Origin of the sequence: Microbacterium sp. Mcb102, from assembly GCF_024519805.1 — a bacterium.
Taxonomy (GTDB): Bacteria; Actinomycetota; Actinomycetes; order Actinomycetales; family Microbacteriaceae; genus Microbacterium.
In genome coordinates, this window is record NZ_JALJRG010000004.1 from 212520 (window position 1) to 269558 (window position 57039).

General features: G+C 64.6%; 54 protein-coding genes and 2 pseudogenes (1 of these 56 cut by a window edge). 20 read left to right on the forward strand and 36 right to left on the reverse strand.

The genetic code is table 11. The annotated features are described in order from the left end of the window. The 3 genes from hrpB to OC372_RS12385 all read right to left on the reverse strand — a co-directional run. Positions 1-1472, reverse strand: partial view of an ATP-dependent helicase HrpB gene (gene hrpB / locus OC372_RS12375; RefSeq protein ID WP_262002243.1) — the 5' portion only. Its footprint begins 1084 nt before the window's first position; only the first 1472 of its 2556 coding nucleotides appear in the window; the start codon lies at positions 1470-1472; its stop codon lies off the left edge, out of view. Between the two features lie 84 nt (positions 1473-1556). After that, positions 1557-3158, reverse strand: coding sequence for an SPFH domain-containing protein (locus tag OC372_RS12380; protein WP_262002244.1), 1602 nt, complete (start codon positions 3156-3158; stop codon positions 1557-1559). A gap of 112 nt (positions 3159-3270) precedes the next feature. Continuing rightward, the gene (locus tag OC372_RS12385) at positions 3271-3699 is read right to left on the reverse strand and encodes a MarR family winged helix-turn-helix transcriptional regulator (protein ID WP_029263791.1); all 429 of its coding nucleotides are present in this window, start codon (positions 3697-3699) and stop codon (positions 3271-3273) included. Positions 3700-4145: 446 nt separating this feature from the next. Here OC372_RS12385 and OC372_RS12390 point away from each other — a divergent pair, with 446 nt between their 5' ends. The 4 genes from OC372_RS12390 (at position 4146) to OC372_RS19345 (ending at position 9955) form a co-directional block, all read left to right on the forward strand. Further along, entirely contained in the window at positions 4146-4883 is a 738-nt protein-coding gene (locus OC372_RS12390; protein WP_262002245.1) for a TnsA-like heteromeric transposase endonuclease subunit, read from the forward strand. After that, positions 4883-6886, forward strand: a complete 2004-nt coding sequence (locus tag OC372_RS12395; protein ID WP_262002246.1) for a Mu transposase C-terminal domain-containing protein — start codon at positions 4883-4885, stop codon at positions 6884-6886. Before OC372_RS12390 ends, OC372_RS12395 begins: the two co-directional genes overlap by 1 nt. Next, positions 6883-7911, forward strand: coding sequence for an ATP-binding protein (locus tag OC372_RS12400; protein WP_262002247.1), 1029 nt, complete (start codon positions 6883-6885; stop codon positions 7909-7911). The genes OC372_RS12395 and OC372_RS12400 overlap by 4 nt, the downstream gene beginning before the upstream one ends. Before the next feature lie 1381 nt (positions 7912-9292). After that, entirely contained in the window at positions 9293-9955 is a 663-nt protein-coding gene (locus OC372_RS19345) for a hypothetical protein (RefSeq protein ID WP_045264201.1), read from the forward strand. On the opposite strand, the gene OC372_RS19350 is transcribed toward OC372_RS19345, so the two are convergent. Continuing rightward, positions 9836-10120 (reverse strand): helix-turn-helix transcriptional regulator, encoded by a 285-nt coding sequence (locus tag OC372_RS19350; protein WP_315985397.1) that lies wholly within the window; start codon positions 10118-10120, stop codon positions 9836-9838. The two genes, OC372_RS19345 and OC372_RS19350, sit on opposite strands and share 120 nt — an antisense overlap. A gap of 262 nt (positions 10121-10382) precedes the next feature. Between OC372_RS19350 and OC372_RS12410 the strand changes: the two genes are divergently transcribed. Further along, positions 10383-10805 carry a hypothetical protein gene (locus OC372_RS12410; RefSeq protein ID WP_262002248.1) on the forward strand — a complete coding sequence of 141 codons (423 nt, stop codon included), beginning with the start codon at positions 10383-10385 and terminating at the stop codon, positions 10803-10805. Between the two features lie 86 nt (positions 10806-10891). Continuing rightward, positions 10892-11269, forward strand: coding sequence for a hypothetical protein (locus OC372_RS12415; protein ID WP_262002249.1), 378 nt, complete (start codon positions 10892-10894; stop codon positions 11267-11269). 23 nt (positions 11270-11292) lie between these two features. Here the strand turns inward: OC372_RS12415 and OC372_RS12420 are convergent, their stop codons facing one another. Next, positions 11293-11805 (reverse strand): HAD domain-containing protein, encoded by a 513-nt coding sequence (locus OC372_RS12420; RefSeq protein ID WP_262002250.1) that lies wholly within the window; start codon positions 11803-11805, stop codon positions 11293-11295. 443 nt (positions 11806-12248) lie between these two features. Here OC372_RS12420 and OC372_RS12425 point away from each other — a divergent pair, with 443 nt between their 5' ends. Continuing rightward, on the forward strand, positions 12249-14969 hold the full coding sequence (locus OC372_RS12425) for an ATP-dependent RecD-like DNA helicase (RefSeq protein ID WP_262002251.1): 2721 nt from the start codon (positions 12249-12251) through the stop codon (positions 14967-14969). A gap of 184 nt (positions 14970-15153) precedes the next feature. On the opposite strand, the gene OC372_RS12430 is transcribed toward OC372_RS12425, so the two are convergent. Next, a complete protein-coding gene (locus tag OC372_RS12430; RefSeq protein ID WP_262002252.1) occupies positions 15154-17949 on the reverse strand; it encodes an NACHT domain-containing protein in 2796 nt (931 codons plus the stop codon). Between the two features lie 239 nt (positions 17950-18188). Between OC372_RS12430 and OC372_RS12435 the strand changes: the two genes are divergently transcribed. Beyond that, positions 18189-19058 carry a hypothetical protein gene (locus OC372_RS12435; RefSeq protein WP_262002253.1) on the forward strand — a complete coding sequence of 290 codons (870 nt, stop codon included), beginning with the start codon at positions 18189-18191 and terminating at the stop codon, positions 19056-19058. 403 nt (positions 19059-19461) lie between these two features. Here the strand turns inward: OC372_RS12435 and OC372_RS12440 are convergent, their stop codons facing one another. Both OC372_RS12440 and OC372_RS12445 read right to left on the reverse strand, forming a co-directional pair. After that, entirely contained in the window at positions 19462-21087 is a 1626-nt protein-coding gene (locus OC372_RS12440; protein WP_262002254.1) for a hypothetical protein, read from the reverse strand. Continuing rightward, complete coding sequence (locus tag OC372_RS12445; protein WP_262002255.1) at positions 21087-21959, reverse strand: HNH endonuclease; 873 nt, start codon at positions 21957-21959, stop codon at positions 21087-21089. Before OC372_RS12445 ends, OC372_RS12440 begins: the two co-directional genes overlap by 1 nt. A 365-nt stretch (positions 21960-22324) precedes the next feature. On the opposite strand from OC372_RS12445, the gene OC372_RS12450 reads away from it, so the two are divergent. From OC372_RS12450 to OC372_RS12465, 4 genes are all read left to right on the forward strand, one after another. Further along, positions 22325-22879: an SLATT domain-containing protein gene (locus tag OC372_RS12450; protein ID WP_262002256.1), complete on the forward strand. Its 555-nt coding sequence runs from the start codon at positions 22325-22327 to the stop codon at positions 22877-22879. After that, positions 22879-24177 carry a nucleotide-binding domain-containing protein gene (locus tag OC372_RS12455; RefSeq protein WP_262002257.1) on the forward strand — a complete coding sequence of 433 codons (1299 nt, stop codon included), beginning with the start codon at positions 22879-22881 and terminating at the stop codon, positions 24175-24177. The genes OC372_RS12450 and OC372_RS12455 overlap by 1 nt, the downstream gene beginning before the upstream one ends. 545 nt (positions 24178-24722) lie before the next feature. After that, the gene (locus OC372_RS12460) at positions 24723-25292 is read left to right on the forward strand and encodes a TlpA family protein disulfide reductase (protein WP_136054588.1); all 570 of its coding nucleotides are present in this window, start codon (positions 24723-24725) and stop codon (positions 25290-25292) included. Beyond that, positions 25289-26050: a cytochrome c biogenesis CcdA family protein gene (locus tag OC372_RS12465; protein WP_262002258.1), complete on the forward strand. Its 762-nt coding sequence runs from the start codon at positions 25289-25291 to the stop codon at positions 26048-26050. Before OC372_RS12460 ends, OC372_RS12465 begins: the two co-directional genes overlap by 4 nt. A gap of 97 nt (positions 26051-26147) precedes the next feature. Here the strand turns inward: OC372_RS12465 and OC372_RS12470 are convergent, their stop codons facing one another. From OC372_RS12470 to OC372_RS12530, 13 genes are all read right to left on the reverse strand, one after another. Further along, positions 26148-27506 (reverse strand): M23 family metallopeptidase, encoded by a 1359-nt coding sequence (locus OC372_RS12470; protein WP_261811492.1) that lies wholly within the window; start codon positions 27504-27506, stop codon positions 26148-26150. A gap of 193 nt (positions 27507-27699) precedes the next feature. Continuing rightward, positions 27700-28383 carry a copper resistance protein CopC gene (locus tag OC372_RS12475; protein ID WP_261811491.1) on the reverse strand — a complete coding sequence of 228 codons (684 nt, stop codon included), beginning with the start codon at positions 28381-28383 and terminating at the stop codon, positions 27700-27702. Next, positions 28380-30149 carry a cytochrome c oxidase assembly protein gene (locus tag OC372_RS12480; RefSeq protein ID WP_261811490.1) on the reverse strand — a complete coding sequence of 590 codons (1770 nt, stop codon included), beginning with the start codon at positions 30147-30149 and terminating at the stop codon, positions 28380-28382. Before OC372_RS12480 ends, OC372_RS12475 begins: the two co-directional genes overlap by 4 nt. A gap of 125 nt (positions 30150-30274) precedes the next feature. Beyond that, on the reverse strand, positions 30275-30790 hold the full coding sequence (locus tag OC372_RS12485) for a DUF3515 domain-containing protein (RefSeq protein WP_262002259.1): 516 nt from the start codon (positions 30788-30790) through the stop codon (positions 30275-30277). Continuing rightward, the gene (gene lnt, locus OC372_RS12490; RefSeq protein ID WP_232762584.1) at positions 30775-32238 is read right to left on the reverse strand and encodes an apolipoprotein N-acyltransferase; all 1464 of its coding nucleotides are present in this window, start codon (positions 32236-32238) and stop codon (positions 30775-30777) included. The genes OC372_RS12485 and lnt overlap by 16 nt, the downstream gene beginning before the upstream one ends. 124 nt (positions 32239-32362) lie before the next feature. Next, the gene (locus tag OC372_RS12495) at positions 32363-33313 is read right to left on the reverse strand and encodes a cytochrome c oxidase assembly protein (RefSeq protein ID WP_058631457.1); all 951 of its coding nucleotides are present in this window, start codon (positions 33311-33313) and stop codon (positions 32363-32365) included. 25 nt (positions 33314-33338) lie between these two features. Then, a complete protein-coding gene (locus tag OC372_RS12500; RefSeq protein ID WP_045278974.1) occupies positions 33339-33674 on the reverse strand; it encodes a DUF6804 family protein in 336 nt (111 codons plus the stop codon). Next, positions 33671-34204 carry a signal peptidase II gene (gene lspA / locus OC372_RS12505; RefSeq protein WP_058631456.1) on the reverse strand — a complete coding sequence of 178 codons (534 nt, stop codon included), beginning with the start codon at positions 34202-34204 and terminating at the stop codon, positions 33671-33673. Before lspA ends, OC372_RS12500 begins: the two co-directional genes overlap by 4 nt. Beyond that, positions 34197-34814 carry a copper resistance protein CopC gene (locus OC372_RS12510; RefSeq protein WP_262002260.1) on the reverse strand — a complete coding sequence of 206 codons (618 nt, stop codon included), beginning with the start codon at positions 34812-34814 and terminating at the stop codon, positions 34197-34199. Before OC372_RS12510 ends, lspA begins: the two co-directional genes overlap by 8 nt. 43 nt (positions 34815-34857) lie before the next feature. Next, positions 34858-35772: a cation diffusion facilitator family transporter gene (locus OC372_RS12515; RefSeq protein ID WP_029259133.1), complete on the reverse strand. Its 915-nt coding sequence runs from the start codon at positions 35770-35772 to the stop codon at positions 34858-34860. A 9-nt stretch (positions 35773-35781) separates the two neighbouring features. Beyond that, on the reverse strand, positions 35782-36771 hold the full coding sequence (locus OC372_RS12520) for an NAD(P)-binding domain-containing protein (RefSeq protein WP_315985398.1): 990 nt from the start codon (positions 36769-36771) through the stop codon (positions 35782-35784). Further along, entirely contained in the window at positions 36768-37433 is a 666-nt protein-coding gene (locus OC372_RS12525; RefSeq protein ID WP_134352971.1) for a DsbA family protein, read from the reverse strand. Before OC372_RS12525 ends, OC372_RS12520 begins: the two co-directional genes overlap by 4 nt. 71 nt (positions 37434-37504) lie before the next feature. Further along, the gene (locus tag OC372_RS12530) at positions 37505-37978 is read right to left on the reverse strand and encodes a hypothetical protein (protein ID WP_029259136.1); all 474 of its coding nucleotides are present in this window, start codon (positions 37976-37978) and stop codon (positions 37505-37507) included. A gap of 312 nt (positions 37979-38290) precedes the next feature. On the opposite strand from OC372_RS12530, the pseudogene OC372_RS12535 reads away from it, so the two are divergent. Further along, a pseudogene (locus OC372_RS12535) lies at positions 38291-38509 on the forward strand (CoA-disulfide reductase); the annotation flags it as partial. A gap of 81 nt (positions 38510-38590) precedes the next feature. On the opposite strand, the gene OC372_RS12540 reads toward OC372_RS12535, so the two are convergent. From OC372_RS12540 to OC372_RS12565, 6 genes are all read right to left on the reverse strand, one after another. Then, positions 38591-39457 carry a F510_1955 family glycosylhydrolase gene (locus tag OC372_RS12540; RefSeq protein ID WP_262002261.1) on the reverse strand — a complete coding sequence of 289 codons (867 nt, stop codon included), beginning with the start codon at positions 39455-39457 and terminating at the stop codon, positions 38591-38593. A 60-nt stretch (positions 39458-39517) separates the two neighbouring features. After that, the gene (locus OC372_RS12545; RefSeq protein ID WP_029259139.1) at positions 39518-40117 is read right to left on the reverse strand and encodes a DUF305 domain-containing protein; all 600 of its coding nucleotides are present in this window, start codon (positions 40115-40117) and stop codon (positions 39518-39520) included. An 85-nt stretch (positions 40118-40202) separates the two neighbouring features. Continuing rightward, the gene (locus OC372_RS12550; RefSeq protein WP_051671013.1) at positions 40203-40664 is read right to left on the reverse strand and encodes a DUF6153 family protein; all 462 of its coding nucleotides are present in this window, start codon (positions 40662-40664) and stop codon (positions 40203-40205) included. Positions 40665-40715: 51 nt separating this feature from the next. Continuing rightward, positions 40716-42827, reverse strand: a complete 2112-nt coding sequence (locus OC372_RS12555; RefSeq protein ID WP_262002262.1) for a heavy metal translocating P-type ATPase — start codon at positions 42825-42827, stop codon at positions 40716-40718. Between the two features lie 56 nt (positions 42828-42883). After that, a complete protein-coding gene (locus tag OC372_RS12560; protein WP_029259143.1) occupies positions 42884-43207 on the reverse strand; it encodes a heavy-metal-associated domain-containing protein in 324 nt (107 codons plus the stop codon). A 31-nt stretch (positions 43208-43238) separates the two neighbouring features. After that, entirely contained in the window at positions 43239-43520 is a 282-nt protein-coding gene (locus OC372_RS12565) for a metal-sensitive transcriptional regulator (protein WP_029259144.1), read from the reverse strand. Between the two features lie 234 nt (positions 43521-43754). Here OC372_RS12565 and OC372_RS12570 point away from each other — a divergent pair, with 234 nt between their 5' ends. The 5 genes and pseudogenes from OC372_RS12570 to OC372_RS12590 form a co-directional block, all read left to right on the forward strand. Next, positions 43755-44114, forward strand: a complete 360-nt coding sequence (locus tag OC372_RS12570; RefSeq protein ID WP_134352973.1) for an ArsR/SmtB family transcription factor — start codon at positions 43755-43757, stop codon at positions 44112-44114. Then, the gene (locus OC372_RS12575; protein ID WP_134352974.1) at positions 44111-46027 is read left to right on the forward strand and encodes a heavy metal translocating P-type ATPase; all 1917 of its coding nucleotides are present in this window, start codon (positions 44111-44113) and stop codon (positions 46025-46027) included. Before OC372_RS12570 ends, OC372_RS12575 begins: the two co-directional genes overlap by 4 nt. Beyond that, entirely contained in the window at positions 46027-46632 is a 606-nt protein-coding gene (locus tag OC372_RS12580; protein ID WP_262002263.1) for a cadmium resistance transporter, read from the forward strand. Before OC372_RS12575 ends, OC372_RS12580 begins: the two co-directional genes overlap by 1 nt. Then, a complete protein-coding gene (locus OC372_RS12585) occupies positions 46629-47162 on the forward strand; it encodes a signal peptidase II (protein WP_262002264.1) in 534 nt (177 codons plus the stop codon). Before OC372_RS12580 ends, OC372_RS12585 begins: the two co-directional genes overlap by 4 nt. Positions 47163-47213: 51 nt before the next feature. Next, a pseudogene (locus tag OC372_RS12590) lies at positions 47214-47426 on the forward strand (CoA-disulfide reductase); the annotation flags it as partial. 175 nt (positions 47427-47601) lie between these two features. On the opposite strand, the gene OC372_RS12595 reads toward OC372_RS12590, so the two are convergent. Then, entirely contained in the window at positions 47602-47913 is a 312-nt protein-coding gene (locus OC372_RS12595) for a thioredoxin family protein (RefSeq protein WP_262002265.1), read from the reverse strand. A 420-nt stretch (positions 47914-48333) separates the two neighbouring features. Between OC372_RS12595 and OC372_RS12600 the strand changes: the two genes are divergently transcribed. Beyond that, a complete protein-coding gene (locus tag OC372_RS12600; protein WP_262002266.1) occupies positions 48334-48909 on the forward strand; it encodes a VanZ family protein in 576 nt (191 codons plus the stop codon). A gap of 89 nt (positions 48910-48998) precedes the next feature. Here OC372_RS12600 and OC372_RS12605 read toward each other — a convergent pair whose 3' ends face one another. Both OC372_RS12605 and OC372_RS12610 read right to left on the reverse strand, forming a co-directional pair. Then, positions 48999-49358: a hypothetical protein gene (locus OC372_RS12605; protein WP_262002267.1), complete on the reverse strand. Its 360-nt coding sequence runs from the start codon at positions 49356-49358 to the stop codon at positions 48999-49001. Positions 49359-49502: 144 nt separating this feature from the next. Then, positions 49503-49856, reverse strand: coding sequence for a nuclear transport factor 2 family protein (locus OC372_RS12610; RefSeq protein WP_262002268.1), 354 nt, complete (start codon positions 49854-49856; stop codon positions 49503-49505). Positions 49857-49986: 130 nt separating this feature from the next. Between OC372_RS12610 and OC372_RS12615 the strand changes: the two genes are divergently transcribed. Further along, positions 49987-50772, forward strand: coding sequence for a helix-turn-helix domain-containing protein (locus OC372_RS12615; protein ID WP_029263794.1), 786 nt, complete (start codon positions 49987-49989; stop codon positions 50770-50772). A 163-nt stretch (positions 50773-50935) separates the two neighbouring features. Here the strand turns inward: OC372_RS12615 and OC372_RS12620 are convergent, their stop codons facing one another. From OC372_RS12620 to OC372_RS12645, 6 genes are read right to left on the reverse strand one after another with little or no spacing between them, the layout of a single operon-like run. Next, positions 50936-51532, reverse strand: coding sequence for a DUF1349 domain-containing protein (locus OC372_RS12620; protein WP_262002269.1), 597 nt, complete (start codon positions 51530-51532; stop codon positions 50936-50938). Between the two features lie 11 nt (positions 51533-51543). Continuing rightward, positions 51544-52284, reverse strand: coding sequence for an ABC transporter ATP-binding protein (locus OC372_RS12625; protein WP_262002270.1), 741 nt, complete (start codon positions 52282-52284; stop codon positions 51544-51546). 5 nt (positions 52285-52289) lie between these two features. Further along, the gene (locus OC372_RS12630; RefSeq protein ID WP_262002271.1) at positions 52290-54587 is read right to left on the reverse strand and encodes an FtsX-like permease family protein; all 2298 of its coding nucleotides are present in this window, start codon (positions 54585-54587) and stop codon (positions 52290-52292) included. A 23-nt stretch (positions 54588-54610) separates the two neighbouring features. Further along, positions 54611-55282, reverse strand: a complete 672-nt coding sequence (locus OC372_RS12635; RefSeq protein ID WP_262002272.1) for a TetR/AcrR family transcriptional regulator — start codon at positions 55280-55282, stop codon at positions 54611-54613. Next, on the reverse strand, positions 55282-56046 hold the full coding sequence (locus OC372_RS12640) for an ABC transporter permease (protein ID WP_262002273.1): 765 nt from the start codon (positions 56044-56046) through the stop codon (positions 55282-55284). The genes OC372_RS12635 and OC372_RS12640 overlap by 1 nt, the downstream gene beginning before the upstream one ends. Further along, positions 56036-56983, reverse strand: a complete 948-nt coding sequence (locus OC372_RS12645) for an ABC transporter ATP-binding protein (protein ID WP_262002274.1) — start codon at positions 56981-56983, stop codon at positions 56036-56038. The genes OC372_RS12640 and OC372_RS12645 overlap by 11 nt, the downstream gene beginning before the upstream one ends. Positions 56984-57039 lie beyond the last annotated feature (56 nt).

Here is a 57039-nt window from a genome sequence, read left to right on the forward strand (position 1 = left end):
CGACCGCCGCGCAGCGCGATGAGGGCCTGCGCGATGTCGGCATCCGAGACGCGCAGCTCGCCGCTCACCAGCGCGACGACCTCGGCCGCGAGTCGGCTTCCGACGACCGGGCTGCCGTCGCGAAGCGCTCGGGCGAGACGAGGATCGGTCGGGATGCGCGCCAGGACGCGGCCCTCCGCGGTGGCGCGACCGTCGTCATCGATCGCGCCGAGAGCCCGAAGCACCGTGATCGCATCGGCCAGGTTCTCGGCCGGCAGCGGGTCGATCATCCGCAGTCCGATGCCGCCCGGGGCACCCCAGCAGGCGAGAAGCAGCGCGGCATCCGCGAGGTCGATCACCGCGATCTCGGGCACGGGACGGGCGGGCGCCGCCGCGTAGGTGCGTTCGTCGACGCAGCGGATGACCGTGCCGGGGCCCTGACGGGTGCCGCGCCCCGCACGCTGCACGCACGACGAGCGCGATGCGGCGGTGGTGACGAGGCCCGTCATGCCGCGGCCGGCATCGCGCTGCGGATGCCGCGACAGGCAGCTGTCGACGACGAGGCGCACCCCCGGCACGGTGAGCGAGGACTCCGCGAGCGATGTCGTGACGATGATGCGCGGACGGTCGGCCGGCGCGCGGCCGCGGATCACGGCATCCTGCTCGGCCGGCGGGATCTGGCCGTGCAGTTCGCGTACGTCGAAGGCATCGCTCGCAGCGCGGACGCGGCGGGCGATCTCCGACACCTCACGAGCCCCTGGCGCGAAGACCAGCACGTCGGCTTTCGGGTCTTCGCGCACCAGGTCCACGGCCGCGGATGCCGTGACGACCGCGACGTGATCGAGGAAGCCCCAGGTGACGCCGCGCTCGTCGAGGCGGGGGACGGGGCTCGGAGCCCACTGCACGGTGAGGGGGAAGGCGGGGACATCGTGGTCGACGATCGGCGCGGGGGAGTCGTCCGTGCCGATGACGGCGGCGATGCGCGCCGCGTCGAGGGTCGCGGACATGGCGATCACCACCAGGTCATCCCGAAGCTCGCGCACCTCCGAGAGCAGCCCGATCAGGAGGTCGGTCTCGAGCGCGCGTTCGTGCACCTCGTCGAGGATCACGGCATCCACACCGTCGAGTCCCGGGTCGTCGAGCATCCGTCGAAGCAGGACTCCGGCCGTGACGAACTCGACCTGCGTCTCGGGTCCTGCCGAGCGCTCGCCGCGGACGGTGAATCCCACGCGTGACCCGAGGGGCGACCCGTCGAGGTGGGCGAGGCGTCGGGCGGCCGCGCGGGCGGCGACGCGGCGGGGCTGGGTGACGATCACGCGACCGGTGCTCCGCGAGGCGAGGAGCGGGGGCACGAGGGTGGTCTTGCCCGTGCCGGGTGGGGCGGTGACGACCACCGATCCGCTCGCATCGAGTGCTGCGGACAGTTCGTCGAGCGCGGCCGCGAACGAGAGCCCCGCGCCGATGGCGGCGAGGTCGAAGGCGGCGGACGTCATCCGTCCAGTCTGCCCGTCGCAGAGACCAAGCAGCGGATGCCGCGACCGAACCGGCCGCGGCATCCGCTTGTCGTGAAGGTGTGTTTACTCCGCTGCCGGAGCCGGCGGTGCGGGCGGCGGCGGGGTGGTCGGCGTCGAGACGCGCGGTGCGGGTGCCGCAGGCGTGGCTTCCGCGACACCAGTTCCGAAGCCGCGGCCGACGGCCTGACCCTGGATGATGCCGGCGAGGTCGAGCCCGGTGGCCGAGTGGACGCTCTCGAACACCGAGGCCAGGGCCTTGGCGTTGTCGGCACCGACGACGTCTGATGCGCCGTCCTGGCCCGAGCCGCCGATGATCGACACGTTGCCGATCGCTGCGTACCCCTTCGAGAACTCGGCCATGATCGACGGCAGCACCTCGAGCACGCGCTGCGAGAGGAAGGCGTCCTGGTTCGAGGCGATGGCCTTGGCCTCGGCCTCGAGCGCCGCGGCGCGCGCGTCACCCTCGGCGCGGATCGCCTCGGCTTCGGCGGCAGCCTGCAGGCGTCGGGCGTGAGCCTCGGCCTCGGCCTTCGAGCGCAGCGCGTCGGCCTCACCGGTGGCGCTCGCGACGGCAGCCGCGGCCTCACCGGCGGCGCGGGCCTTGTCGGCCTCGGCCTGCTGCTCGGCGATGCGGGTGCGGGCCTCGGCCTGCTTGACCTGCTCGATCGCGGCGGCCTCGGCCGCCCGCTCGCGCGTGTAGAGCTCGGCCTGAGCACGGGTCTCGGCCTCGTACCGCTGCGCGTCGGCGACGCGCTTGACGTCGGCGTCGAGCTGGGCCTGCTTGTTCTCGGCCTGCTGCTGCAGCACGGCCTGCTGCGCCTGCTCGCGGGCGAGGTTCTCGGCCTGCTCCGCCTCGGCGCGCGCGCGACCGATGCCGGCGTTCGAGTTGGCGGTGTTCGTGTCGAGCGCGGTCTGCTCGATCAGGTTGGCTTCCTGGTTCGCGATGTTCTTCTGGTTGATCGCGCGGTCGGCGTTGGTCTGCGAGATCTCGGCGGACTGACGCTTCGCCTGGATCTCGGGAGCGCCGAGCGACTGGATGTAGCCGACCTTGTCGGTGATGCCCTTGATCTGGAACGAGTCCAGGATGAGGCCCTGCTCGGCGAGTTCCTGCGAGACGTCGGCGGCGATCTGGTCGGAGAACTTCTTCCGCTCGCGCATCAGCTCGACGACCGACAGCGTCGCGACGATTCCACGGAGGGCACCTTCGAGCTGTTCGGTGGTGAACTGCTCGATGGCCTTGTCCTGCGAGGCGAAGCGCTCGGCGGCACGGCGCACCAGGATGGGGTCGGAGCCGATCTTCACGATCGCGACACCGTCGACGTTCAGGGTCACGCTGTCGAGCGACTGCGCCTCGGCGTTGAGCGAGACCTGGCGCGAGCGCAGCGAGATGATCTCATGGCGCTGCGTGATCGGGTTGACGAGCGACTTGCCGTTGACGATGACGGTGACGGGCGACTCCGACATCTCGGAGCGGCTCGACCCGTCGGTCGCGATGACCGCGGTCTGCACCTTCTGCTTGCGGCCCGAGATGACGAGGGCCTCGTCGGCTCGGGCGACCTTGATCCAGCTGCGTGCGAACAGCAGCAGGATGAGCAGCAGGACGACGGCGACGACGACTGCGATACCGACGATGACGAGGATGCCGACGATTCCGGCGAACTCCATGGATGACCTCCCTGGTTCCCCCCGAGGGGGCGGTCTGACGTGCCCGCGACACAGCGGGCGTACGCACCCCACCCTGCCAGAAACGGAAGCGGGCCGTTCTCGCGGCCGCGGGTCAGCGGGTGCGGAGCTTCTCCGCGAGGTCGCGCAGCGTGCGCAGCTCGTCATCGCCGAGGCGCGACATGCGGTCGGCGATCGAGCGCCCGTGCACGGTGGCGAGGGAGCGGAACGCCCGGGCCCCTTCATCCGTCGCGCGGATCAGCGCACCGCGTCCGTCGTCGGGGTCGGCGCACTTGGCCACGAGCCCGCGTGTCACCATGCGGTCGACCAGGCGCGAGACGCTCGGCTGGCTGATCAGCATGTTCGCGGTGATGTCGCGCAGCCGCGCGGTCATGCCGGGGGAGCGGGTGACGGTGAGCAGCACGTCGTACTCGGCCTGACCCAGGTCGCTGTGCTCGAAGTCCGACATCATCTCGGTGAACAACTCGTGCTGCGCGCGGAACAGGCTCTCCCAGGCCTCCAGGGCGAGCTTGCGATCGGTCATGTTCACAGAATAGTGGGAACAGTAAAGGGCCGGTCGGAGAGGCTCCCGACCGGCCCTTGTCCCTTGCACCAAGAGTGTCCTGCAATCACATGCGGTGTATGCCACAGCAAACATTCACCGTGTGATCACTGTATAACGGCGAGATAACGAATGCAACGGTTTGGTCACGGAAAGTTCCGTGGCGGGATCAGTTGTCCGATCTCACGAAAAGTGTCGGAGTCTCACGAAGGCTGTCGGAGAGTCTCACGAAAGTGTCGGAGTCTCACTAGACGTGTCGGAAGAGCGGCGTGTCGACCAGCCTCGTTGGGTGCCGGACATAGTCTGCCCGTGAGCAGATCCCCAGTCGGGGCATCTTTGTCAGGGCTCAGGACATAGGCCAGTACCGCTCCCCAGGAGAGAGGCTGACTGCCGAATAGGAAGTATCCGTCGATGTCGATTGGATCCCTATGGACCTGACTCAGAAGTGGCCTGTTCCTCCCACCACTGAAGCGAACCGGACGCGAGCTCGCGTTGAGTACCGTCTCGATGGCGTGCAACTAGAGCTTGACGCCGTCGACTGCGACAGCGTGCCCTTCGAACGAGGCAATCCCGTTCGGAACTTTCCCAGTTGGCGGCTCAAGCGGCACTACGACGGCTACCACTGGATGGGAGCGCTTGGCGCGTCGGTCGGATTCGAGTCGCTGACGGAGCGGGGCTGCCTCATCGAATTGGACCGCACCCCGGGCGTGGTTGCGGTCGCCAGCCAGCCCATGTGGATCCGATGGACCACGCCCGACGGCCCGCGCGAGCACTGCCCGGACTACTTCGTGCGTCTGGACGACGGGCACGCCGTGCTGATGGACGTCAAGCCGGCGACTCAGATCAAGGACGACGTCAGAAGACAGTTCGACATGACAGCGGTGTTCGCCGCTGAGCGCGGCTGGCGGTATGTCGTCTATGACGCGGAATCGGTAGTCCGCGAGGCCAACCTCCGATTCCTGGGCCCGTTCCGAGACTGGGCGAGCAGCGAAGAACTGCCAAGGCTCCCAGAAGATGGGCTGCCCCTGGCTGAGGTAGCTGCGCTGCTCGGCGTCGGGTCCGAGGGCTTCGCACACTGCTACGCGCACCTCTGGTCAGGGGCGCTCGAGGCAGATCTCGATCAAGCCCTCAACATCAGAACGATCGTGTGGCAAAGGAGCGTGTGATGCGCGTTGTAGTTGGCGGGTCGCTCACGTGGCGTCAACGCAAGTTCTCGGTCTTGTTCATTGAGAAGGATTCGGCGATGCTCCGAGATGAGGACGGAAGTGAGGTCGAAGTCGCTCTCGACGAGCTTCGACATGATGCAACACCGGTGCCTAGCGACACTTCAGGTCTGCTGAACCTTTCTCTGCAGGTGCAGGACATCACGCCGGACATGGATCCGTGGCTGCAATCGTGCATACGCATCGAGGGGACCCGAGAAGAGATCGGGGTCGGGAAGGCTGTTGAAGCAGAGCGCGAGTGGCTGGAGGTGCGCCTAAGCAGAACTGTCTCCACGCGCGCCGTGGAGCGTCGGCTTAAAGCGTTCCGAGAGCAGGGGACGACCACTGCAGGCAAAGGCTCCCCACGCAAGAGCACATGGGATCCACGCCTCGTCGAGGCCATCAACCACGTACTCGGAGGAAAGAGCCGCGCCTCGACTGTGAGTCGAACTACAGCGATCGAACAAATCATGAGGCGCGTCGAACGTCTCCACGGCGATGCGGTGAAGATGCCGAGCCGAGCGACGTTCTTCCGACTTCTCGAAGCAGACGAGCACGGGCAATTCACCTTCGGTTCGGCCAAGACTCGCGAGTCGATTGCGCTTCAACCCGACGGCACATTCGGCACTCGCACCGCACTGCGTCCCGGCGAACTGGTCGAGATGGACTCCACGCGGATCGATGTCATGTTGCGGATCGATGACGAAACCGTCGGCCGGCCCGAACTGACGATTCTCCTTGACGTCGCAAGTCGCTCGATTCTTGCCGCGATGCTGCGCCCCGAAGGGACGAAGAGCGTCGACCTGGTGGCTGTCCTTGCACGGGCCCTGGTGCCCTATGGCCGGCGTATGGAAGGGGTTCGCGAGACCCGACAGCTGATTTCGACGGCATGGGCTGACGATCAACTGATCGATCAGGAGCGATTTGAGCGATTGCGTCTTGCGCAGCCGTATGTGTTTCCCGACACGATCACCACCGACCGCGGACGAAACTATTTGTCGCGGCATTTCCGCGCTGCGTGTGAAACCTTGAATATCTCGCTGATCACCTCGGCGCCGCACACACCAACGGACAAACCGCACGTAGAGCGAGCGTTCGGGGCCATCAACTCAATGCTGCTGCAGCACGTGAAGGGATATGTCGGCCGCAGCGTCGAACATCGCGGTCGCGACACAGACACGGAATCCGACGAACTACTGACGATCGCACAGGCCCAGGAGCTCCTGGAGGACTGGATCGCGGTCGAGTGGCAGAATCGTCCGCATGACGGACTGCGGGACCCGTTGCATCCGCGTATCAAGTTGTCGCCGAACGAGATGTGTCGCGCGTTCCGTGCTTATGTGCCCGAACTCCACGTACCGCTGACGCGAGACGACTACATCGCGCTGCTACCTGTGGACTACCGAGTTCTGAACCGCTACGGCGTGCGCATCGATAACCGCGTCTACAACTCCGAGCGGCTCAAAGGCCTGTGGAGGCGCAAGTCTCCTGACAAAGTGCGGAACGGCCGATGGCCGATCCGCGTAGACCCCTACAATCTGCACGTCGTCTGGCTCGAGCGGGACGGCGAGTTCATCCCTCTGAGATGGTCCAATCAGGTCCATGAACTCCCGATGCTGGGTGATGTCTGGCGGTACGCCCGCACGTCGCGCTCCGGTGGTGTCGCTGAGCTCGATGCTGAACGTCGCGAGCTTGCGATGGCGATCAAGGCGTTCGCCGGTCAAGGGAATCCGTCGCCTCGAAGCAACGGTCAGAAGCGAAGCGGGCGAGAGCGCGCTCGATTGGCAGCGATCGCTGAAGATCCGATGAACTTCACAAGTGTGAAGAGCATCGAGGACGAGGAACGACCTGCTGACGATGACAACTCTTCCATCGAGACCACCTCTATTGAGGAATGGCCTAACACCGGTGGCTTCCCTCTCATCGGAGACAGGCTCGACGAGGTGCGGCGGAGGATCGACGAATGATCGAGATCGCGACCAAGGAAGGCTGGCGCGAGCACGTTGACACCGCGTATGAGCGCCCGGCGCCGGTCACATCCGAGGAGCTTCGGGCCATGAGCTTCGGGGACCGCGCGTTATATAACCAGGGACGAGCTCAATACTCGCAGGCAGGCGCCTTCGTGCGGACACCGCAGTTCGAAGCCTTCCAGCGAGCCGTTCGCGATCGCGTCATGCTCAACGCCTACCGACGAGTCGGGAAGCTAGGCCTGATCCTCTCGGGGGAGCCAGGGCAGGGCAAGACCACTTCGCTAGTTGAGATCGGTAGAGCACACGAACGCAGGCGGCGAGACACCGGCCACCCGGCTGCGGGGCCGGGCATGCTCCCAGTCGTGTATGTCGCGGTACCTGCCCAGTGCTCAGCCAAAGCTCTGATGCATGAGTTCGCCCGATTCCTTGGTCTCCCGGTTCTCGGCAGGATGACCTACGGGGACCTGCTGGAAGCGGTCTCGAACGCCCTGCGCAGATGCTCCACCGAACTCGTCTTGGTCGATGACGTGCATCACCTCGATCTGAAGTACCGGCAGAACGTCGAAGCATCAGACATGCTCAAGCAGCTTTCCGAGCGATGTGGAGGCACGTTCGTCTACGCCGGAATCGCAGTTGAGGGGACCGGACTTCTCGACGGCTCACGTGGTGGGCAGATCGGGAAGCGATTCGAAGTGCACGTGGCCTTACCATTTCCTTTGATCTCGACCGCGGAGAAGGCTCGCTGGGGTGATCTGCTTCTCGCCATGGAGAGCTCACTGTGTCTAGCAGAGCAACGGCCAGGATCGATTCTGTCCGCGGCGCCGACACTGCACGCGCTGACGGGCGGGGAGATCGGACTGCTCAAGGACCTCTTGCAGTTCGCTGCCCTGAGCGCGATGGACAACGGAACCGAGAAGCTCGATTCGGCCGCATTCGAACGCGACCTTGCCCGCCGTCAGACGGCCGCAACGCTCCACACAAGCAAGCCGCGACGATCGCGAACGCCTGTGAGTGCGGCATGACCTCGCGTCCCGGGCTTCCGACTTCCGTTCGCCTGTATCCGGGAGAAACGGCGGCGAGCTACTGGGCGCGGCTTTGCGCCGCAAACGCAATCGGCGAAAAGGACCTCTGGTTGGCGTTGCGACGCGAGGATCGAACCCTCCCAATTCGGGTGACACCGAGAAGCGCCCTCCGGAAGATCGAGGCGTTGGGTGGGCTTCCGGATGGTGCATTGCTCCGCGAAGCCGGCGGTCGCGCCTGTGAACATGGTGGCGCCACGCGTCAAGTCGAATGCCCGAGTTGTCGCATGATTCCGGCAGCTGTGGCTCTCTGCAGACGGTGCGCCCGAGGCGAACTGGTCACAGTCGCGCGTATGCACGGTCCGGTCTGCGTGCGACACCGGAGGTGGCACGGAAGCGGCCGAGATATTCCCCTGCCGGGGAGGCACAAGCACCTGCTCGCGCAACGCCTGCTGAATGGAACTCTCACTCTTCGAGGTGTGCCGTATCGGTCACCCGAAGTTGATGCGGCCGCGGAGTTGCTGCGACTGCGAAATCTCGAAGGTGGGTGCGCAGCTGAACTTCTGGATGACGAGATTCCTCAATTTCCGCGGCGAATCGCGCTCACTGCGCGGCTCACTGACGCTCGTCTCGCGAACGTTCTGATGTCGCAGGGTCTCGGTGGGTACGCACTGGCAATGCTGTTCGATCGCGTAGTCGCCGCGCACTCTCTAGGGCATCGCGCCGTGGACGGCATCTTCGACAGCCTGAGAATTCAGGGACGGGAACTCTGGATCGGCAGGTCCGCGGTCGCGACGCAAGGCGGCTGCGTGCTTACGCCCGCTGCCAGGCGCATGCTTCCGAGGGTCAAGGCGATCAGGGCGCATGTGCTGAACCATCGTGTGGAACTGAGGTCGAGGTAGGCATGCGAACTCTTCCCTGTCGTGTGATTCCGCTGCCCGGGGAGACGCCTGCCGGTTTCCTAGCTAGGTTGGCCGTCGCCAACTCGCTCGATCTCAGCGCGCTCACCCACTATTTGGAGCGGACGGTTGGTGCCAACAGGTCGAGCTCGACCAACGCTCGATTCACATCTGCGACTGAGGCAATCGGTGCGCTGCCTCCCGGGTACTTCGCCAAGGAGCGCGCACGCTTCCGTCTGTATCGGCGCTGCCACCACGTTCGGTGGATGCTTCGACGCTGCGCCACGTGCGAAGTTGTTGATCGCGCTCGCTCCGCGTGCTTGGTATGCAGCGACGGAAACCCGACTGAGGTGTTCAGTAGGGGAGGTGGGTTTTGCATTCGCCACCGTCGATGGCACTTCCTCGGTGAAGATGAACTCCTGTCCACCCCGTCGGCGTGCCATCGCGCCGAACAGTCGATTTCAGGAATCCTTTGGAGACGTGGAGTGACGATGCACACGGGCGAATACGACCTTGCCCTGCGCTTGATCATCGACAGCTGGCAAGAGCGACCTGACGCGCGCTGGCTCCGAGCCTCGTGCTCGTATGCGCCGGCAGTTGACCTGCTCGTGACGCTAACGCACCCTGACGTCACGCTCAGCTTGTTTGCACTCGCCGAGAGCGACTCCCAGCAGGTCGAAGGGCTCATCGGGCTCGTCGTAGGCATTGGAGGTGGAAGCCGGACGGCGGAACTGGAATCGACCGCAGCCACGGTCGTAGCAGTTCACCGCGCCGCGATGTACACCGCGATCCGAATGCCGAAATCGAGCGGGGCGACGGTATCGAAAACGCCATTTGAGAAGGGGGTCGCGGAAGCGTCCTACCGTGAGAAAGCGGTTCTCCTGCGCCACATCACGCGCTCCGGCAGAAGAGCGGACATCCTGGAGCGTTCTGTGCGTGCGGCACCTGCATCTCGGGTCGTATCCCGGCGCATCGTTCCCGGCTGGGCCGACGATGCACCGTGGGTCACGCAGGGGCCTGAACAGCGCTCAGCGACTTCGAAGATCGGGAGCGTTCCCCGGGACCAGATCGGTCAAGGTGATGCCGAGCACCTGGGTGAGAGCCAGGAGAGTTCGCAACGTCGGGTTAGCCGGGTGGCCGGGGCGTGATTCGCCCTTCTCGTACTTCTGATACGTGTACCGGGTCAGCCCGGCGCGGTAGGCCACGTCTTCCTGGCTCAGATTGGCTTTGTGGCGAGCAGTGCGAAGGGAAGTGGCGAAGCGCTGCGCGAACGCAGCCCAATCTGCTTCCAAGTCGTCGTTCCGCTGGCGCACCTTCCAAGCGTCTAGATCCGGGCGCTCATGTTTGGCCTAATCGGTATGGCATAATTTGGGAGGCCATACGAAACAATCATCATCTTCGTCGGATTGCTCCGCTACTCCCTGCACGTGTGCTGCCCATCCCGGTGACTGGCGGTCGCGGCGCGGGATCGGCCCGTGCATGCGACCGCGAAATGTGATGGTGTGCGTCATGTGTGAGGCGTTCCCGATCTGGTGGCAGGACATCACGAGTCCGCCGCCTACAGAATGGGTGTACATGTTCGAAGAGTTCACCGGCGATGACACCGCGGAGGAATGGGCACTGGCTGCCGCTATCTTCATCGCGCAGACACGACGCCGCACGGGCCTCGGTCCGACGTTCGCCGAACTCTTCACCCACCTGCTGCCCGACACCGGTGGATTGCCGGGTCCTTTCCCAGAACTCGAGTTCATGGAGCGCCGACGGGCGGTCACGGGATTTCGAGGTCACGCCGCTATCGAGTGGCGTCGTCGAGGAATGATTAGCTTCGATAGGGCCGTGATGCGCAGTCTGCGCGTAGGGCGCGCGTTCCGTGAGCATTCTCGACTGCGGCAACAGTCCCGAGCGTCCCTAGTTGCCCGTAACGGTTCGAAGCATTCCACACTGGTCCTGCTTGCGGAACCGCTGGAGGTGGCTGACGACACGAACGAAGGTACGTAGGCTCCCATCGAGCCGAGGTACCCGTGAGCCACCACTAGCCCGTTCGAGTCGTCTAGAGCGGAGAACGTCGATCAGGAGGGGACGATATGACTGAGAACGCTCCGCCGGTGCTTCGGCGGATCATTGCGCGCATCGAACCTGGCTGGCCGGAGCTCATCGATGTGAGTTCCGGCTGGTACCCGCTTCTCGACCGGCTTGACAGAAAGCTCGCGGCGATCGCTCCGGGCTACGTCGTTCAGCAGATCAAATCAAAGTTCGGCTCTCTCAGCTTCTACGCTCGCGCATCCGACGACGTCTACGACTACAACAAAGAGTTCAGCGACGCCATCCTCGCCGCTGAGTGGGAGAGCACGACGACCTGCGAAGAATGCGGGGCACCGGCGAGGACCTACACGATCCGAATGTGGGTGTGGGCACTCTGTGCATCCCACGCTCGTGCCAAGGCCGAGGACGCAGCCGAATGAGGGCCGCCGTGCGCGGCGGGCGCTCAGAGTACGAGCTGCTCGTCTAGGAACTGATCAATTCGCCCAACATCGGCAAGGGTGACGCCCACGAACTTGTCGGGGCGGACGACCAGCGATGGGACCTCCGTCATCGCGGTTAGCCGTTGCTCAGCGTCCTCCGGAGCTCGATCGTCTGCCCACACGACCGCGTTTGGGCTGGTCTGACGGATGTGCGAGATCAGACTCGCCGTCCGCCATCCACGCTTGGGCCAGTTCTGCCAGGGCACGTACGGGCCGGTGAGCTTGCCCCGCAACGGCTCGCGGATTAACCAGCCGACCTGATCGCGCGGCCATGTCGTTAACCAGGCGACCTGGACGCCGGGTCGCCGGGCGAGATCGTCAAGTGCGTCCACCAGTTCATCGTCGACCGTCATCCAGGAGCGCCAGCCTTCATCGTTCTGATGCAGCGCGCGCTCTTCCTCGCGGTGGATCCTGGAGATCGTGCCATCGACGTCGAGCACAAGCAGCGCGGAGCGCTGATGCGAGCGTGTATCCATGATCAGGCATCTCCCCGTAAGTGCTCGGGGGTTTGGACGTGCAGCCGCCTTGACGTGCCCGACGAAGGCTCCGAGATCGTCATAGCGCGAGCTTACGACCACCTTGAGTTTGAGGTGGAAGTGGCTAAGCGTGAGTGGCCAGCGACGCCGGGTGCCGAGTGATGCGCCGGAGAGTCTCTTGCGGGTGGGAGAAGCCGCGTGCGTTGAGAGCCTCGTGCGCTTGGTCGGTGGAGTACATGCCGGATGTAAGGGTGGCTCGTCAATTTATGAAGTGCTCGAGCGTAGCTCGGCTGCCGAGGTACGTACTGAAGATTGGACGGAACTCGGCTAGTTCGTGACGTACTGCAACCACGCGCGGTATTTTGAGCGTACAGCGATCCATCCCAGCGCTCTGGCACGAGCCACAGGTTGGACACGACGACGGGGTTTGCAAGGGGGCGGCGATGAGAACAGTCGATGATCAGATCCGTAGCGCCGATCGTGCGATCTGTGACAGCATCGCTGCGCTGAAAGGCGATCGTGCACTTATGTCGCTCGCGGTTTTGTCACACCTTCGAAATCTCGTAGAGGGAGCAGCGGTTCGCCTTCACGCGGGCCGTGCTGATGCTGACTACGACTACGACGCGATTCAGGCGGCGCTGGTCGCCATCGGGTCAGCGCCGAAGCGCGTTCAGTTCCTGCACCGTTTTCACAAGCTGCTACAGGAGAGCGTGTCGCACTACACGATGGATGGTGACACCTCAGAGCGGCTGATGCTCAAGTACTACGAGTACCTCATCAGGCTTCGCCTGCTGCTGCGGGCAGCTTGCAAGATGGAGACGCTCAATAATCTGGAGGATTTTCCGGTCAACCTCGATCCTTCACTTCGCGAGTACCACCGCAAGATCGCCGCCCGGATCGATGCCGTCCGCGCCGATCCGACACCAGGAGGTGTTCGGAACCGTTACTACGTCCATCGAATCCGGCCGATCTTCACGAAGGGGCGGATTCTCTACGAGGTAGTCTTCCGCGCGACGACTGATCACTTGCAGAAGGTCGACCGAATCATTGCCTTCACAGACATCGAGATGACAGACAAGTACGCGGCGAACCTTACCGTGGTTTCCGAAGCCATCGACGTGCTCGGCCAGACGATGCCGATCACCATCATCACGGACTGGGAGGTCTCGATTCGTCCGTGCGAGTTCGACAACTTCGCTCGGTTGTTCGGAGTGGCGTCGAAGGTATCGTCAGGGTCCAGTGAGTACCGCGTGCTTATGGAGTACTTAACTCGCACGGAGACTGGACTCCTCGATGTCGTCGCGCTTCCTGACACTAGGTTTGCGGGGCTACGAGAGGAAGCCACGCGGCGCGTCCAGAAGGCGGCGATCTTTCCCGTGCTTGAGAGGGCCCGCGATCTGATTTCCCGCCATCGCCCCGGGCACAATATGATCCGCTACCTCATGCTCAGGATGAATAACCTGATCCTCAAGCAGCAGTACAGCTCTCAAACCTCTAGCCTGCTCTCGAATCTCAACCTGGATCGCGGATGCAAGCCATTCGATTCAATGCCCTTCTGCACATCGCCGAAAAAGCACAACGTCACCTTCTCCGACCTGGTCGAAAGTCTGGACACTCGCGACCGCGTTCACGAGCTGCTTGCTCGTCGCGTCAAGAACAACGTCGAACAGCACGGCATGCTCTACACACCCGATGAGGAGCTTGAGCGCTTCGGTGACATTGACGCTTTGATCGCGACCTTCAACAGCAAGCTCTGGCACGGGCACCGCCCGGCGCGCGACCTCGTCCACGACAAGAAGCACGTCTTCGTCCAGGAGTACGAAGACGACTCGGTCGAGATCATCGAAGAACTTCAGGCCCATGCCAAATCTGGGATCGGCGGCTATACCGAGGCGGTCGAGCGATGGCTTGAGGAGACGCCGACGGTGAACGTGGATGATCCGGTGAAAGAGGCAGCGCTCAAAGCGCTGTTCGCGAGTTCCCAGGTCGCCTTGATCTACGGTGCAGCCGGCACGGGAAAGTCGACGATGATCGACCACATCGCTCACTTTTTCAACGACAAGAGGAAGCTGTTCCTGGCGCACACCAATCCGGCGAAGAACAACCTTGAGCGGCGCGTCAGTGCCCAGAACTCCACGTTTCGCACGATCGCGAGCCACCTCTGGAACGACACTGGCACCGAATTTGACGTGCTGTTCATTGACGAGTGCAGCATCGTCAGCAACGACGATCTCCTCCAGGTGCTACGGCGAACGTCGTTCGAACTACTCGTTCTTGTCGGGGACAGTTACCAGATCGAATCAATAAAGTTCGGAAACTGGTTCACGTTGGCTCCGGCGTTCCTGCCGGACTCCTCGGTGTTCGAGCTCACCAGCCCCTACCGCACGAAGAGCGACCAGCTACTGAAGTTCTGGGATGCCGTGCGCGGCATCGAGCCGAACATCGAGGAGTTGCTGGCTCACTACGGCTACTCAGCCGTGCTCGACGAGACCCTCTTCGCACCGCGCAATGACCAAGAGATCATCCTGTGCCTCAACTACGACGGCCTATACGGCATCAACAACATCAACCGGTTCCTCCAGAGCGGCAATCCTGGCGAAGCGACCGTTTGGGGCGTCTCAACGTACAAGATCGGCGACCCCGTCTTATTCGGGGACACCTCGCGATTCAGAGGAGTCATCTACAACAACCTCAAAGGAACGATTGTTGGAATCGAAACCTTCCCCGGTCAGATCCAGTTTGACATCGAGTTAGATCGGATACTCACGGCATTTGATGTCGCGCGAGTCTCCGGATTGCAGTGGCTCGGCGGCTCGACGGTCCGTTTCTCCGTTTCGGAGCAGGGCAGTACCGACGAGGAGGACGAGTCCAATAGCAAGACGGTTCCGTTCCAAGTCGCCTACGCGGTTTCCATCCACAAGGCGCAAGGTCTCGAGTACGATTCCGTGAAGGTTGTGATCACCGACGCCAACGAGGACCGCTTCTCACACAGCATCTTCTACACGGCGGTTACCCGAGCTCGAGAGCGCCTCACGATCTTTTGGACGCCAGAGACCCAGCACGCTGTGTTGAGCCGGCTCGAACGACCGCACCAAGGACGGGACCTCGGTCTACTCCGTGGACGCCGCGGGCTCAAGTCGGTTGGGTCGAAGAAGCGTCCCTAGTCTCCGGTCGGTGTCGCCACCGGGCGCTGAGCGGGGTCTGGTCAGGCCCAGCGGCAAGATCGGCACCACGACCCGCGTTGCCGAAGTGGGGCACAGTCCGAAAGGGCCGACTTCATCTCCACTCGTCTCCATGCATGTGTGCGACGCGCGCGGCGGTTGGGGTTCGCGTGCAGTTTCGTGACGGTCAGTCGAGTTGGTCGGAGACGGGGCGGCGGCCGGCGCCGCGTTCGTAGATGACAGACACCCCGTGCGGGACGCGCCAGCTCTCGAGGGGGAGAGAGGCGATGAGGACTTCGAGGAGTGCGGCGGTGTGTGGGTCGTCGATCAGTTGCGCGGTCGAATTGTCGGTGACGGTGTCGTTGTGCACGAGGGTCACGCCGACCTCGCCGCTGCCGAACGGTGGTGCGTGGTAGAAGTTCAAAGCATCGAGGAGGGGTCTGAGGGCCACGACCGCGTCGCCGGGTTCTGGCAGCGACGAGATGTGGTCTTCGAGGACGGTGCCGAGGCAGTCGAAGGTCTCGGAGGTTCTCGACAAGATCGGTTCTGTGGCGTCCCGGAGCGCTGCCTGACTGATCCCTGCGTCGAGCTTGGTCATCGCGAGGAGGAACCGGGCGGTGTGACTTGCTCGTGGAGTCCCGGATAGGGCCTGGATGAGTGTGTTACGAATGAGGCTTCGTGTGGTGGAATCGGCGCTGGCTGCTGCGGTGAGGCCGTCCGCGAACGCCTGCATGTTGCGTGGTGCCGGGCCGGTCAATGCTCGGAGGGCGACTTGGACGAGTCGGCGCAGCCATTTAGGTGTCTGGGTGGCGAGGCCATCGTCGAGGAGGGCAGCGGCGAGTTCGGGGCCGATCGGGCTCAACCAGCCGGGCCACGTCTCGCCCGTGTCGACGTTCTCCACGATGTGGACGATCATTTCTCGTTGTTCGTCGGTGCCGTTGGAGAAAACGTATCCGGCCATGAACACCCAGGTTGCGCGCCAGTGCGGGCTGGGGGCGAGGGCGATGAGCCGCGTGCGAAGGTTGGCGTCGTTGGTTTTCACGAGTGACCGAGCAGCCATGAGTTCTTGAAGGCTGCGGACTTCGAAGGCGAGCCCGTCGTCTTCGGCGGGCACGAGGAGGACGAGCCGCTCGGTTGCGGCTTGCATGATCCGGTCCCCGATCTGGGTTCGGAGGCGGTCTGTGTCGTGTTCGAGTTCGGTGAGTCGGGCGTCGAGAAGCTCGCGCATCTGCCCGCGGGGCATCACCGATTTTTCGCCTCCGGAAGTTTCCGCCTTGATGTGGAGGACCCGGCCGACCGTTTCGTGTAGATAGATGATGGCGTGATTCTGTGACGCGAGGAGGGGGGCCAGGGTGGTGGGTTTTCCTGCTTCGCGCGTGTACATCGTGTCGAAGTACTGGGAGTAGAGCTGGTAGCGGTCCGAGGGCAGTGTTCCGACTCGCTCCAGGATGATCGTCATGATCAGTACCTGGAGCGGAGTCTTCATGAGGCGTTGCATCGTGCTCAGTGAGAACTGACGTTCCAGGGACGCGAGGAGTGGGTCTCGGCGGTCCGGATCGTCGGCGAGGCGCCGTTGAGTGACCATGCGCCCGTAGCGTTCTGCTGTCTCCCGATCGAGGGAGGTGAGGTTAAGTTGACGGAATCGTTCGGGCATGAATCGTTCCGCGTCGCTGGAGGGGCGGGTGGTGACGATGCAGAGGAGGTCGGCGTTGCTGTTCTCGAGGTCTTCCACGAAGTAGGTGATCGCGTCGAGCACTCGTGGGCGGACCTCGAGCGCGGTCACTTCATCGAGCCCGTCGAGGATGATGATCGACGGCCAGGAGGTGAGCCACCGTTTGAGGACGTTCGGTTTGACGTCGATGTCGGCCCGGCGCGAGATCGTGTCGGCGAGGAATCGGAGCAGCATGAGGTCGCCGCTCGGCCCGATGGCCGCAGCGAAATCCGTGAGCCTGATGAGCACGGGCCATCGCCGCCCGGTAGGACCATCCGTCCCAAGGCCGCGGAATGCTTCCTCGGTTGCTTCGCGGACGTGCCGAGCGGTAGGTGGCAGAGACTCTTCTGCCGCAAATTGTGAGCGAAATGCCTGCGTGACGAATTTCGTGATGGTGCTCTTGCCGCTTCCTGCTCGTCCGGTTATGACGACGTGGGGGCGCTCCACTCGATCGGCCATCATGGGTTTCAGCACAGCGCTTGACCGGGTGAAGATCTCGGAGAGGACCGTAGACTCCGTTGCGTCTTCGTCGGTAGTTTTCAGGTCGATGACGATCTGCTCGACGGACTCGCGGTCGCTGCCGCCAGCTTCTTGAAAATGGACCCAGCGTTCGGCGGACAGCGCCGCTCCCGCGTGGGTGTGCAAGAAGGGATGCAGCTCGTCGGGCCTCAAGGTGTCGGAAATCTGAGTGAGGCGTGCGAGCAGGTCACCCACGGTGAGGAGAGACTTGAACCCGTTGCGCACGGATCCGTGAGCGGTGAGAAGAGAGTTGACTTTGTCTCGGTGCCACACCCGGATCTGTCGAAGGCCGCGCTTTCGCAGGGTGACTCTCGGGTCGCCGGACGCGGGGTTGTCCAACCATTTGGCAAGGTGCGCGGTGAGGCGGTCGATGCCGGCGCCCGGCGCACTCGAGATGCGGGCGTTCGTGACGAAAAGGAGGTGGTCCGGGACTGGAGCCCGGGTGCTGGACATGTCCAGCCATTTCTCGAGTTCCGCGTCGATCTGCTTGAGAAGCCAAGAGAGGTTGTTAGCGGGATCGACGGAGTGATGCTCGCGCTGTTTCGCTTGGATCACCGTGTACCCATCCCACACGTTCGGATCGTCAGGCTCGGTGCCCCACCGAATGAGCCCACGGAAGGTGGCCTCGCGCCCCCCGTCCGGCCCCGCCCCGAAGGCTTCAAGCCCTGGACCGAACACCTCCTCACACACGGCGATCGTCATTTGTTCGAAAGCGCGCGGACTGAGTTCCTCGAGCGGGTAGTCCTGGGCCATGGGGGCTCCATTCGTGGTCTTTCGAGGCGAGACGATTCAATACGTGACAGATCCAGTCGGTCGCATCAATGTACCGAACAGGGCCACTGTTTCACGGCAGAGTGCTCGCCGAGGCTGCTCGAGCAGGAGAGTTGAAGATTGTGCGAAGCGCCCTCCCTTACGAGTGACCCGTGCCGGACATGTCCGGAGAAGCGCAGAGCGTCGGCCTCGGTAAGATCACGTGACCGCCAGGAGGCCACGTGATCTGTCTAGCCCCCCTCGCCTGCGTCGCGCCGGCCCCTAATCCTCTTGCCGACCTGGTGCAGGTGGGGATCCTGGTCGTCGCGGCTGTGGCACTCTTCTGGGCTGTCCGGGAGTGGGTATGGGGCGGCAGCATCCTGAAGGTGCAGCTCGAGCTCGGCCGCACCGATGGCCTCCGGATGGTTCGTGCCTCTCCGGCAGATATGGAGAACCCCGATGCCATCGACTGGCGGATGCCATACAGACTGGACGGTCCCGCACTCGATGTCGCTGTCATCACAGTGATCAACAAGGGCCGAACCCCGGTGACGGTACTCAGCCCGGCGCTACTCTTCAGCTCGAAGGGTGCGGAGGACTTGCGAGTGTCGGGTCAGCTTGTAGGCGGCAGCTGGGGAGAGGACGAAAGCCGGATCCGGCTCGAGGTCCATGACTCCTGCGTCTTTACCCTGATGCTGCAGCCGATGGCCGTCATCGCGCGCAGCGACATGACCTTCCAGAAGCCTCAAGGAGCGGGGGGAGATATCTGGGCTCGCGCAGCCGTGACGTCGGGGAAGGGTGGCGTCAAACTATCGCCGAGCTCCGTCCGGTCGAGAGCGAAGTGGTACTCGCTGAACCGCCTGGATGCTCGATGGAAGGTGAGCACTCCGTTGCGCGGGAAACCCCTCACTCCCACCGAAGAGCTGATGGCGCAGTTCCTAGCCCCCGGCGGAGATGTCTACGATCAATCGGTGCTGCTCGGCAGCGTGCTCGGTGCCGCGGAAGCAGGAGAATCCGTGAACGAGCTCGCCGCGCGGGTCGAAGACCGATACGGGATCATGAATGCCGGCAAGATCGCGATGCGCGCGATGGTCCTCGCTGGGAAGCTCTAGGGGCTTCGCGGCCTTCGAGAGTTGCAGGATGACCGCTACGCCAATGGCTGCGCACGGGCACCTCGCCCCGGGCGCTTCTGACTGGGGAGGGTAGTGCGGGGTGCAGCTGTGTGCGTGAGAGTGAGGATCTCGCCAGCTGCAGGGGTCTTCACGGCGAGTGGTCGATAGGTGCGTTCCCACTCGGCGGGCACCGCGAACTCCGCAGACGGCTCCAGGTGAGACAGGCGCGTTTCGCGTCGGTCGCCATCTGCAGCCCGCCACTGTGGCGTAGTTGGTGAAGCCCGCGTGTAGGAAAGTTCTGGTGAGGATCGCGCCTGCCTTGCTGGCCGATACGGAACTGATGGGCTGCTGGTGCTCTGTCCGTGCTCGGCGCGTCGACTGCGTTGTGCCGAACTCGTCGGTGCTACCGGAACGACTTTTCATCGATTCCGGCGAGATCCCACGGCGACGCGAGCACTGGCTCGGTTTCAGAGCGGACTAACCGTGCGGGGGCCCACGCTATAAGGTGCTCGCCTCGCGGCGGACTCATGATGTAGTCGCGCGGGTGCCCGGGGCTGTCGGTCGCCGTGGTGGGATGCACCTCGAGCTGCTGATGCCAGAGGTGCGTCTCGGGCGTTGGGATCTGTTGCCCGGCGAACGCGATCGACCCTTCCTTGATGGCGATAACCTGCGGTGGATTTCCCGATGGTGAGGTGACGGTCGCGCTCTTTAGGCGGGCATGGACGACTTTGCCTTCCCAGATCAGACGTGTCTGCCGCAGTCTGACGCGTTCCAGGTTAGTGAAGCGTCCGTCGCAGACTCCGATCTCATTCCCCGTGATCCTCTCGATCTCGATCACATCACTGAGCGCCTCCTCGATAACGCGCATCTGATGTTCTTCCTCGGCGCTGAGGTCCTCCATCGAGATGGTGATGTTTCCGCCGGGGACGTCGAACACCGCGCGATCTGCTGAGTGCAGGCGCCGTGCGAGCTGTGCGGAGCGAAGCTTCTGCGCGTTTGTGAGTTCGAGGTACTTCTCCTCAGCGAGGGTGCATGCGACTGCCCGATCGTTCTCGAATGTGAACGCGAAGGTGAGGATGAGGCACCCATCGACGAAAATGTCCCATTCGACGCCGCCTTCTTCAGGACGCCGATGCATGATGGCGGCTTCGAGGTTCGTATGCTCGTCGCCAGTCTGAAGGGTGAGGGACACCTGATTGGCGGGGTCCTGCAGGAGCAGGTCAGAGACGGTGAAGCGCGACCATTCGGTCGGCAGGTCGCTGCCTTCCGCTAGATCAGGGACCGCGGTGCCGGTGTCGGCGTAAAACACGTGCACATCGATCGGTGACTCCGACTCGCGAACGCTTACCGCGGAGGTCCATGCATCATCAGACAACATGATCAGCGATCGTTCTTGCAGGTCGTGAACAAGGTCCAATGTGTCGAGTGTGAGCATCGCGATGCGCGAGAACACGCGAACCGCCGCGGTGTAGCGCTCCTTGAGATCATGCTCGAGCGCCGCCACCTTCGCTCCGCGGGGGTCGGCGTGGACGAGATCTGCGTAGAGCCAGCCTGCCGCAAGTTGCGTATCCGAGACGATGCTGGTCGGTACATGATCGGGTCCGGCGGCCTGAACGGTGTATCCCTGGACCTGTGTCCCCTGGATCTCCGTCGACTCCCAGGCGGCTCGTAGGGCCGTGATTCGCTGCCTATCGGAAGCTGTTGCCGCGCCGGTAGTCAATGTGGTGATTGCGTCGAGGACTCGGTTGTAGAAGATCGGCTCCGACTCGACCGTGAGTGGGCGCAGGCGAGCGACGAGAGACTCGAAGGTCTCCTCATCGGGCAGGTCCTCTACCACAGTAAAGCGGCCCGCTAGATCGATGTTACCGCGGATCATCGTGTTTGCGAACGCCTGGAGGCTGTCCCTCGACTGTGAGAGTGAGTGCGCGGCAACCCGTCGCGCACGCAGAACGAAGCGTTCCACGATCTCCGCAGGCTCGATCGCCGGCCCTACTTTCTTCTGGCCGCGACGATCGTTTTGAGCCGCCATCAGTCAGCTCGCCTTGCGAATCCCGTGATCGGGTCGAACGGCCAATCGACGGCGAAGACGCGATTGAAGCTGATCACCATTGCAGATTCCGTTAGTTCATCCGAGGCTGCCATCAAGATGATCTCGCCAGGGCTCGGTTCGTGTGCGGAACGCGCGACCTTGATGGACCTCGCTACGTCGCCGAGCTCAGCCTTCTGGTCACGGGGCACGTCTCGGGCAACGAGGAGCTCAGCTCTCAACGCATCAGCGCGGGGCGTCCGGGGGATCGCGTGCAGCGCAACGCATCCGGCCAGATATGCAGTCTTGACCGCTGCGATGTGCGAACGGGTTGCGTCGACAATCTCGTAGCTCATCTCGAACTCCTGTTCTCCCAAGATCTGAGAGACCGCCGGGTCGTGTTTACCGTGTTGGAAGAGAACAAACCCACCGGATGCGTTCTCGCGTAGCAGGTACTCGCCAACGCTGCGGCGGCCGGGAACGGTCTTGCCCGAGAGCCGTACCTTCCCGATCGCGTTCTCATACCAATTGCGCAGGTGCGGCTCGTACTTGCTGCCGAACTCGTTGTTGCAGTTTTCACACGTCATCGTGATCACGCTCCCGCCAACTGAGTGGGGCGGCACATGCTCCCGGCTTCGCGGCTCCGGCGCGAGGCAGATCGGGCAAACACCAAAGTCGACAAAATCGAACGCGACAGGGAGTGCCTGAAAATTCCGCTCTGTTCCCAATGGCCGCGGCATACGCACCTCGAGCGTCGACCCATCCTCCAGACGAAGAACGGCCTGGCTGAGCTCCGGGACGCCGCGACCATTCGCACGCCCATTGACGCTTTCAATCACACCGCGTACACGAGGCTGGCCAGACGAATCGCTCACGGGTCAGACTGTACTCGTCGTCCTCGACGTTGCGGGCATGTCCGCTAGCTCTCTAAGTCGAGGAAGTAGCGCGACTGCGTCGCCTCTATCGGTGAATTCGCTCAGGCTTCATGACGGGTCGCCCTTGTGAGCCGGATGTAAATTCCGGGGCATGCAGAGTCGTTTCTCTCTGGGGTCTCCGGAATGAGTCGTAGCCTGCGCGGGACCTCGTCCCCAACGTTTCGGCCGAGCTACGCCCATTGGTTCTCCTTCGAAACGGGCCGTGTCGGTGTCCGCCGCTAGCATGCACTTGCGGCGGACTGTCGCCGTGGGCTGGGGGAAAGATGCATCGACGAGAGACAGAACCGTCAGAGGCGGGTCGTGAGTTGCTTCTCAACCAGGTGAGAGAGCTATATGGGCGCATCGCCTACACGCAGAAGACCCATGAGAAGCAAGCTGACATCTGCGCGATGTCCTCGCGGAGGCAAAGAGTCTGGAAGTTCGTTCTCACGGCGGTCGGATCGGGGACGTTCCTAGCGTCACTCTTCGGGCTGCTGCTGGACCCGCAGTGGGCATCGCTAGCTACCTCCTTCATCGCCGTGCTAGTCACGGCGGCAAGCCTGGGTGACCGGACATTCCGATACGGCGAGGAGATGCAGCAGCACCGCGACACCGCGGCTTTGCTGTGGAACTTGCGGGAGTCGTATCTGTCGCTGATTGTGGACCTGAAGTCCGAGTCTCTGCCGCTCGACCAGGCGCGGCAGAGACGAGACGAGCTGCAGAAGGCGGCTCAGGCCGTGCTGAAGGACGCCCCGCGAACGACACCGCAGGCGTACGCCATGGCTCAATCCGGCCTGAAGGACAAGGAAGACCTCACTTTCAGCACGCAGGAGATCGATTTGATGCTGCCGGAGGCGCTTCGAGAGGATTGGGAGCACTGATGTCGCAAACCGGTGACATCTTCGATGGTCTCCTCACCAATCTCAGGGTCAACACTGCTGAGAGCATCGCCGACCGGCGGGACGAAGTAACGAAAGCTCTGAACAGCGAGTTCCGCAGCTTGACCGGCTCCACGGCGAACAAGCTGATGGTCGGTTCCTACGGTCGTTGGACAGCGATCAAAGGTATATCGGACCTTGACCTCTTGTACATGTTGCCGTCCAGTCTGCGCGCCTCATACGAGGAGGAAGGCGGGCCGCTCAAAGCGCTGCGGCGCGCCCGCGCTGCGATCCAGAAGCGGTATCCGACGACGACTGTCGGGGTCGACAGGCTGGTCGTCGTAGTGGAGTTCTCGAACTTCACTTTCGAGGTGCAGCCCGTGTTCGAAAACGATGACGGGTCCTTCGACTACCCGGACACTTACAGCGACTCGTGGAAGATGACGAAGCCACGCGATGAGATCTCCGCAATCAGCGAGGAAGACTCAGCTACTAGTGGCAATCTGCGACGCTTGTGCAAGCTCGCTCGAGCATGGCGCAACAAGCAAGGAGTCGTGATGGGCGGGCTGCTCGTAGACACCCTTGCCTACAATTTCCTGACGTCTACGACGGAACATCGCTCTGGCACGTCCGAGTCCTACGGCGAGATGATGCGCGACTTCCTTCTGTACCTCGCGGACCAGGTGGACCACGATTTCTATCTGGCGCTTGGAAGCCGCCAGCGCGTTCGAGTCAAGAAGCGCTTCCAGAAGAAGGCTGCGTCCGGCGCTGAGCTTTGCACCGACGCGGTCAACGCTGCTGGTCAGAAGAACGAGTACAAGAAGTGGAGAGCAGTATTCGGGAAGTCCGTCCCAGCAGTAGTGGCTGGAGCGGAGAATGCGCTTGCAGCCAGGTCGTTCAACGACACGGAAGAGTTCATCGAGGACACCCATCCCGTGGACATCCGTTTTTCGGTTGAGATTAGCTGTACCGTGACCCAGGACGGATTCCGTCCTACCTCGCTGAACTCATTTCTCAACCTGTTCTCGCGACTGCCCGCAAAGAAACAACTTACGTTCGCAATCGACAACATCGACGTGCCGGGATCATATGAGGTGCGTTGGAAGGTACTGAACCGAGGAGCCGAGGCTGAGCGGCGGGATCACATACGCGGTGAGATCATCCGTCCGACCCACGGCACCGAGCGGCGCGAAGTGACCTCCTTCCGAGGGAATCATTACGTGGAGTGCTACGTCATCCAGCGCAACGTCGTCGTGGCTCGCGGGCATATCGACATCCCGATCGCAGCAGAGTCTTCCTAGACCGCGCCCCTAGTGCAGTGGGTGCCCATGCCCGCGGCCCTGCGGCGATCCACCCTGCCACATGTGACTGGCTCCAACGCCTCTCGAGCAAGTCAGCTTGGTCGATCATTCTCGTCGTCAAAATTCTGATAAGCGTCATGAGGCAAGTCGCTCCATGTGCCGGCTACAGCTGTCCCGGAAACCCGCGGGATCGCGATCCGATCCCACGACAACTCTCGTGAGATCGGACACAGATTTCGACATGTCGTTTCTCATGAAACCTGTCGCATTCTCACGAAACCTGTCGCATTCTCACGAAACCTGTCGCTGTTCTCATGAAAGGTGGCGGATTCTCGCGGATGTTGTCACACGGTCGTCCGGGATTGACGCCGTGTGTCAGCAACGCCGAGGTCGCCTACGCATCAACTTGCTCTGACGAACATCGAAAGTGGCAAGCGATCTCGTGGGGCGGTGGCACGGTTCGGCGGACGCATAGGGGATCTGCGTAAGGTGCGAATGTGCCTCGAGACCCACGTTTTAGTACCGTTCGCGGTGCGGCGGGAGTCATGCTCGCCGCAGTGTTCGCCATCGGTCTGAGCGGGTGTGCGCCGGATCCGGTCAGCGATTCCTACCTCAAGGGTGAGAACACCGGGTATGTGGCCGGCAACGGCGCTATTGTCGAGGTCCCGGTGGCCGAGCGGAGCGAGCCCGTGGTCTTCAGTGGCGTTACTGAAACTGGTGATGATTTCGACAGTGCGGACAACGCCGGCAAGGTCACGGTGGTGAACTTCTGGTACGCCGGGTGCGCGCCGTGCCGCATCGAGGCGAAGGATCTTGAAAGCGTCTGGCAGGAATACGGCGGCGAGGATGTGGCTTTCATCGGCATCAATACCCGCGACCAGGCTGACACTGCCCAGGCTTTCTCTGACGAGTTCGGCATCACCTACCCGAGCCTGATCGACGTGAACACGGCCGAGGCGAAACTCGCTTTCTCCGAGGCTGTGCCGATCCAGGCGACACCGACCACTCTCGTGCTCGACAGACAGGGCCGTGTCGCCGCCCGCATCATCGGGCCCATCGACGGCACCTCGATCCTCTCGACCCTCGTCAAAGACGCCCTAGCGGAGACGCCGTGAACGCAGACACCATCATCGGGTCCGGTGCGCTCTGGCTCGCAGTCCCCGTCGCGATGCTCGCCGGCCTCGTGTCGTTCCTGTCGCCCTGCGTGCTCCCGCTGGTCCCCGGCTTCCTCGGCTTCCTCGGCGGAGCGGTCGCGCCGCGCTCGAAGGGTGACGCGACGAACGCAGTCGCGCCTGAGCGCCGTCAGCTCGTTGTCGGCGTGCTTCTGTTCATCCTCGGCTTCAGTGTCGTCTTTGTTCTCATCACTGCGCTGAGCGGGACGGCCGGCGTGTTCTTCCTACGCTGGGGTGACCTGGTCACGCGCATCCTCGGAGTCGTCGTCATCCTGATGGGGCTCGTCTTCCTCGGGTTGTTCAGTTTCGCCCAGCGGGAGGTCCGCTTCCACGTCGGCTCCCGGGCCGGGATCGTCGGGGCGCCGCTACTCGGAGTGGCACTCGGTATCGGCTGGGCGCCGTGCATGGGGCCGACGCTTGCCGCGATCATCGCGCTCTCGTTCAACGCCGGCGACCCTGTCCGGGCTGGCTTCCTTGGTCTCGCGTATTCGCTTGGCCTCGGCATCCCGTTCCTGCTGGTCGCACTGGGGTTCGGTTGGGCGGCAAAGACGGTCGAGTTTCTCCGACGTCACATCCGGGTGCTGAACGTTTGCGGCGGCATACTGCTGATCGTCCTCGGCATCCTGATGGTGACCGGGCTGTGGACCGACATCATGTCGCGGCTGACGGCGGTGATGGGCAGCGTCATCCTTCCTCTCTGAGATCCCTAGCAGGGACGTCGCGAGTGCCGACTGGAGCAGTCCTCTCTACCCAACTGCTCATGTCGACGGCGCCACTTCGTGATCCGGCGTCGGAACCTTAGATATAGACGCCGCGATCTTCCATGAACCGGACGGGGTTGGTGTAGCCACCGTTGATGTAGACCTCGAAATGCAGATGGCACCCGAAGGAGCGTCCGGTGTCACCCGCGTATGCGATGACCTGGCCGGAATTGACCCACTGCCCCCGGCCAACGGCGATGCCACCGGGTTTGATGTGGGCGTACCCGGTGCTGACGCCCCCGCCGTGTTGGATGCGGACGTAATTGCCGTAGTTGCCGTTGGCGGCGGCGTAGTCCACGGTTCCGGAGTTGGCGGCGTAGATCGCCGCTCCGCAGCCGTTGGCCAGGTCGGCGCCGTAGTGGTAGCTCGAGGAGCAGCCCTGCGAACCACAGATGGGGGTCCGCGGGCCGTAGCTTGAACTTCGGCCGCCCCCGTGGGGCCGAACCCAACCGCCGCTCCCGGCGGAGCCTCCGCCGCCACCGTTGCCGCCTCCGTTGGCTGCCGCTTCGGCGGCTTCGCGTTCGCGACGGGCGCGCTCTTCGGCCTCGCGCGCGGCTACACCCGCCTGGTAGCCGGCGACCGTCTGCGTGGTGGTGTCTTTCAGCGCGGCGAGCTGCGCCTGCATCGTCTCGAGGTTCGCGGCTTGCTCGTCGAGCGCGGCTTGCGCGGCGTCGGCCGCTTCTTGTGCGGCAATCATCTTCTGCTCCGCGACCTGCTGTAGTCGGTCTCGTTCGTCGCGGGCGACCTTCGCCTGATCGGTCAGCGATTGGGCGGTGTTGCGCGCCGAGATTGCGTCATCGTAGACCGACCGGTTGTACTCGAGCAGCTTGTCCATGGTGCCCAGCCGGGACAGGAGCTCATCGGCGTTGTCCGCGGAACCGGAGAAGAACAGTTGCAGTGCTGAGTCGTCTCCACCGTTGCGGTACAGCTGTGCCGCAACTTGACCGGCCCTGCGCGCAGAGGTTTCGGCCATCGCTGATTGTTCGTCGGCCTGCGCCTGCAGGCTCTCGGCTTCCGTGATCGCAGCGAAGTATTCCTGTTGTGCTGCGTAGAACTCGTCGGAGGCTGTATCGGCGGCAGCCTGGGTCTCGGCGACTTTCTGCGTCAAGGACTGGATCAGCCCTTCGATTCGGGTGATCTCGGCGGCCTTGGCAGCTTCGTTGTTCTTGGCGCGTTGGACATCGTCCCAGCTCGGGTAGGACGCAGCGTACGCCGCTGAGACGCCGGAGCCGATACCGAATGCAGCGAATGCAGCGACGCCGAGGGCGCCGAGTCCGAAAGCGCCACGTCGAGTCACACTCAGCTTCCAGAATGAGTCGCGTTCGGCGGGCGTGGGTGCACACCCGCATTCTTCAGCCGCCTCCGTAGCAGCCGCGGAGACGCGTCGTTCGTTCACTGTGCCCTCTCCTCGAGTTCGGCTTCGTGGATTCTGCTGCCATGGGCGCGCCGATTGGCCATGCTCGCGTTGCCCGCTGTCTGGTCTATCGTCCGTTCGTGGGGGCCGAAGTCGCGCCGACTCGCCCGTGATCTCTGATCTGTGGCCCATATTTGACGCATCGAACTTGAGTTCGACTGTCCTGGCACGAGGCTCACTCTTTCGGGTCCGTGTGGACGTCGGCGCTCGACCGGTTGTGTTTTTTCTTCTTCACTTGCCGTACGACAACGGTGGCGGTGATCACCGCGGCACCGATGACAGCAACGGCGATGATGAGCGGGATCGCGATTGAAGCCACCTCGTTCTCGCCTGCAGATACCACCGGGGCAGGGGTGTCCGCTGCTGGCGGTTCGGTGGTTGGCGCGGTGGAGGGCGACGCCTTTGCCGGTTGGATCCGTGATTGTTCGTTCCCGCATGCTGGTTTGTCCCATCCCAGCCCTGGCTCGCTGCTGGTGGGAGCGTACGTGAACGTGAAGCTCTCGGAGATGGGGTGACCGTCGCTGGAGACGGCGTTCCACAGCACGGTGTAGACGCCCGGTTCTCCGAGTGCGACCGGGGTGGTGAGGATGTTGCGGTCGATGGTGGAGCAGCTGGATTCGTAGAAGAGGCCGTCGGGTCCTTGCACTTGGGCGAAGCTGGCCTGGCTGAAGTCAATGAGTTCCCCGCTGAACGTGAGAGCGACGTCGTCAAGTTGGGTGACGGTTTCGTCTGCCCCGGGCACGGTGTCCAGGAGGTTGTCGTGCGCGAGAGCTGCGGGGGCCGGTGTAGCCAAGATTCCCAGTGTGATGAGAGCTAGAAGTGTGCTGGCGAGCCAGCGGGTGCGGTGGGTGGAGGTCACAGGTGCGGGTCCTTTCGTACGGCGGGCACGGGGGTGCTGTCGGTAGGTCGGTTGTTGCGTTTCGTGTGGAGGACGGAGAAGCCGGTGAGGATTGCGAGCATTCCCGCGATCACCAAGGTGGCGGCTCCGGCGAGGGCCTGGTCCTGGAGGGGGGTGGGTCCCCATGTCCGCCCCATGGCGCCAAACCATTCCGCGACGATGAGGTCGGAGCGAGTGATCGTGGCGATGCCGAAGAACGCTGCCACGCCTGTGAGCGCAGTGAGTGAGGCCACACGCCACCGCCCCTCGGGGGTCGTGGACGCATCTAGGGCGATCGATCGTGCGAAGAGGCACCCGGTGACGAGGAGCTGGCTGATCATCCATTCCGCTCCGAGCTGGTCGTAGAGCGACCAGCGGAACAGGTCGGAGTAGTGGAACAACCACAGCGACGTGGCGAAAAGAGCCGCCGCGACGACGGGGCGCAGAGTAAACCGTGCCAGCGGGCTGTGGGCGGCCCAGAGAAGCCATTCCCGCGGTCCTCGGCTTCCATCCTCCCGTGGATGGATGACCAAGGCTGCGAGGGTGACGGGCGCCGCGAAGACAAGGAGCAAGGGGATCGCGAGACTGAGGAGAGCGAAGGAGAGGAATCGCATACTGATGAGCGCGTCGTCGTAGGCGGCGAGCGGGCCACTGGTCGTCCACAGAAGCACCCCCATCCCCGCAATCCAGCTGACCGTCCGCCTGGCTGGCCACGGATACCCGCGGCGCCGTGCGCGTTGGACGCCGACGAGGTAGAAGACGATTCCGAAACCCGCGACGAGCACCCAGAGGAGGTCGGGGCTCCACGCCGTGAACCATCTCTGCAGGGTGAGTGCGATCGGGACAGGTGCGTCGGTGAGGATCTCCGCGGCGGTGTTCTGCGGCAGTGTGACCGTATCGGCGGGGGCGGCGGTGCGGGCGAGAGCTGCGGCGGCCCCGCTCGCGATACCCATGAAACCGAGTTCGACACACACGATCATCCAGAAGGCGCCACGGCCCTCGCTGGCTTTCGCGATGAGTCGACGGCGGTAGGCGGCACCCAGGACGCCCATGACCAGAAGAGCGCCGATCTTTGTGCAGAGGATGAGGCCGTACGGTGAGGCCAAATCCTCCCACCGGCCGAGGGCAGTGAGCGCCCGCGCGTATCCCGAGACGGCGACACCGATGAACGCGATGAGCGCCACCGTCGAGTACCGGCGAAGCACGTTGTCGAGTTCGTGCGGAGAGCTAATCGGTCGCACGACGACGAGCAGGATGAGACCCCCGAGCCATATCGCTGCTGAAATGACATGCAGGACGAGGGACATGACCGCGGGATCGTGGTTGGCGAGCTCACCCGAATGGCCCTGGGTGGCCATGGGTATCAGGCTGATGACCGCAAGCACGGTCGTGAACAGCACCGCACCATAGCTGCGCACAGCGAATGCGAGGACTGTCACGACCGAGGCGAGGATCGCGGTGATAAGCCATGATCGTCCCAGCTCCGTGTCGAGGAGGAAGCGGCCCAGCTGCGCACCGAACTCAGCGCCCAAGCTCACTTGCGGATTGAATGACGACAGGAAGGTGAGAAAAGCCACCACCCCGCTTGTGATGGTGAGGGTCGCGGCGCCGGCAGAGGCAATATTTAGCGCGACGATGAAGGGTTTCCCCCCTGAGGGGAGAGCGAACACCGCCAGCACCAGGGGCCCGAGCATCGCCGCACCGGAGAGATTGACGAACAGCTTCGCGGCCGGGAGTCCCCATCGCACGAGCGCTCCAGGGTCACTGGTGAGTCTCGGTGCAGCTCCTCCACCGATTGCGAGCCCGACCACCACAGCGATGAGTGCGGCGACAACGAGAATCGTTGGTCCAACGATCCGGAGAACGACGGGATTCATGGAGTGGTATCTCCCGTCCCAGTGCCAGGAGCGTCCGGGTCTTCCGTCACAGGCGCCGTGCATTCACCGGTCTTGGTGAGCTGCTGGATCGCCCCGGCAAGAGATTCGAGAACCGCGTCCGCCGACAGGGTGGTCGTGTCTACGTACACCTGGGCAGCCGGCTCCCGGCCGTAGGTTGTGAGCCGCAGATTCGGGGTCTCCTCCTCGTCGACGATCCAATCGACGCCCCCCAAGCTGACACATTGCAGGGTGGTGGGGGCCGGGGGCTCCAACCCGCAGGTGAGGAGCACGCTGCTGGGGGTACCCCATGCTGCGGTGGCCTGAGCGTCCGTCCACACGCGAGCCTGGTCGCCAATCGAGTCCGGTAGTCGCACGGTGACCTCTGCGCACAGCGGGTCGTTCGCGTTTGCTGCGGGCTCGAGGTGGATGGTGGGTGCGCAGCTGGTGAGCACAAGCAGTGCGCACAGCGCCGCGACAGAGGTCAGAATCTTGAGCTTCACAACGTCATCCATCCGTCTTCCTGGGAGTCAGCACGAGTCCGTCGCGGTCGGATCGACATGACGAGCAGCGCTAGTACCGTTCCGATACTGAGCATCCAGTCGAGCCACGGCATCAGCACGACAGCGAGAGTCGTGCCGGTGCGGAGGGGGACCTCGGTGATCTTCGCCGCGGTCGTGTCCACCGCAACCTGCGCCAGCACCTTTCCATCGCGGCCGATGACTTGACTGGTCCCGGTGGTGGAGACGTTCACCGCAGTTCTCCCTGTTTCGAGCGCGCGCATGCGGGCGATGGCCAGCTGTTGGAGGTTCTCGTCGGTGCCTCTGAAGTCCGCGTTGTTGGTTTGAAACACGAACATTTGCGCGCCAGAGGCAGCGCTTTGGTGGATGACGTCGTCGTAGATGACGTCGAAACAGATCGCCAGACCGATGGGCACATCGTCAACGTTCATGAGGGGTGTGTTGGAGCCGGGCGTGTACTCGCGTTGTATCAATCCGATGAGGTCGGGGGCGATGGCTTCGTAGAACCAACGGTCCGGGACGTATTCGCCGAAAGGGACGGGGTTGACCTTGTCGTGGAGCTGCTGCGGCCCGGCGCTGGTCCACAGCATGGAGGTGTTGAACGTGTCGGCTCCGCGGGTGGTTGCCGCATTCACCAGTGCCGGAGTGCCGGCACTCTGCACGAGTCGATCAAGGCGGTCTGCGACGGCGGCATCGCGCAGGGGATCGGCGTCGACGGCCCCTTCTGGCCAGACGAGAAGGTCCATTTCACGCCCCAGGAGAGGAGATGTCGCTTCTTCCTGTGCGCGCAGGATGTCGCCTGGTGTCCTGGTGTCGAAGTAGCCGCTGGGTCCGTTGCCCTGTACCCATCCGACGCGCATCATTCCCGCTTGCTCGGTGGGGAACAGAGGGATGGCTATCGCGGCAACGACGATGACCACGGCCGTTGCTGCTGGCTCCCATCGGCGGAGGATGAGGGCTTCCACGACGCTCGCGCAGACGAGAACGGTCAGGAAGGACAGCCCCGTGGTTCCCACCCATGAAGCGGCTTCCGCGAGCGGGCTCTCGGCGAGGCTGAAACCGACGCGCGCCCATGGGAACCCGGTGTACGGCGTACTCCCCATCAGTGTTTCTCGCAGCATCCATACCCCGGCGACGAGCATGGGAGTGATCGCACGATACGCGTATCCCGCGCGGGTGGTGGTGACCCGATAGGCGAGTGCGATCAGCGCACCGCCGGCACCGAACAGCAGGGATTCCAAGCCAGCCAGCGCGACCCATGGGATGGGTCCCAGAAACCGGGTCACCCATACCAGGTGGGTGAAGTAGAAGGTCGCGCCGTAGACGAGGGAGATCAGGAACGCCCCGGGTAGAGAGCGTCCGCGGAGCGTCCACAGCCCGATGGTTACGCTCACGAACGTTGCGGGCCACCACCCGTTTGCGGGGTAGGCGAGATCCAGCATGCCTCCTGCGATGGCGGACGCGACGATCGCTACGGGAAACGGCACCCCAGCTGGTAGGCGCGCATCGTGCGCTCGGGGGTTCCCGCGCCGTGGTCGAACGGAGAGGGCGTGTCTCACCAATGGGTCAGCGGTCACGGTCATGAGAGCTCAGTTTTTTGAGGTAGGCGTTGTACATGTCGAGGTCGGTGTTCCCGTGCACGTCGGCGTACCGGTCGGCCGCGGCAGCCCGGGCGGTGTCGCTGCGGAACCAGCGATGCATCACGTAGATCAACATCAGCACGGTCGGGGCTTCACCGTAGGACCATGCCAGAGCGCCGGCTAGCTGCTGATCGGCGAGGGGATCGATGCCCAGTGCTTTGGTGGGGGCGACGAATGAGCCGACCAGGATCGTGCTGGCCATCATGAGGAACACCCCGAAGAACGCGTGGAGCGCGGCTTCAGCAAACACGTCCAGTGCACGGGCACCATGACCCAACCTGACCGGCAGCGGATCGGAGGACAGGATGGGGATGGTGAAGAGCATGCCGGCGAGGAGGAATCCGACCTCGAGTGCGACGTGGCCCCCGGGGAGAGCGAGGATGGCATCGGCAGCACCCGCAAGGTAGATGCCGTAGAACGCGAACAGGTACAGCGGGACAGTGGCCCACGGGCTGAGTATCCATTTCGCGGCCGGGCTTCGAAGAGCACTGTGGGCCGCTGTGAGGACTACCCGTCCCGCCCCATGGTGCGGTGTTGATCGCAGAAGAAGGGTTCCGGGTGAGCCGAGGACCAGTAGCGGCGGCACCATCATCATCAGAGTGAGCTGCTGGAACATGAAAACGGACACCAGCGCCTGGCCGTAGGTTTCAACACCCAGACCGGTGACCGCCGCGAGGAGAACGCACCCGAGCAGGAAGCTGACCGTGCGCCACACGGGCCAACGACGCCCGTGCGTCCACAACCGGATCGCGCCGACGAGATACAGCGCAGCGAGGATCCCCGCAACGATCGGTAGCACTGGAAGCGGAATGTCGGCCGGTGCGAGGAACGCCTGCAGAGATGGGGGGCTGTCGGGGATCTCGCCGCTCATACGCATGGTCGTGACAAGAAGATCGCGCAGTTCACTTCCGGATCACCTTGATCGTCGCCCCCGCTGCCAGGAACACCACGGCCGCGATGGGTTGTGCTGTGGTCCACACGACACCGGAGAAGGGGAAGGGCATCACCGGATTCCAGAGCACGGCAATGGCGAGGAAGACCGGGATCCACCACCAGTGGCGTGCCTGGAGCGCAAACCACGCGACGATCAGCCCGAAAATTGAGGCAATGAAGAGGACGAGCGGCGCCCAATTCGCCTGGAAGAGCGCCGGGGCCAGAAACAGGATCGCGGCGGCGACGAGGCTGGGGGCCAGGGCGTTCCGCTGGTAAGTGGAGGGGACGCGTTCTTTGGGACTCATGGGTGAACCGTTTCTTCGGCGGGTACAGGGTCGTCGGGGCGGGACGTGGGGTCTGGCCGGCGACGGCTCGTGCGCAGACCCGCGACGATGAGGAACACGGCACCGATGCCGAGAGCGATATCGGCGAGGTTGCCGATGAACAGGTTCCCGTAGGCGAGGAAATCGGTGACGTGCCCGATCCCGAACGCGGGCGGCGAGAATAAGCGATCGATGAGGTTCCCGATCGCACCGCCCACGATGAAACCGAAACCAACCGCCGACCACACGTTCCGGGCTCGGGTGGCGGCAACGATGAGGACCGCGGTGACAGCGACCCCGATGACGGTGATGACCCATGTGGAGCCTTCCCCGAGCGAGAAGATCGCCCCGGGGTTGAAGGCCAGTTGAAGACCGAGCCAGTCACCGATCAGCGGTATACGCGCATCCTGCCGCAACGTGTTCAGAGCAAGAGTCTTGGTGCCTTGATCGATCAGGATGACGATGGCGGCGACGATGAGCATCACGGCCGACCGGCGGACTCGATCACGCATCGGCGTCTTTCTCCTTAGCTGCAGCATCCTTGGCGGCCTGTGCGCGGTCGCGCTGGTGACGCCGGCGCCCGGCCATAACCACTCCCACAACGCCGATCCCCAGAATCAGTGCCAGACCCGAGAGGAAGAACAGGGGGAGCAGTTCGAAAGCACCGCCACCGGATGCCGTGCCACCGTATGTTTGCGCGGGTCGGGCCGGTTCCGGCTCCTCCGTTGGGGAGGTTTCAGGGGTGGGGCTTGTGGTCGGAGTGCTGGGTTCCGTGTCCGTCGCGGGCGTGACGGTGTACACATACTCCCCGTTGATCGGGTGTCCGTCGGCGGAGACGGTCTTCCAGCGGACGGTGAAGATGCCGGTTGCGGCGTCGGGGGAGAGATGTTGGGTGATCGAGTCACCGCTCACCGTTGGCGGGTCGACGGCGACGTTTGCTCCGCTGTCATCGATAACCTCGACGACCGTTGCGTCGTCACCACCGGTGAGGGCCCCGGTGAACATCAAAGAGATCTCGTCGGGGGAGCCGTTGATGGTCGAGTCGGCGGTGGGGTACGACGAAACGAAGTCGTCATGAGCGGCGGCCGAAGATGCAGTCCCAAGTACGACGGATGCCGACAACAACAGGGTGGTGAGGACGGCAGTGGTGCGTGCCGAGAGGCGTTTATGCATGGGTGTCGTGCTCTCCGGGGTGGGATTCGGGTTCGATCTGGAAGGTGGAGTGTTCGATGCTCACGGCGAAATGTTCGCTGACGCATTGCTGAAGTGATGTCAGCAGTGCGGCGGAAGCTTCCATCGTGACGGTGTCATCGACCACGACATGGGCGGTGAGCGTGGGGAGGTCGGTCGAGACCTGGGTCGCGTGGAGGTCGTGCACAGCGACCACGTGCGGAAGGGCAAGGATGTGGCGGCGGACGTCCTCGAGGTCGAGGCCGGCGGGTGTGGACTCCATCAACACCCGGCCGGATGCTCGCAACAGGATGAGGGTGCGGGGAATGATGAGCAGCGCGATCAAGACGCCCGCGACGGCGTCCGCCTGATACCAACCGAAAACGGCGATGAGGATGGCGCTGGCGATGACGCCGACGGAACCGAGGGCATCATTGACGACCTCGAGGAACGCGGCGCGCATGTTGAGATTGCGTCCGCGGCCGCTGAACAATACGAGCATGGAGGCGATGTTGGCGACGAGACCGACGATGCCGAAGAACAGCAGACTTCCCGAAGCGATCTCAGGGGGCTCGAACAGCCGCCGTACGCCTTCCACGAGCGCGAAGATGCCCACTCCGAGCAGCAGAGCTGCTTGAGCGAGCGCACCGAGCACCTCCGTGCGTTGAAGACCGAAGGTGTATTTGGGAGTCGGGGGACGATTCATCAGATGCGCAGCGGTGACGGCCATCGCCAACCCGATGACATCGGTGAGCATGTGTGCAGCATCAACGAGCAGTGCGAGGCTACCTGTGATGATCGCGCCGATCACTTCGACGATGAAGACCGAGGAGGTGATCGCGAACGCGATGACCAGGCGATTGCGGGGAGTGGCGTCACCAATACCGTGACTGTGCCCTGTTTCTGTCATGGTGCTCCTTTACGGCCGTCCAACGATGAGCCGGGCGACGGTCGCCGCATCGCGACTCGCCCCAGCGAGGGTGTCAGCGTCCGCGCGGGAGTATCGCGGCATGCCAACAGTGAACAGTCCGGGGATGCGTGCACTGACGTGCAATGGCTGCCCGGGCGGCTCCGAATCGGGCAGCCATGTGTCTGCCGGCCTGTATCCGGTCGCAAGGACCACGGAATACGGCTTCATGGACGCCCCATCGGCGAACATCACGGTGTCTCCGCGAATCTCCGTTACGGCGGCGGCATGAGTGACGTCTGTCGAAGCTACGCGGGGGCGTGCCTCGGACATCGGACCCTTACGCCGCAGCCTTGACCAGATGGGCCGCTCTGATACTCGTGAGGGTTCCGCTCGAGTGGAGAGGGTGACGTCGTGGGAGGACGCGAGTTCCTCAGCAATCTCCACTCCGCTGTATCCGCCGCCAACAACCAACACGGGGCCGGGGGGTACCTGCGCGGGGTAGAGGTACTGGCTGGAATGCAGCACAAAACCGGGTACTGCTAGTTCCTGGCGCCACCCCGGTATGCGCGGCACGGCGGCAGCTCCCGTTGCGCAGACCACATTTCGGGTTTGCACTTCCCCGGCGGAGGTCGACAGATGCAGCGTGGATCCGTCGCCCAACCGGTTGACTCCAAGAGCTCGTGTGCTCCACACGGTTTTCACACCGATGGCTTTCTCCACCGAAGACAGGTAGTCGGACATCTCATCCGCACTCGGATGACGGTCTTCATCGCCCGGGAAAGGGAACCCGCGGACGACACTGTGGCGTGCCGCACTGCGTAGTTTCATCGACTGCCGCCGTGTGACCCAGCTTCGTTGACCGGGGGTTGCAGAATCGATGATCACGAAGTCTTTCTGTGGCTCAAACCCGGAGGACCTGAGCGCGGCGGCTGTCGCCAATCCGGAGTGCCCGGCGCCAACGATGATGACGCGACGGTGCGATAGCGAATGCGCCATCATTCAGCACCGTTCACCGCGGCTTCAATGCTGTCCTCCAGATCGGTCCACGTCTCCAGTACGACAGGCTCCCCATCGATGAAGAACGAGGGGGTACTGCTGACACCGAGCTGCTCACCCTCGTCTAGATCAAATTGAACCCGTTCTGCTGTCGCAGGATCAGCGACAGCCTCATCGAACGCGGCCATGTCCAATCCGAGTTCCTCCGCAAACCCCCGGAACAGGTCCGCCCGCGACTCTTGAGCCTCACCCCATTGAGGCTGCGTCTCGAACAGGCGGTGATACATGTCTTCGAGGCGGCCCTGCTGCGCTGCGGCTTCGGCAGCGATCGCGGCGTTCTTCGAGTTGAGGTGACCCGGCAGCGGGAAGTAGCGGATCACGTAAGTGATCTCGCCATCGAACTTGCCGCGGAGATCCTCGACGAGGGGATAGAAAGCACCGCAGGCCTCGCACTCGAAATCGAGGAACTCGACAACCGTCACCGCCCCTTCCCCTCCGTCATCGAGGACATGCGAGTTCTCACGGACGACCTGTGGACCATCAGCGGGCCCCGTCTCGGGTGCGGCAGCTTGATTCTGATTGATGAGGACGAAGACCAGCGCGACGACCAGCAACACCACGGCAAAAGCCACGGTGACAAGTACCGCTTTCACGGAAGATTTCATAGACACTCCAAACACACACAACGAACGAGGACGACCAGTGGAGCGCCATCGAAAAGATGGCGCCGCCAGGGTCAGGTCCGCGACAGAGAAAGCTGTGTGAGAGAAGGAGGCAATGCGAACAGGCGCCCCGTCATGGCCGCCAGTGATGGTGCGCGCGGCAAACGTTCGCGAATGCGAGAAGAGGGGACGTGACGGAGGAAGGTCCGCGTGACGATGAGCACCAAGAAGCAGCAGATGATACCCAAGAGGCACCCGGCAACACCGATCATGATGTCGTTTGCTGTGTCCCCGGTCACGAATTGTTCGGCGGTCGCGCCGGCAACGCTTTCACCCGAACCCGCCGAGACATGGCCGGCGGAAGGCGTTCCTAGTGACGATGAGGATGTCGTGCTCAGATACGGAGTCGCGTCCGTCGCGTCACGGTGGCCGCCCGGCCATGCTCCGACAACGAGAAGAAGCGCCAGCCCGAGGGCTGTAATGATCTTCGTTATCAGGAAATCGTCGGCGCGGCTGGCGCAGTTGCGAGTGCGACCGTAGACGACCATGATCTCAGGATGCTACCAGCCCCACCAATCAAGATTCCTTGCGAACTCGTGAGCCACGCGCTGGTTCTACCGGCGAAACGAGGAAGTCTTGGGACGTCCGCTGAGCCAGCCCATCGCCCATTCAACTGGGCCAGTTCCGGCGAAGCGCCACCACAGCCAACCCACCACGATCATGCCCGGAACGATCACCAGCCAGCCCAAGTAGAAGTTCTCTGCAGAGCGGCCATACGCGTTACTCCAGAGCGCGATGAGGCCGCCATGCAGCAAGTACAGGGACAACGCCACCCGACCGCACGCGCACAGGGGAACAAAAGGGGTCTGCTGCTCGGCGCGCAGCTCGTCGGCACCCGCGGTGCGGAGATCTCCAAGCGCGTCGACACCTACGCCACGGCTCTGCACCACGGCATGACCGTCGCAACGATGAGTGACCTCGACCTCTCCTGCACGCCCCCGCTCGGCTCCCCATGGGACGCCGTGCAGCTCGCAACGCAGGCATGGGAGCGCCAAACTCGGACGAGCACTTTGGTGTAAGTAACCCCTGGGATCGGCTACCTCAGCCCAAGTCGTTGCTGCGATCCGAACCCGGGAAAGATTGTGACCGTTCGGGGCGGCCTAGCGGGGCAGCGCAGTGAGTCCGCTCTGATCGAAGACCAAGATGTCGCCGCCGTTCGTGATGGTGATCACTTGTGCGGAGCCGTGGGTTGTGCCGGCGGGAACCCACTCCGCGCCTGATGCGGGTCTGACCCAGATCTGTCCGCCGTTGCCGACACCGACGAGGCGCTTGCTATCGGGTGAAGCGGCGAGGAGGTAGAGCAGCGGTGCATCGTTCACGGTGGTGAACGTGGCGCCCTCATCCGCGCTGACTTGCAGCCCGTCGGGTGTGGCGGCGAACAGTTGCCCTGCGGCGTCGATGGCGAGGTTGACCGCGACGACTTCCCCGGCGGGCGACCATGTCTGTCCGGTGTCGTCGCTGCGGAGCAGTTCGATGGAGTCTGACGCAAGCCCGTACAGGCTCTCGTCCGGGCCGGCGGCGAGAGCGTGGAAGTCCTTCTCTCCGGTGAGCGAGACCGGTGACCAGGATCGGGCGCTGTCGTCGCTTCGGATGATTCCGAGGTTGGGGGAACCGAGTTCGGGGGCAGTCGTTCGCCCGGGGTGTCCAGACGCGATGAGGGTATCCCCGATGGCGGTGAGGCCCATCGCGTCAAAGTCGGTGTTCTGGACGCGGTCGCCAATTTCGCCGTCAAGCGTGGCCGTGTAGATCCCGTCGTGGGCGCCCAGTAGGTAGCCGTCTCCTGAGGGGTCAGGCACGATCGCGTGGACGTGTTCGATGGTGGTGGCGTGGTCGTGTCCGGTGGTCGGCTCGGCAGGTGCTGTGCACCCGGCGAGCACGATGCTGGCCGCGATTGTCGTAGCGATCGTGAGTGCTCCGCGACGTCGCAGGCGGGAAGTAGGCAGGGTGAAGTTCTTGAGGGTTCGCATGATGGTGTCCGCAAACAGATCTATGGGTGGGGTGCGGGAGTCCCGCACCCCACCCGTGGATCACGGAGTTGCGAGGATCTCCTTCATGGTGGCGATCTCTTCCGTTTGCGTGTCGATGATGGTCTCGGCCAGTGCGACGGCGTCGCTGTTCTGACCGTTGTCGACTTCGTCTTGCGCCATGTCGACGGCACCCTCGTGGTGCTGGATCATCTGCTCGAGGAACAGACGCCCCGCATCGGGACCGGCGGCATCTTCGAGGGCCTGCATGTCCTCTTCGGACATCATGCCGCTGCCGTGATCCATGCCCTCCATGCTGTCCATCTCCGCGCCCCAGTCTTCGAGCCACTGGTCCATCTGCTGGATCTCGGGCTCCTGAGCGGCTTTGATTTCTTCGGCGAGAGAGACGACGCGCTCGTCAACGCCGTCCTTGCTGAGGAGGACGTCGGACATCTCGATGGCCTGTGCGTGGTGTTCCTTCATCATGCTGGCGAACATGATGTCGGCGTCATTCGCATCTGCTGTCTCTGCGGGCGCGGACGAGCTGCCGCCGTGGTCCATGCCTTCCATGCCGTTGTCGGATCCGGTGGTTCCCGCGCAGCCGGCGAGGGCGAGCAGTGCGGTGAGGGTGAGTGCGGCGATCGCCGCGGGTCGAATCTTCATGAGGGTTCTCCAAGGGTCAGTGATGGGGCCCGGCGGCTGCCGGTGCCCGAGGGTGCGTTGCCCGCCAGAGCGGGCTAGCGCGTGATCACGTGCGACTGATGCAGAGAACCGTGAGAGATGGAGGCGGGGGAAGGGCGTGAGCGCGGGCGGGCCCGCGTGTTGTCGCGGGCGCGCGGGTCGCAACCAAGAGGGTGTGCCGCCAGCCGAGCCCGATCCGCCTGAGAAGGATGGTGGCCACCAGGAGCGCGAGGACGCACGCCATCCACGTCATCGAATCTCCGGCCCCACACGTCGCGCATCCCGCCTCCTGTGTCGGCGCGGCTGGCACGAGGGCGGTCGCGGAGGCGTCGGGGTGATGGGCGGATACTTCGGCCTGAGTGCTGACGGTGACGGTGTCATGGTGACCGGCGGCCGTCGCATGCGAGTTGAAGGAGTGCATCGCCAGTAGGCCGGCGATAATGCCCACGGCGATCGCGAGGACGGCCAGGACGGTGTGGGTGAGCGTGCGCGGTCCGCGCACCTGTTGTGAGACCTTGATCAGCGACATACTCACCTCCCGTTCGCCCCAGCCTACGTCCGTCGACCTAACTGTTTCTCGCTACTTACCGGCCACGGCGTCCGGGCGCAGATCCAGTCGGCGCAGCAGCTGCGCGTTGAGCGCGACGACGATGGTTGACAGGGACATCAGCAGCGCGCCCACGGACATCGGGAGCACGAACCCGATCGGGGCGAGCACTCCGGCGGCGAGGGGGACGGAGAGCAGGTTGTAGCCGGCGGCCCACCAGAGGTTCTGCTTCATCTTCCGGTAGCTGGCCCGCGACAGTTCGATCACCGAGAGCACCGACCGGGGGTCGTCGCTGGCGAGGATGACGCCCGCGGACGCGATCGCAACATCCGTCCCGGCGCCGATGGCGATGCCGACGTCGGCCTGCGCGAGCGCGGGGGCGTCGTTGACACCGTCTCCGACCATCGCGACCTTGCGCCCTTCGCCTTGCAGCTCTTTCACCTTCGAGGCCTTGTCTTCGGGTCGGACCCCGGCGAAGTACCGGTCGATGCCGAGCTCGCCCGCGACGGAGGCTGCGACCGCGTCGGCGTCACCGGTGATCATGACCACCTGCACGCCACGCTCGTGGAGGGCCTCGACGGCGTGACGCGACTCCGCGCGGATCTCATCCGCCAAGCGCAGGGCACCCGCGACCTGTCCGTCGACGAGCACGTGGAGGATGATCGCACCCTCACGGCGCCACTCGTCGGCGACCGGTAGCTCGGAGGCGTGTTCCTGCTCGAGCATGTACGGGCCACCGACCTGCACAACGCGCCCATCGACACGTGCACGGACCCCGACCGCCGGGGACGATTCGAAATCGGCTGACGAGGGGACCGTGAGGGTCTTCTCTTTCGCCGCGTTGACGATCGCGCGGGCGAGGGGGTGTTCGGAGTCTGCTTCCGCGGCCGCGGCCCAGGCCAGCAGCTGGTCAGGGTCGGTCCCGGAGACGGGGTCGATCGCGGTCACGGCGGGGGTGCCCTTGGTGAGCGTGCCGGTCTTGTCGAACAGGACGGTGTCGACGGTGCGCATGCTCTCCAGCGCGAGACGGTCCTTGATCAGCACGCCTCCGCGAGCGGCACGCTCGGTGGCGATCGACACGACGAGCGGGATCGCCAGACCGAGCGCGTGCGGGCAGGCGATCACCAGCACGGTGATCGTGCGGATCACGGCGGCGTCGGGCATGCCGACGATCGTCCAGACGATGGCGGTGATCGCGGCGGCGCCGAGCGCGAACCAGAACAGCCACCCGGCGGCCTTGTCTGCGAGCCGCTGCGCGCGCGAGGATGAATTCTGCGCTTCGGTCACCAGCTTTTGGATCCCCGCGAGAGCGGTGTCGTCGCCGATCGCGGTGATCTCGACCCGCACCCCGGAATCGGTGGCGACGGTGCCGGCGATGACCTGGTCGCCGTCGCTGCGGCGCACGGGCCGGGACTCGCCGGTGATCATCGACTCGTCCATGCTGGCCGAGCCCTGCACGATCCGCCCGTCAGCGGGCACCCGCCCGCCTGGGCGCACCACCACCACGTCACCCACCAGCAGATCGGACGGGGCGACCGTCACGGTCGTGTCGCCTTCGATCTTTTCCGCCTCGTCGGGCAGCAGTGCAGCGAGGGAATCCAGTGCTGAGGTGGTCTGTGCGAGGGAGCGCATCTCGATCCAGTGGCCGAGCAGCATGATCACGATCAGCAGCGCCAGCTCCCACCAGAAGTCCAGCTCATGATGGAGGAGGCCGAGGCTCGCGCCCCAGGATGCGAGGAACGCGACCGTGATCGCGAGGGCGATCAGGAGCATCATTCCGGGCTTGCGGGCACGAAGTTCACTCACCGCGCCGGTGAGGAACGGGGCCCCACCCCAGATGTACATGACCGTCCCGAGAACCGGGGACACCCACCCAACCCAGGCGGCTTCCGGCAACGGGTACCCGAGCAGCATCGAGAACATCCCCGAGAACCCGACAACCGGGACCGCAAGGACCAGCATGATCCAGAACAACCGCCGGAACTGGCCCACGTGATCGCCGTGGCCCGCGTGACCGCCGTGGCCCGCGTGACCTTGAGGAGCGCCGTGGTCGTGGCTCATCGCCGCGTGGTCATGCTGCGCCGTCGGCGCGGTGCCGGGATTCTCGTGTGCGATGTGATGGGTGTGCTCGTCGTGCTGGCTCATCAGAACTCCTTGTTCGATGCGCCCGGGGTCGAGCCGGGTGCGGACGGATAAGTGAATCAGGCCTGGCTGGTCGCGAGGCTGTAACCGGCCTCTTCGACCGCAGCCCTCACGGCAGCGGGATCGACAGGGGCTGCGCTGTGGATCGTCACGCGGGACGAGCCGCCGGCGTTCAGGTCGACAGCGACGAACGCGACACCGTCAAGCGCGCTCAGTTCCTCACTGACGCTCGACACACAGTGCGAGCACGTCATTCCCGTGACCAGTACCTCTTCCGAGACCGGGGCCGCCACAGGAGCGGATGCCTCGATGTTCGATGGGGCTGCGCAGCATGCGCAACCAGCGTTTGCGTCCTTCAGTCCGAGTTCGATGCGGTCAGTCATAGTGAATTTCTCCAGATCGTTAGACGTGTGGTTATGAACGGACCAGGCGAGCGATGGCGTCGTTAGCTTCGCGGACCTTCTCCGCCGCAACCTCGCCACCCTCAGCGCTTGCCTGAGCGACGCAATGGCTCAGATGGTCACCCAGGAGCGACAAGGCCACCGTTTCGAGCGCCTTCGTGGCCGCAGCGACCTGCGTCAGGATGTCGATGCAGTACTTGTCCTCATCGACCATCCGCGAGATACCTCGCACCTGACCCTCAACCCGACTCAATCGCTTGCGCAGATCCGCCTTGTTGTCGGTGTAACCGTTCATACCCACAACATACCCCCTGGGGGTATATAACTCAACAGGCACCGGCCTATTCCCGAACGACAGCCTCCGGCTGCAGTTTCGCGGGACGATCGCTATCGAGCGCCCGGCGGCATGCGGCGTCGTCCACCACAGCAGGATCGCGCACCTCACGACTGATTGACGCGGCGACGAACAGAACGCCATAACATTCGATCGAATTGATAACCAGTCAGCGGTCACTGTATAGTTCAGTGCATGCTGACCATTGCTTCCCGTCTTGATGTGATGAACCGACTCGGCCGGGCCATGGCTGATCCGACCCGTTCCCGGATCTTAATGACGTTGCTCGACGGACCGAGCTATCCCGCTGTGCTCTCGCGCGAACTGGAGCTGACGCGCTCGAACGTGTCGAACCACCTCACCTGTCTACGCGATTGCGGCATCGTCGTTGCCGAGCCGGAGGGCCGTCAGACCCGATACGAAATCGCCGACCCACACCTAGCTGCTGCCCTCGTCGCACTGGTGGACGTGACGCTGGCTGTCGACGAGCACGCCCCGTGCGTGGACTCGGCGTGCACGGTGGCGGGCTGCTGCGGAGCGGGAGCTGACGCGTGAGCGCGGCGTGTGGCTGCGAGCACGAGCCTGCCGCCACGGCGGGAGAGGAACACGAAGAGGCTGAGCGGCCCTGGTGGAAAGACCGCGGGATCATGGTGCCGATCTTCTCGGGTGTCGCGTTCCTGGGGGGTCTGATCCTCGAATGGTCCGGCTTCGAGATCCCGGCGTTGGTGCTGTTCTGGGTCGGACTACTGCTGGGTGCGTCGACGTTCACGCCGAGCGCGATCCGGAAACTATTCAAGGGCAAGCTCGGCATCGGGTTGCTGATGACGATCAGCGCGATCGGCGCAGTCATCCTCGGGTACGTGGAGGAGGCTGCAGCTCTGGCATTCTTGTACTCGATCGCTGAGGCGCTCGAGGACAAGGCGATGGACCGCGCCCGCGGCGGGCTAAGGGCACTGCTGAAGCTCGTGCCGGAAACAGCGACGGTGCTGCAGGGCGGCACCGTCGCGCAGGTACCGGCGAGAGAGTTGACGGTTGGCCAGGTCATGGTGGTCCGCCCGGGTGAGCGGATCGCGACCGATGGGATCGTGCGTTCTGGGCGCTCCAGCCTGGACACCTCGGCGATCACCGGGGAGTCGATCCCGGTCGAGGTCGAGCCCGGCGATGCGGTGTCGGCCGGCGCGATCAACAATGCCGGCGTGCTGGAGGTTGAGGCGACGGCTGCGGGTACCGATAACTCGCTCACGACGATCGTGGAGCTGGTCGAGAAAGCGCAGACCGAAAAGGGCGAGCGTGCCCGTCTCGCGGACAGGATCGCCCGTCCACTGGTGCCCGGCGTTTTGATCCTCGCGGCGCTTGTCGCGATCATCGGTTCGCTGCTGGGTGACCCCGAGGTGTGGATCACCCGCGCGCTCGTCGTGCTCGTCGCGGCCTCCCCGTGTGCGCTGGCGATCTCGGTGCCGCTGACGGTCGTCGCTGCGATCGGTGCCGCGAGCAAGTTCGGTGTGATCATCAAGTCCGGCGCCGTTTTCGAGCGCTTCGGTACGGTCCGGCACGTCGCCGTCGACAAGACCGGAACCCTTACCCGCAACGAACCCGTGGTCACCGCCGTACTCACCGCGAACGGTGTAACCGAGGTCCAGGCGTTGGCGTGGGCGGCTGCGCTGGAGCAGCACAGCACACATCCTCTTGCCTCAGCGATCACCGCCGCAGCTCCGGGGACACCGGCAGCTGCAGATGTGACCGAGCAGGCCGGCCACGGTATTGACGGCACCGTCGACGGATCGAGAATCACCGTCGGCAGTCCCCGCTGGCTGGACGCCGGCGACCTCGTTGAGCGGGTCGCAACGCTGGAAGAGCAGGGCATGACCGTCGTCATCGTGCACCGAGACGGGTCACCGGTCGCCGCGATCGGCGTCCGCGACGAGCTGCGCCCTGAAGTCCCCCAGGTAGTCCGGACACTCACCGGCCAGGGCGTCGGGGTGACGATGCTCACCGGCGACAACGCCCGGACCGCTCGTGCACTGGCTGCGCAGGCCGGGATCAGCGATGTGCGAGCGGAGCTGCGCCCGGAGGACAAGGCGACCGCGATCGGGGAACTGTCGAAGGCGGGACCGGTCGCGATGATCGGCGATGGCATCAACGATGCCCCCGCCCTCGCTGGCGCAGACGTCGGCATCGCGATGGGCGCGACCGGCTCCGACGCAGCGATCGAATCCGCCGACGTGGCCTTCACCGGCCATGATCTACGCCTCATCCCGCGGGCGTTCGATCACGCCCGCCGCGGTCGACGGATCATCAACCAGAACATCATCCTGTCGCTGCTGATCATCACCGCCCTGCTCCCGCTCGCGCTCTTCGGCGTCCTGGGGCTCGCGGCTGTCGTCCTGGTCCACGAGGTCGCCGAGGTCATCGTGATCCTCAACGGCCTGCGGGCCGCCCGCACCCGCACGCCACGACTGGGACGCTGATGCTCGCCACCATTGGATCAGCGATCGGCCTGTTCGCGGCAACCAACATCGACGACATCGTCGTGCTCACCGTGCTTTTCCTCGCCTCCAGCCGAGGGAAACCCCGGCCGTGGCAGATCGTCGCAGGCCAGTACCTCGGGTTCATCACCCTCGTCGTCATCAGCGTGATCGCCGCACTCGGCCTCACCATCGTCCCGGACGAATGGGTCGGCTTCCTTGGCCTGATCCCGCTCGGCATCGGCATCTGGACGCTCATTCGCGGCCTGCGCCGCAACGGCGATGACGATGACGACGCCAAGATCACCGCGGTCGGACTGTGGGGGGTCGCGGGTATCACGATCGCCAACGGGGCGGACAACATCTCCCTCTACACGCCGATCTTCCGCACCAGCACTCCCGGCGACGTCGCGATCATGATCGTCGTGTTCCTCATCCTCGTTGCCGTCTGGTGCGCGGCCGGCCGGCTCATCGGCACAAACAAGGCAGTCACCGAGGGGTTGGAGCGCGTCGAGCACTGGCTTGTACCGGCAGTGTTCATCGGTCTGGGCCTGTTCATCCTGATCGAATCCGGCGTCATCGTCCGTCTGATCGAGGTGCTCGGGTGACCTCCTCCCAGGCAGAAGGCCACCCGCCCGCTGCGCGAAAGCTGCCGTCGGCGCGGCGGTGGCAGCTCACTGGCGGAGCGCTCCTGATCGCCGCGATTGTCGTGCTGATTGATCAGGGAACGAAGGTGTGGGCCGAAGCGACCCTCACTGAGCGTGAGCGCATCCCCCTAATCGGTGACCTGTTGGGTTTGCAGCTCGCCTACAACCCCGGAGCGGCATTCTCCTTCGGGGAAGGCTTCACCTGGGTGTTCGCGCTGCTAGCCGTCGCCGCCACCGTCACAGCAATCGTGTTCGCGTTCCGAGTACAACGCCTGCGATGGGCAATCGTCATCGGCGCGCTCGGAGGAGCTGCCGCCTCACACGCAGGCGACCGCCTTTTCCGCGATCCCGGATTCGCCCGCGGACACGTCGTGGACTTTCTCGCCTACGGAAACTGGTTCATCGGGAACATCGCCGACATCGTGATCTTCGCCGCAGCGATCACCGGAGCGCTCCTCATGATCCGCGCCGGCGATGAGACCACAAAGTGAAACCGCTTTGAGAAGCGGGGACAACCCATCAACTCGCCCTCTACATCGGCGCTATTGCTCGGCGCGCAGCTCGTCGGCACCCGCGGTGCGGAAATTTCCAAGCGCATCGACACCTACGCGGCAGCGCTGCACCACAGCATGACGATCGCCGCAATGAGCGACCTCGACCTCTCCTACACGCCCCCGCTCGGCTCCCCCTGGGATGCCGTGCAGGTCGCAACACAGGCATGGGAGCGCGAAGTCCGGACAATCGCCGTGGTGTAGCTCGCCCGTGCGTGCGGCTTCTGAGTGTGGGGACTACGTAGGCGGGCGGTCACGTCGTAAGCGAAGCGCGACCCACAAACCGCATCGTCGACAGATGAACGCACCGTCGTCTCCGAGGGCGTGCAGCTTCCTTCGTGGTAGATGCCGGCCGCAGCACGTGCAGGCGACATCGAGCTCAGTCTCCATAGGCCCTCATTGCCTCTCGGATCTGTTCAACCGTTGGCATCCCGGCCAACCCAGCAGGTGTGCTGTAGATGCGGCAAGCCAACTCACTACTACGATCCGACCCCGGGAAGAGATCGTTTCCGTCCACCGTGATCGTCGGGGAGCCCGCAAATTGAACCCCGGCGGCGTCTTCCTCTGTTCGGATGAGTCGATAACGCAGGCTCAATCCGTCGTGGCCTGTTTCGCGAAGCGCCTCGGCAACACGACGACTGGCCTCAACCCAGCTAGGGCAATCAGCGATATGCAGCAGCTCAATCTCCACGACTCAATCATCCTCGATTCTCTGCTGATGTCGTGACCCATTTGTGGTGGAGGGCTATCACCGAAAACGATCGTTTCCGGCAGCCCCCTCCCAGGCCGCCGGCCGACCACACGACACGCCGGCCGTGCGCCGACCGAAACCCCCTGCCGGAACCTGCCGCGCCGAAACCGTCCGCTCGACGTTTTACGCAGGACGGGTTGAGACGCGATTACCGACAAGTTTCGTGAGACAACGGGCGCTTTCGGCGCCGCATCAGCCACCCGTCTTTCCGGGGCTGCTCTGTCTCACCAGCCGACAACTTTCGTGAGATCGGACATCAGTCGCGTCGGTCGAGGTTGGCGACGATCGTCGCAGGTCCCGGTGCTTGTACGATCAGTGCGGTGCTTTTGCACCGCACCATGGAATCACCGGAAGCAGTGAATGAAGTTCGTCGAAGTCCCCATGCTCCCGATCGTGATCCCCTTCGGAGTCGTGATCTTCCTCGTGCTGATCCGGGTCCTCCGCTCCCGAGGGCGCGTCACGCTCGCCCGGGCGAGCGTCGCGGCCGTCCTCGCGGTCTACGCGGGCGGAGTGCTCGCCAACACGGTGTTCCCGATCTTCCTTCGCGTCGGGACGGGCTTCTATGACGGGCCGCGCCCGTTGTCGCTCTACCTCGTGCCGTTCGTCGACTACGGGTTCGAGGACGCTCTCATCAACGTCGCCGTGTTCGTCCCGCTCGGCGTGCTCGTCCCGTTGCTCACCGCGCGTGCGAGCTGGTGGAAGGTGTTGGCGATCGTCGCCGGTGCGAGCCTCGCCATCGAGCTGACGCAGATGGCCGCCTCGCGGCTCGCCCTCAGCGGACACCTCGCGGACATCAATGACTGGCTGACGAACATCCTGGGCGGGATCATCGGGTACGGACTGTTCGTCCTCGCGACGCGCTCGAAGACGATCGCCGGATTCGTCCAACGGTTTCGGTGGCCGACGCGTGCGCGCGTGAGTAGCCAGCCGGTCTGATCCTCGAAGTGCCGGAAAGCCCAGCCAGACCGTCGGCACCGAGATGGTCCGCCTCGCGTTTCCGACCGGGTGGTGTGGACGTCAGGCGCTCATGGGTGCACGGCTGCTCGGATCTCTGCGGCGATCGATTCTGCATCGTCGGTACTCAGAAGGATCTCGTCGAACCCGATCGTGGCTCGGTCGACGGCGATCCGCAGCAGGCGGTGCCCGCGCTTCATCGAGACCAGTCGCCGCACCCCTGAAGGGTGCCTGAAAGTCCCCAGCTTGCGGTAACCGGAGACGACGAGGCCGGATCTCACCCCGAGTATCTCTGAGGTCCACCCCTGTTCGATGGACACATCGCGGATCGCCGACCTCGGTATCAGTAGCTGAGGCAAGCCCGTCATCGTGGCCTCCCAGCCGGGGAACTGCACGTGCACTCCCGCTCGGTCGCATGTGATGTCGGTCATCGTGTGCTCCTTGCTACTGCGAATGGGGTCATCTTGAGAACATTATCAACCTGATAACAGTGACGAGTCAAAGTGCAGGACAGGCTTTCCCGAGCTGGCCGCGCACGCGGAGCCCTCTCCCGCTCCGCGTGCGCGGTGATGAGGTTAGGCGGGTACCTTGTCGAGGAATCCGAGGACCTGGTGGATACGGCCCTGGCCGTCGCCGACGACGACGTCGAAGCCGATTACGAGCGGTTCGGCTCCTGCGGGGCCAAGCCCCCACTGAAAGCGGGTGAGGCCGTGATGTGCGTCAGGTTCGCCGACGAGCGTGAACACGAACCCCGGGAACTGTTCCCGCACGGCGCCGATCGTGGCCGAGATCTGGTCTCGTCCACCGACATCGACCAGAGGGTCCGTGTATGTGGCGCCTTCCGTCCAATGCTCGGCGAGGAGGCGGTCACGAGCGTTCGCGTCCGAGGCGTTCCAGGTCTGCAGATACAAGTCGGTGATGGGGGTCATATCGGGGCCTTTCGGTATCGGCCGCAGCGGAGCCGCCGCGGTGAAGCCATGTTGGGCGCGGAGGGGTAGTCGCGTCGATTACCTCGGAGGTCATGGGTCGAACCACGACTGTTGGCTAGGGTCGAGAGTCATGACCGTGATCCATGCCGGCGACGTCGGGGTGCTCTTGCGCGGCTGGCGCGAGCGGAGACGGCTCAGCCAGCTGGAGCTCTCAGCCCGTGCACACGTCTCGACCCGACACCTCAGCTTCGTCGAGACCGGGAGGTCCAAGCCCACGCGAGAAATGCTCGATCGACTCTCTGCACACCTCGACATACCGCTGCGCGAGCGCAACCAGCTGCTCCTCAGTGCCGGGTTTGCGCCCGCACATCCCGAGCGGGCGATGAACGCACCGGAACTCCGTTCTGTCAGCTCGGCGTTGCGACAACTCCTCGACGCCCATGCGCAGTACCCAGCGCTGGTGCTTGACCGCTGGTGGGACGTTATGGACCGCAACGCCGCGACAGACGTGCTGCTCGAGGGATGCGCACTGCACCTCCTCGAGCCTCCCGTCAACGCCGTACGGTTGTCGCTGCACCCGGAGGGTCTCGCGCCCCGGATCCGCAACCTCGGTCAATGGCGAACCCACCTCATCGGTCAGGTCTGCGCTCGCGCCGACCGCACCGGCGACTCCCGCCTCCGTCGCCTGGCGGAGGAGGTCGCGGCCTACCCCGGCGACGACGTAGGGCGGCCGGCGGTCACGGATGTCGTCATCCCGCTCGAGCTCGAGGTCGCGGGCGAGGACCTGCGCTTTTTCAGCATGTCCGCGGCCGTGGAGTCTGCGCTCGACATCACCATCGACGAACTGCGTATCGAGTCGTTCTATCCCGCCGACGATGCCACAGCACGCTGCTTGCGCCACCGACAGCCATCGTGAGATCGGACGAACGACTGCCGAGGGGGCCTGCTCAAGGACGCCGGAGCAGAGATGCTCGGTCAGACGATCTGTGCGGAATCGCGCTGACGCCACAGTGCGTTCGTCGATGAGGAGGTCGTGGTGCCGAACAAGTCGCCGTGCTGGCCGTACATCGCGCCCGGCCTCAGGAACCGTCGCGCAGGTCGGCCGGGGCTCCCGCCGAGAACCGGATCCGGTCGAAGCGCGAGTCGCAGTCCTCTCCCATCGGCGCCTGTGACATGAAGCCCACCGTCACGGGGAGGTCGGTCTTCAGGCGGAACACCCGGACGAACTCCCACCGGTCGCCGTCGTCGGAGGCGTGGAAGGCGAATGCGTCTCCGACACGGGCGACGCGGAGATACACGAACTCGCGCTCGACGAGGGTGGAGTTGCAGTCGTCGGAGAACTCGTTGGTCACGACGCTGACGACCATCGCCCGCCCGTCGGGCGAATACTCGAAGCAGAGCTTGGCCCAGTACTGCTCATCGCACCACAGTCCCAGCACGGCGGCGTCGAACGTCGTCCGCTCCCCGACGACGCGAACCCTGGCACTCAGCGTGAAGTCGCCATCGGTCCGAAAGCCCAGCAAGCTCGCGCCGTGCTGAGTGGGACCGCCGAGCGAGTCGTTGGTCCAATCTCCTCCCGGTGCCGCATGGAGGGTGAGCTCGCCGGTGTCGCCGTCGTAGCTCGCATCCAGTTCGCCGTTGGTCCATTCGAGCGTCGGCAGGGCAGGTATCCGCATGGTCGTTCTCCTCAGTGTGATGACGTCAACATATCGTGTGGCCCGGGCCCGTCGGTGAGATGGACGGCGTCGACCATCCGGCCGTCGACCAGATGACGGCGGGACCGCGCCCGCTGAGCGACCACATCGTCGTGCGTGACGACGATGATGGTCATGCCTGAGGCGTTCAGTTCGTCGAACACGTCGAGCACGTCGTCCGTGGCCTCCCGGTGCAGGGCACCGGTCGGCTCGTCCGCGATGAGGATCGGCGGACGATTCACGAGGGCGCGGCAGATGCCGACCCTCTGCCGCTGGCCGCCGGAGAGCTCGTGCGGTGCGCGAGCGCCGAGGTGTCCGATCCCGAGCCGATCCATGAGCTGCGCGGTGTCCGCCAGGGTGTCTGCGGAGACCCGGCCGCGTCGTCGCACCGCCGGGAGCAGGATGTTGTCGATCACCGCCAGCTCGTCGAGGAGGTCGGTGCGCTGGAACACGAAGCCGAGGGTGGTGCGACGGATGTGTGCGAGGGCCTTGTCGTCGAGCGCGGAGAGATCGTCGTCGCCGATGCGCACCGACCCCGATGACGGCTGGTCCAAGCCGCTCAGACACGAGAGCAGAGTCGTCTTGCCGGAGCCGCTGGGACCCGTGAGAGCCAGATAGTCGCCTTCGGCGACGTCGAGGTCGATTCCGTCGAGCACGGTCGCGAAGTCGCCCGCGGCCGACTCGAAGCGTCGGGTGACGGCGCGCGCCGTGATGAGTGCGGGCGATCGTTGCATGTCGGTCAGCTTTCGTTGAGGAGTGCGGGGCTGTGGGCGGAGGCGATGAGGGCACCGACCACGGCGGCGGCAGCCACCACGGGGCCAGTGATCAGGCTCCAGCCGTTGGCCGCGACGAGGTCGGTGGCGCCTCCGCCGAACGAGGAGAGGGTGGCACCGAGCACGCCGGGCCCGAGCGACTCCGTCGCGACCCACCCGAGGAGAAGACCGGCCCCGGCGACACCCACCGCCCGGAGCAGGGGGATCGTGCGCAGCCCGCCGCGAGTCCATCCGAGGAGCCGCAGCAGACGCAGATCGGACTCGTCGCGAGTCGCCTCGAGCCGCCCCCGGAGAGCGAACACCAAGAGCATCACCACGGCAGCGGCTGCCCAGGCGATCATCGACGCCGTCTTCAGACGCTCGACCGTGTCGCCCAGCGTGTAGTGGACGAACCGGTCCAGCTCGGTGAACGACGCCGACGGGTGGTCGAGCGCGAGCGCCGAGGCTTTCTCGCCCTGATCGACGCCTTCTCGGAGGTCGACCATGAACGTCTGCCACAGGGGGATACCGTCACCACCGGGCAGCTCGACGGCTTTCCCCGATCGGCCACCGTTGGTGATGTCGTGATACAGGCCTGTGATGCGGTATCGATGGGTCGAACCGGCCGAGTCCACCTGGACAGACTGGCCGACATCCACTCCGGCCGTCTGCGCGGCGAGGGTCGACAGCGCGAGCTCCCCGGGCCCCGCGGGTGCTTCGCCACGGGCATAAGCGAGGGGGAAGGCCGACGTGTCGCCCACTTCCAGAGCGACGTCATCGGTGCGCGCCGCGGCGATGAGCGCGACCCGGAAGCTGGTGGCCTTCGCGAACCGGGCGATGTCCGGGTCATCGCGCAGAGACCGCTCGAGCGCGTCGCCCGCGCTGGCCTCCGCACCCTCGCGGACGAACGCACGGAGGTCGCTCTGGCCGACGCCCATGGTGGTGATGAAGTCGGGCGCCGCGATCGTCTGGGTCACGCGCTGGGGCAGGGCCGCCAGTGCGACCGCGAAGCCGACCATGACGATCAGCAGCACGGCGGTGGTGCCCCGCGTGGTGAGGCCGCGTGCGGCGAGGCGGATGCTGACAGGAATCGGAAGATCCCATCGCAGCGCACGCGGACGACGTCGGGTCTGCGCCGACACCCCGGGCCTGGTCAGAGCGAGCAGCGGGCTGATGCGCCGCACCCGGCGCAGCAGCTGCGCCGCGAGCGCGGTCGGGATCGCGGATGCGACCACGACGGCCAGCAGCATCACGATCGTCCCGGTGCTGCCGTGCCCGCTCGAAAGGACGACGTCGCCGCCCCGCAGAAGCGCGGATGCAGGGAAGACCAGGAGCAGGGCGACCAGCACCGCGACACCCGACTGCACGGCGTATCCGAGAAGCAGGGTCGAGGAGACCTCGCGGTGCGAGAAGCCGACCGCCCGCATCACACCGATCCGACGGGCGTCCTGTTCGAGGGCGGTGAGGACCATGATCCGCAGGCACAGCAGCGTGATGGCGAGCAGGACGATGCTCACCAGGATGGTGAGGATGGCGACCAGACCGTCGGTCAGCGCGGCGATCAGACGCAGCAGGCTCCCGTCGACGGCCGCACCGTTGGCCGGGAGTCCGGCCAGACGGTAGGCCTCCGCGAATCGATCTCCTGCGTCGTCGACCAGGCGGAAGGTGAGGATGTGCTCCACGGGGAGCCGTTCGGCAAGGTCGTTCCAATCCCTTTCGGACACCACGAACCGCTTCGAGTTGACCAGACTCGGCCCCATCTGGGCGTCGCTGACGGTGTCGGCGACCGTGAACGTCTGCACGTCACCCTGCACGGCGATCTCGACCGTGTCACCGCGCGCGAGGTCGTAGGCGTCGGCGTAGTAGCCGGGCACGGCGATCTCGCCGTCGCGGACGTTGGTCGGCGTGCCGTCGGGTCCGAGCAGGAAGTCGAATCGAGGGCTCTGGGTGACCAGCAGGAGGTCCATCACACCGTCGCGCGCGGCATCCGTCATCCCGTGCATCCGAAGGTTCTGGTTGTCGAGCTGGAGCGCATCCTGCACCTGGTGGTCGTCGACGATGTCCTGGTGCGTCGCGGCGAAGGAATCCAGCGATGAGGTCTCCAGCGGACCGACGTGCATCTGCACGGCGTCCGGCGCTTCCGCGAGCGCGAAGAGCCGCTCCGTCGCCCCGATCGTCGAGACGAGGGTGGCGACACCCGCGCCGGCGGTGGCGGAGCTGATCGCCATCAGCAGGATCAGCGAGACGCTGCTCAGGGGATTCCCACGGATGCGTGCGAATGCCATCCGCCACGCGGTCGAGGCCGCCCTCACGATGTCGGGGGGAGGGCGAACGGCCAGCCGTGCAGGATGGCGCCGATGCCCGCCTCGAACTGCCGTTCGGCCGACGGGGCCCACCCCGCGGCGATGATCCGGCCGAGGTGGGGCAGCTGCGACAGCAGTGCTGCCTCGGTGTCGTCGTGCTCGCCCTCGGCCTCGGTCGTCTCCGCAGCGGTGGACTCCGACCCCGCGGGAGCGCTGAACTCTCCCATCGCCGAGGCGACGGTGATCATCACGAGCACGTTGACGAGGTCGCCGAGGGTCGGATCGACCGGAGCCCCGAGGCCGAGCAGGATGCCGATCGCCTCGTCGGCCACGGCGAGCGCCGCGGGGGAGGTGATCGGGTGCGTCGCGACGATCGGGATGAGTCCGGAATGCGCGGCGAGCTCGGTGCGGATGGCCCGCATCAGTTCGTGCGCGTAGGCGCGCCAATCGGGCACCCCGGAGGTGGAGGGAAGCGAGAGTCCCGTCCAGAATTCGTCGGCGAGTGCAGCGGCGAGGTCCGACTTCCCGGCGAAGTGCCGATAGGCGGTCATCGGGTCCGCCCCGAGCGCGGTGCCCAGGCGGCGCATGGTGAGCTGGTCCAGGCCGTCGGCGTCGATCAGCTCGAGCGCTGCCGACAGCACGTCGGCGCGGGAGATCCGCTCCGGTCGAGGTGTCATCAGGAGATTCCTTTCCGCCTGCGCAGGGCGAGCAGTGCGACGGCGAGCAGGACGAAGCCCGCAGCGAAGCCGAAGAGTGCCATCGACGGGCCGAGCGTGTCGAGCGCTCCGGCATGATCCAGGGTGAGAGACCGCATGGCCTGCAGTGCCCAGTATGCGGGCGACGCCGGAGCGATGGTCTGCATCCAGGTCGGCAGCGACTCGACCGGCCCGAACGCACCGCCGATCCCCGCCATGAGCATGGCGAGCACGTTGCCGATGACCAGTGCGAGCTCGAGGGATCGGGATGCCGACACCAGGAGCAGTCCGAAGCCGATCATCGCCGATGAGAACGCCACGAGCACCAGGACCAGTCCGAGTACGGAGCCGTTGGGGCGGTACCCGAAGAGGAGCGCGCCGCCGAGGAGCACCGCGACGAACTGCAGCAGCTGCGCGGCGAATGCCGTCAATGACTTGCCGAGGAGGAGGTCGACGCTGCGGGCCGGTGATGTCCGCAGCCGGTCCCACGTGCCCCACTGATGATCACGGAAGAACGCCGTGACGACCTGCTGGACGCACAGGAGGGCGAACAGCACGGCCAGGCCGGGGACGGCGTACTCGACACCGGACGCGGAGGCGTAACCGGCGGCGGCGAGCTGCCCCCGCGCACCGGGAACGAAGAACGGGACGAACACGAGCGGGATCACCGTCATGACGACGACCGGAGACGGGTCGCGCCACAGGATCCGTGCGTCGATCGCTGCGACCGCGAGACTATGCCGCAACACCGTGCACCTCCGCGTCGTCGAGTGTCGGCGTCTCCTGCTCGTGGAGCAGGCGCACGTACGCGCTTTCGAGGGTCGGGCGAGGGAACCGCACATCGATGATCGCGCTCGCGCTCACGCCGAGACGCGCGATCAGCTCGGCGAGCAGCTCACCCGCGCTGGTGCCCGTCGATCCGCTCACGAGCCAGTCGCCCTCGCGCACCCAACCGGCCGGCGGCTGAGTATTCGGCTGCAGGCGCACGCGCACGCCGTCGCCCTGCGACCTCACCACCTCGCTGACGTCTCCGAGATCTCGCAGCACACCGTCGTGCAGGAGAGTGAGCCGTGACGGGAGCTGCTCGAGCTCGGTGAGGTAGTGGGTGGTGTAGAGCACGGATGCTCCGTCGTCGGCGATGCGGCGCACCAGGTCGAGGATCTGCTGGCGCGACTCCACGTCGGCACCGACGGTCGGCTCGTCGAGGAACAACAGGCGCGGGCTGTGGGTGAGCGCCATCGCGAGGTGCAGTCGGCGCTGTTGGCCGCCGCTGAGCTGATCGGCGCGGATGCCGGTGCTCTTCGTCAGCCCCAGCCCCTCGATCACCTCCGCGCATCGTGCGCGCAGCTCACGCCCGCGCACGCCGTGAAGGCGAGCGAACCCCGCGACGTTCTCGCGCACGGTGAGGGAGGGGTAGATACCGAGACGTTGCGGCGCGCTGCCGATCACGGCGGCGGCGGTATCCCGGCGGGAGGCGAGGTCGATGCCGTCGACGGTGACCGACCCGGAATCGGGTGCCAGCGACCCGTTGGCGATGGCGATCAGGGTCGACTTGCCCGCGCCGTTGGGTCCGAGGAGGCCCAGGATCTGACCCGCCGGCAGGGCGAGATCGACGCCGGAGAGCACCGCGCGCTCGCCGAAGGATCGCCGGATGCCGCTCAACCGCAATCGTGTGTCGCTCATGATTCCCCTTCGTAGATCTACATCGTAGACTAACTGAAGAAGCCACCGCGTGGGCT

Excerpts from the sequence above, each read along its gene's own strand:
- OC372_RS12485 (WP_262002259.1), bottom strand. The coding sequence starts at position 30,790 with ATGGATGACGTTGTGAAGCTCAAGATTCTGACCTCTGTCGCGGCGCTG.
- OC372_RS12385 (WP_029263791.1), bottom strand. The coding sequence starts at position 3,699 with ATGACCGATCGCAAGCTCGCCCTGGAGGCCTGGGAGAGCCTGTTCCGC.
- OC372_RS12430 (WP_262002252.1), bottom strand. The coding sequence starts at position 17,949 with ATGGCCCAGGACTACCCGCTCGAGGAACTCAGTCCGCGCGCTTTCGAA.
- OC372_RS12380 (WP_262002244.1), bottom strand. The coding sequence starts at position 3,158 with ATGGAGTTCGCCGGAATCGTCGGCATCCTCGTCATCGTCGGTATCGCA.
- OC372_RS12525 (WP_134352971.1), bottom strand. The coding sequence starts at position 37,433 with ATGAAATCTTCCGTGAAAGCGGTACTTGTCACCGTGGCTTTTGCCGTG.
- OC372_RS12625 (WP_262002270.1), bottom strand. The coding sequence starts at position 52,284 with ATGCAACGATCGCCCGCACTCATCACGGCGCGCGCCGTCACCCGACGC.
- OC372_RS12420 (WP_262002250.1), bottom strand. The coding sequence starts at position 11,805 with ATGGATACACGCTCGCATCAGCGCTCCGCGCTGCTTGTGCTCGACGTC.
- OC372_RS12410 (WP_262002248.1), top strand. The coding sequence starts at position 10,383 with ATGTTCGAAGAGTTCACCGGCGATGACACCGCGGAGGAATGGGCACTG.
- OC372_RS12545 (WP_029259139.1), bottom strand. The coding sequence starts at position 40,117 with ATGAAGATTCGACCCGCGGCGATCGCCGCACTCACCCTCACCGCACTG.
- OC372_RS12400 (WP_262002247.1), top strand. The coding sequence starts at position 6,883 with ATGATCGAGATCGCGACCAAGGAAGGCTGGCGCGAGCACGTTGACACC.
- OC372_RS12500 (WP_045278974.1), bottom strand. The coding sequence starts at position 33,674 with ATGAGTCCCAAAGAACGCGTCCCCTCCACTTACCAGCGGAACGCCCTG.
- OC372_RS12460 (WP_136054588.1), top strand. The coding sequence starts at position 24,723 with ATGCTCGCCGCAGTGTTCGCCATCGGTCTGAGCGGGTGTGCGCCGGAT.
- OC372_RS12455 (WP_262002257.1), top strand. The coding sequence starts at position 22,879 with ATGTCGCAAACCGGTGACATCTTCGATGGTCTCCTCACCAATCTCAGG.
- OC372_RS12565 (WP_029259144.1), bottom strand. The coding sequence starts at position 43,520 with ATGAACGGTTACACCGACAACAAGGCGGATCTGCGCAAGCGATTGAGT.
- OC372_RS12600 (WP_262002266.1), top strand. The coding sequence starts at position 48,334 with ATGAAGTTCGTCGAAGTCCCCATGCTCCCGATCGTGATCCCCTTCGGA.
- OC372_RS12610 (WP_262002268.1), bottom strand. The coding sequence starts at position 49,856 with ATGACCCCCATCACCGACTTGTATCTGCAGACCTGGAACGCCTCGGAC.
- OC372_RS12425 (WP_262002251.1), top strand. The coding sequence starts at position 12,249 with ATGAGAACAGTCGATGATCAGATCCGTAGCGCCGATCGTGCGATCTGT.
- OC372_RS12645 (WP_262002274.1), bottom strand. The coding sequence starts at position 56,983 with ATGAGCGACACACGATTGCGGTTGAGCGGCATCCGGCGATCCTTCGGC.
- OC372_RS12555 (WP_262002262.1), bottom strand. The coding sequence starts at position 42,827 with ATGAGCCAGCACGACGAGCACACCCATCACATCGCACACGAGAATCCC.
- OC372_RS12635 (WP_262002272.1), bottom strand. The coding sequence starts at position 55,282 with ATGACACCTCGACCGGAGCGGATCTCCCGCGCCGACGTGCTGTCGGCA.
- OC372_RS12395 (WP_262002246.1), top strand. The coding sequence starts at position 4,883 with ATGCGCGTTGTAGTTGGCGGGTCGCTCACGTGGCGTCAACGCAAGTTC.
- lspA (WP_058631456.1), bottom strand. The coding sequence starts at position 34,204 with ATGCGTGATCGAGTCCGCCGGTCGGCCGTGATGCTCATCGTCGCCGCC.
- OC372_RS12495 (WP_058631457.1), bottom strand. The coding sequence starts at position 33,313 with ATGCGTATGAGCGGCGAGATCCCCGACAGCCCCCCATCTCTGCAGGCG.
- OC372_RS12540 (WP_262002261.1), bottom strand. The coding sequence starts at position 39,457 with ATGCGAACCCTCAAGAACTTCACCCTGCCTACTTCCCGCCTGCGACGT.
- OC372_RS12570 (WP_134352973.1), top strand. The coding sequence starts at position 43,755 with ATGCTGACCATTGCTTCCCGTCTTGATGTGATGAACCGACTCGGCCGG.
- OC372_RS12440 (WP_262002254.1), bottom strand. The coding sequence starts at position 21,087 with ATGGCGGCTCAAAACGATCGTCGCGGCCAGAAGAAAGTAGGGCCGGCG.
- lnt (WP_232762584.1), bottom strand. The coding sequence starts at position 32,238 with ATGCTGGATCTCGCCTACCCCGCAAACGGGTGGTGGCCCGCAACGTTC.
- OC372_RS12520 (WP_315985398.1), bottom strand. The coding sequence starts at position 36,771 with ATGATGGCGCATTCGCTATCGCACCGTCGCGTCATCATCGTTGGCGCC.
- OC372_RS12390 (WP_262002245.1), top strand. The coding sequence starts at position 4,146 with ATGGACCTGACTCAGAAGTGGCCTGTTCCTCCCACCACTGAAGCGAAC.
- OC372_RS12615 (WP_029263794.1), top strand. The coding sequence starts at position 49,987 with ATGACCGTGATCCATGCCGGCGACGTCGGGGTGCTCTTGCGCGGCTGG.
- OC372_RS12515 (WP_029259133.1), bottom strand. The coding sequence starts at position 35,772 with ATGACAGAAACAGGGCACAGTCACGGTATTGGTGACGCCACTCCCCGC.
- OC372_RS12550 (WP_051671013.1), bottom strand. The coding sequence starts at position 40,664 with ATGTCGCTGATCAAGGTCTCACAACAGGTGCGCGGACCGCGCACGCTC.
- OC372_RS12620 (WP_262002269.1), bottom strand. The coding sequence starts at position 51,532 with ATGCGGATACCTGCCCTGCCGACGCTCGAATGGACCAACGGCGAACTG.
- OC372_RS12605 (WP_262002267.1), bottom strand. The coding sequence starts at position 49,358 with ATGACCGACATCACATGCGACCGAGCGGGAGTGCACGTGCAGTTCCCC.
- OC372_RS12560 (WP_029259143.1), bottom strand. The coding sequence starts at position 43,207 with ATGACTGACCGCATCGAACTCGGACTGAAGGACGCAAACGCTGGTTGC.
- OC372_RS12630 (WP_262002271.1), bottom strand. The coding sequence starts at position 54,587 with ATGGCATTCGCACGCATCCGTGGGAATCCCCTGAGCAGCGTCTCGCTG.
- OC372_RS12415 (WP_262002249.1), top strand. The coding sequence starts at position 10,892 with ATGACTGAGAACGCTCCGCCGGTGCTTCGGCGGATCATTGCGCGCATC.
- OC372_RS12580 (WP_262002263.1), top strand. The coding sequence starts at position 46,027 with ATGCTCGCCACCATTGGATCAGCGATCGGCCTGTTCGCGGCAACCAAC.
- OC372_RS12530 (WP_029259136.1), bottom strand. The coding sequence starts at position 37,978 with ATGGTCGTCTACGGTCGCACTCGCAACTGCGCCAGCCGCGCCGACGAT.